The organism is Kosakonia pseudosacchari (genome assembly GCF_900184035.1).
GTDB lineage: Bacteria > Pseudomonadota > Gammaproteobacteria > Enterobacterales > Enterobacteriaceae > Kosakonia > Kosakonia pseudosacchari.
Genome location: NZ_FXWP01000026.1, coordinates 115,344 through 155,757, shown reverse-complemented (window position 1 = coordinate 155,757; position 40,414 = coordinate 115,344). Strand labels below are relative to the sequence as shown.

The following is a 40,414-nucleotide window of genomic DNA, read 5'->3' as shown; positions in this document are numbered from 1 at the left end:
ATGTCATCCGGCAGTCGCCGGGGCTCCTGTCGGGGATGAACCCCGACAGGGTATACGCCGATATAGCGAGGGTCTATCGAAACATCATCATGGTGTATTAATGATGTTTCTGGGGATCCCTCAGCCCGTCAGGGGCTTTTTTATGGCCCGTTGAAAACCACATCCGGCGGATGTGATGAGCAAAAGAGGTTGTCTGATATGCACGCACACATGACGGGAAGAAAAGGCCTTTACGGGTTTTGCCCGGCCCTTTCACCGTTAACCCGTGCCGCCTTTATAGATAGAAGGCGGAGGTTTACGCGCGGGAAAGCGGGTTATTCGCCAAACACTTCATCCACCATCGCCGTCGCGATGCGCGTTGCGGAACAGAGCCGCGGCATGCCCAGCGCCACCGTTTGCCAGCTCTGAGTAACAGACCAGCAGATCGGGTGGCGTTCAGCATCACACCAGTCGCCAAGCCAGCCAAGTAAATCTTTATAGTCCATCAACCCTGGCGTTGAAGGTGTCGCCAGCCACTGGTGGTAGAAATGTCGGGTCGCCGGCGACGCATTAATTCCCTGCGCCAGAAAATCGGCAGCCATTGCACGCAGGTTATCTTTCAGCATTTTCGCCACACCTTCATTCGCCAGGCGACAGGCATCACCAAACGCCCCCCAGCGCAACTCTTCCAGCGCGATGTAGCAGCGTCCGGCCATCGACCAGCCGTTGTAATTCCCGGCGCGCCAGTGAGCAAAAACTTGCTCGCTATGGTTCCCCGCCTGTACCGCCAGCCCGCGCTGGGTCAGCGCTTTCTCTTTCCACGCCGCACGCTGGCTAAAATGGTCAACCAGCTCGTCATATTGCTGCTGCGCGCCAGGCGTCGCGTTGGCAGGACGGCGCTCCGCTTGTTGTAACGCCGCCAGCCGCTCGGTAATGCGGGTTAATGCCAGATACCCCGGATCAAGCATGCTGGCCAGTTTTTCCGCCAGCCCCAGACGCAGCGCGTCGTTCTCGTTTAATACGCCAGACATCGCCCACGGGCGCAGCTGCGTTTGCGCCATGATCTCCTGCGTCAGCCGCTCACGAAACAACTGCTGTTGAGGCACAATCGGCGTCTGGCGCGGCGCATCAACGCCCTGCACCAAGTCCACGATAAATTTCGGGTGAATACACTCAAGTACGCGCCCCGGGCCGTCCAGTAGTCGATTTTTCATGGTAGATCTGCCGCGAAGAGGGTTTGTATATCATCGCGTAACAGGCGTGCGTCCTCATGGATCCAATTGGCTGTCCTGATGCTCTGCTGCAATTGCTGGCGCAACGCCAACACTGACGACTCGTTCTGCTGTCGTATCGCCAGGCTGTCACGCAAACTTTCCTGTAGTCCCGCAAGACTTAACGAGAATTCGGCAAAAAATGTCGCCATTCCCGCCGTAACAGAAACATCGACCTGCGCGCTCAAAGCTTTACGAATTTGTTCACAAAAATGAGCGACATGGTCGATGAGTTTCTTGTTTAACGCCGTAAGGTCGATCACATAGCGGGTTCGCGTGGCGACATAATCGTCCCACCCCCAACTGGGGTTATTGAGCCAACGCGACACGGTTTCCCGCATGCTGCCAGCGCGCGGCGCCTGCCCGGCCGGCAAATCTTGCGGCGCTATCACATTGGTAAACAACGAACGGGCGTTAAAGTTGAGCGCGCTCGCCTGGAACGCCGGAAAACTGATACGTGCGCGAAAACCGGCGTGCGTCAGTTCCTCTTTAATACGAGTTTCGATGGGGCGCATCGCATCATTCAACGAACGTGCCAGCGTGTTTTCCAGTTCGTCGAAGCGCTGTGCCAGCTCGCGGCTGATGCGCTCCTGCGCCGCGACTAAAATCGTCTCGCACACCGAGCGAATTTTACTGAGCGCGACCTGCGCCTGGCCTTCATTTTCCAGCACCAGTTGTCCCGGCGCGAAGCGCTCATCAAAACCTAAGTCAGCATGGCTTTCACTGACCATTGTCATTAACTGACCATCATGGAACCAGGCATCAATGGCTTCGACAATTTCAAATTGCTGACCATGAATATAAATCTCGGCTGCGGCGAGCGCCTCTTCCACTTCGTGTTCAATTTCATCACTCACACCTTCCTGACAGCTACGCAGCAGCGCCATATCCTCTTCCAGCCGGGAGATGTTTTGCTCCAGCTTTTCATAGGCCACGGTTAAACCCTGATAGCGAAAATCGAGGTACTCGCGGGCGCTTTGGGTGTAGTTCAGCAGCTTATGCGACGCCGAACGCAGCGCATAAAGCGAGGCGTTTGCGTGCGCGGCATGCAGCAGTGTGCGAATCGGTTTTTCAAACAGCGAATCCTCCCACAGCAGATCGGCGGCATGGCGGATATGCTCAATATCCTCTAAATCGGCGTTACGCCAGCGGCGTCCGAGCGCGGCTTCGGCAAAGTCCTGCACCCAGCGCTGCTCTTGCGGATCCGGCAAACGCCCCTGGTGCTGCAACTCGTGGCGGGCGCGGTTCGCCAGATAGCCCCACATTGAAGAGACCGGGAAAATCTGCGCCGGGTTAATATTTCCTTTCATTAACGTCCCGGAAATCAGCGCCTTAACCTGATCTTCATCGTCACTGTTACGATCTTTCTGATCGAATTTGTTCACCAGCGCATACAGCGGCACCGAACGGCCGACCGAGGAGATCGCGCGGCGCACCTCCTCATCAGAGATGGATTTAAGCTGTGTGTAGTCCATCACCGCCAGCACCGCCGAAGCGCGCGCCAGTTGCTCGCTGAGCATTTTTTGCAGATGCGGCTGCCCGGCTTCATTCGGCCCGGGGGTATCCAGCAGCGTCAGTTGACCCAGTTGATTATCCAGCCCCGCAAGGTGGACAAACTCCACCTCAATCACCGGAATGTGTTCAATCGCCGCATAGGCGGAAAACGGGAAATCCACATCCAGCGCTTTGGAGAGGCGCACCAGATCATTGAGGCTTTTCAGGCAGTGGAAAATCGGCTGTGCGCCCAGGTAGTGCTTATCAAACGCATCGCCTTGCGCAATACGATCCAGCAGCGCGGCCATGTCTTTATCGATTTCAATTTTTTGCGCCAGCTTTTCACGGTTGTAATTAAACAGCCGCGTCTGCAGCTGTTGCGCAAGCGCGTCGATAGGCCCGACGTGAGAAAAGTGCAGCACCGGCTCTTTTTGACCAGGCGTGTGGCGAATAAGGGTGGGCAACGCGGTCATCGGCCGGTTACGGTTGGGCAGCACTTCCGTGCCGACAATCGCGTTGATGGTGGTCGACTTGCCTGCCTTCATGGTACCAACAATCGCCAGCACCATTTCCAGCCGGGTAATTTTCCGTAATTCGTTATGCAGCGTCGCCTGCTGCGCTTCAACGCCGCGCGCGCTGAAATGCAACGGCAAAACATTGGCGTTTTCCGCCTTACCGCTGGCGTGCGTCTCATCAAACGTCGCCGTCGGTATTTTTTTTAAAGCCTGGAGATTGTGCAAGGAAAGTTGCAACAATCTTTCTGCTTCCTGGCTTAATTCAAAAATTGTTTGTGTGTGCATGTCAAAAGTCTTTCCTTAACGCAAATTTTCTTACTTTTATTTAGCCGGAAAGTTTTATTAGTGAAGTTTCGGCTTTTATAATTACGTGTGGAAAATATCTTCGAAAAGATAAACGCCTGATGATACTCAGGAAAATATATATTTTTTTTCTCAAAAAATGACAGCGCCGCAACTCCGGTGATAAAAACCAGAGAGTTTGAGCTTAGCTCATTTTCAGGAACAACCAGGATATATCATCATTTATTTACCCACCCAATTTGAGAGGTAATAACCACCATTGCTGGCAGCGTTGCAGGCATGACAGTTCAGGTTCGAATTACACCAGATACTCCACGCCACCTTATATGAATTAGTAAATGCTGGCAATTTCCACCAGAAAATAATCTAAATAACTGGCGTAAGAATTTACTCATCATGTTTCAGGAATAAGCATCGCTTAACCGAATGACAGGTTATGTCACTACAAACACTTTTTATGTTTTTTCTGAAAAAAATAATAACAACGGCAATAGTACGGTTTTGCTGTATAATCGCAGCCTTTCTGGCGCTGAGCCTTTGTGCGGTTTACCCCGCTTGTATGTACTTTTGAGGAACTCCCTATGCAACTCCCCCACTGCCCAAAATGTAATTCCGAATACACCTATGAAGATAATGGCATGTTCATTTGCCCGGAATGCGCTCACGAGTGGAACGATGCGGAACCTGCTCACGATGCAGATGAATTAATCGTCAAAGATGCTAACGGCAATCTTTTAGCCGATGGTGATAGCGTCACCGTAATTAAAGACTTGAAAGTAAAAGGCAGTTCTTCAATGTTGAAGATCGGCACCAAGGTAAAAAATATTTGTCTGGTCGAAGGCGATCATAATATCGATTGTAAAATCGACGGTTTCGGTCCAATGAAACTCAAATCTGAATTTGTTAAAAAGAATTGATGTTTTGACGGGAAGCATTCGCTTCCCGTCTGGTTTACTTTTTCCCGCAACGGCTACACTTAATGGCAGATTTCGTTACCCGAGGTAATGATTATGCCGCTCAGTCCCTACATCTCTTTTTCTGGTCAGTGTCAGCAGGCCATCGAGTTTTACCAGCAGGCACTTCATGCTGAATTAACCTATAAGATTACATTTGGTGAAATGCCCACGTCCCCGCAAGAGAGCAATAACGATGAAGGCTGCGCTGCGGGTCAGGCTTTTGCCAAGGACGATATTGCCCACGCGAATTTACGCATTGCCGACAGCGAAATTATGATGAGCGATGGCAGGCAAAACAGCGCAGATTACAGCGGTTTTACCTTAAGCCTCGCCACGCAGGATGTAAACCAGGGCAAGGCCTGGTTCGACGCGCTTGCCGCCGACGGGCGCGTCACCATGCCGTGGCAGGAGACATTCTGGGCGCACGGCTTTGGCATGGTGACCGATAAATTCGGCATTCCCTGGATGGTGAATGTCGCCAAAGCACCACCTGCCGCTTAATCTCTTCATTTAAAAAGGAGCCAATGGCTCCTTTTTCATTTCTATACCGCCATATGGCTTTTCCTGCTTGCCAAGATTCATCCCCGCGCAATCACCGCATAACCAAAATGCAACATTTGCCCTTCACGATAAGACCACTTTTTACCTGGCCCGCGGAGCTACAATGAGCATGCACTTGTCCAGACATCCGACCAGCTACCCCACGCGCTATCAGGAAATCGCCGCACGGTTAGAGCAGGAGCTTCGCAGCAACTATCGCTGCGGCGACTGGCTACCCGCAGAGCAGCAACTGGCTACGCGTTTTGAGGTTAACCGCCACACACTGCGTCGCGCGATCGATCAACTGGTGGAAAAAGGCTGGGTACAGCGCCGCCAGGGCGTCGGCGTGATGGTGCTGATGCGCCCGTTCGATTACCCCCTTAATGCGCAGGCGCGCTTTAGCCAGAACCTACTCGATCAGGGCAGCCATCCCACCAGCGAACGCCTGCTGGCAGTGCTGCGCCCGGCGTCTCAACACGTCGCCGATGCGTTAGGCATCCAGGAGGGCGACAACGTTATTCACCTGCGTACTCGCCGTCGGGTGAATGGCGTGGCGCTGTGCCTTATCGATCACTATTTCTCCGACACTCAGTTATGGCCGCTGTTGCAGCAGTTTGATAGCGGTTCACTGCATGACTTTTTACGCGATCGGGCTGGCGTCAGCCTGAAACGTACCCAGACACGCATCAGCGCCCGCCGCGCGCAAGTTAAAGAGAGCCGCTGGCTGGAGATCCCGAACATGGCGCCGCTGCTCTGCGTGCGCACCCTTAACCATCGTGAAGGCGAGGTCAACGCCACGGAATATTCCGTCAGCCTGACGCGCGCCGACATGATTGAATTCACCATGGAGCACTGAATGCATTTTGATACGCCAACCCGACAGCGCTGGATGGCCGCACTCGCGCACGCCACGCCGGAGATGCTGCGCGGCCGAATGCGCACCCTCGGACTCACCCCGGAATACGAACAGGTGCGCGCCCCGCAGACCGGCCTGGTGCAGATCCAGGCACGCATGGGCGCGACCGGCGATCGTTTCTTTCCCGGCGATGCAACATTAACGCGCGCGGTTATTCGCCTGGAGTGCGGCACGCTCGGTTTTAGCTGGGTGCTCGGGCGCGATAAAGGCCACGCCGAGCGCTGCGCCGTGTGTGATGCGCTGTTACAGGACCCTTCCCGTTTCCAGACGTTGATGGAAACCCTTATTACCCCGCTGGAAGCGGACCGCGCCGCGCGACTTACCGCGCGCCAGGCTGAAGTCAACGCCAGCCGGGTCGACTTCTTTACGCTGGTTCGCGGAGATAACACATGACCTTACAACCCGCTTTCGCCTCGGCGGTTCACGATGCCCAACACTGTTTTCGCCGTCTGTTAAAAGCCATGAGCGAGCCGGGCGTGATTGTCTCGCTGCCGCAGTTAAAACATGGCTGGCCGCCGCTCAACCCGGCCACCACCAGCGTGTTGCTGACGCTTGCCGATAACGACACGCCAATTTGGCTTTCCGCCGCCGTGGATAACGATATCGTGCGCCAGAACCTGCGCTTTCATACCAACGCGCCGCTGGTCGATCAACCGCAACAGTCGCTGTTCGCCATTGCCGATCACACCCTCAGCGCCGAACAACTGAACGCGCTGCCGGGCGGCACCGATATCAGCCCGGAAAGTAGCGCGACCCTGATTTTACAACTACCTGCGCTGAGCGGCGGGCGCATGCTGCGCCTGACCGGGCCGGGCATTCTGGAAGAACGCATGATTGCTCCGCAGTTGCCGGAGTGCATTACCGATGAGTTTACCGACCGCCCGCACTCGTTCCCGACAGGCATCGACGTGATCCTGACCTGTGGCGAACGCGCGCTGGCAATCCCCAGAACCACATTGGTGGAGGTGTACTGATGTACGTTGCTGTCAAGGGGGGCGAAAAGGCCATCGCCGCTGCCCACGCACTGCAGGAGCATAAACGCCGTGGCGACGCGGAGCTTGCGGAGCTGAGCGTTGCGCAAATCGCCGACCAGTTGCATCTGGCTGTTGACCGCGTGATGACCGAAGGCGGCATTGCCGATCGGGAACTGGCGGCGCTGGCGTTAAAACAGGCGAGCGGCGATAACGTCGAAGCCATTTTTCTGCTGCGCGCTTACCGCACCACGCTGCCGCGCCTGGCGGTGAGCGAACCTATCGACAGCGCGACAATGCGTTTAGAACGCCGTATCTCGGCGGTTTATAAAGATATTCCTGGCGGTCAGTTGCTTGGCCCCACTTACGATTACACCCACCGCCTGCTCGATTTTACTCTGCTCGCCGAAGGCGAAACGCCGACGCTCACCACGCGTGAAGCGCAGCAGGACGCCGCACCGCACGTGTTTAGTTTGCTGGTCAACGAAGGACTGGCGAAAGCCGAAGAAGATAGCGGCGCAACCCCGGACGATATTACCCGCAATCCCCCGGTTTACCCCTGCTCACGCTCTGCGCGCCTGCAACAACTGGCGCGCGGCGATGAGGGTTACTTGCTGGCACTGGCCTACTCCACGCAGCGCGGCTACGGGCGCAACCACCCGTTCGCCGGTGAGATCCGCAGCGGCTATATCGACATCGAAATTGTGCCGGAAGAGCTGGGTTTTGCGGTTAACATCGGCGAACTGCTGATAACCGAATGTGAAATGGTCAATGGCTTTGTCGCCCCGCAAGAGGAGATGCCGCACTTCACGCGCGGATACGGGCTGGTGTTCGGCATGAGCGAACGCAAAGCGATGGCGATGGCGCTGGTCGACCGCGCCCTGCAAGCCGCCGACTATGGCGAGCCAATTAAAAGCCCGGCGCAGGACGAAGAGTTTGTGCTGGCGCACGCGGATAACGTTGAAGCGGCGGGCTTTGTCTCGCATCTGAAACTCCCCCACTACGTTGATTTCCAGGCCGAACTGGATTTGCTCAGACAGCTACAACAGGAGAGACACCGTGGCTAACGCGCTGACCGGTTACAACTTTGCTTTCCTGGATGAGCAAACCAAACGCATGATCCGCCGTGCGCTGCTAAAAGCAGTGGCAATCCCCGGTTACCAGGTGCCGTTTGGCGGGCGCGAAATGCCAATGCCTTATGGCTGGGGCACTGGCGGCATTCAGCTTACCGCCAGCGTGATTGGCGAAGAGGACGTGCTGAAAGTGATCGACCAGGGCGCAGACGACACCACCAACGCCGTCTCTATCCGCCAGTTTTTTACCCGTGTTACGGGAGTGGAAACCACCGAGCGCACCGCCGACGCCACGCTGATTCAGACCCGTCACCGCATTCCGGAAACGCCGCTCAAAGAAGATCAAATTCTGATTTACCAGGTGCCGATCCCGGAACCGTTGCGCTTTATCGAGCCACGCGAGACAGAAACCCGCACCATGCACGCGCTGGAAGAGTACGGCGTAATGCAGGTGAAGCTGTACGAGGATATTGCCCGTTTTGGCAATTTCACCACCCGCTATGCATGGCCGGTAAAAGTGAATGCCCGTTACGTGATGGACCCGTCGCCCATCCCGGCGTTTGATAACCCGAAAATGCACATGATGCCCGCCCTGCAACTGTTTGGCGCCGGACGTGAAAAACGCATTTATGCCGTGCCGCCCTACACGCAGGTGGTGAGCCTCGATTTTGAGGATTACCCCTTCGCGCCGCAAAAGTGGGATCAGCCGTGTGCCATTTGCGGTTCAACCCACAGTTACCTCGATGAAGTGGTACTGGACGATACCGGTACGCGCATGTTCGTCTGCTCCGACACCGATTACTGCCACCAACAGAGCGAGGCTTTACGCAAATGACCCAACCGCTGCTTTCGGTGAATCACCTTTCCCATCTTTATGCGCCAGGCAAGGGTTTTCAGGATGTCTCTTTCGAGTTGTGGCCGGGCGAAGTGCTGGGCATTGTCGGTGAATCTGGCTCAGGCAAAACCACGTTACTGAACGCGATTTCGGCGCGTCTGGTGCCGCAGCACGGCACCATCACTTACCAGGCGCGCGACCTCTACGCGATGAGCGAAGCTGAACGCCGCCGCTTGTTGCGCACCGAATGGGGCGTGGTCCATCAGCATCCGCTCGATGGCCTGCGCCGCCAGGTTTCCGCCGGCGGCAATATCGGCGAACGTCTGATGGCGACCGGGGCGCGGCATTACGGCGAGATCCGTGCCCGCGCTGAGCAGTGGCTCAGCGATGTCGAGATCCCACCCTCACGCATCGACGACCTGCCAACCACTTTTTCCGGCGGCATGCAGCAGCGTCTGCAAATCGCCCGTAACCTGGTCACGCGCCCGAAACTGGTGTTTATGGATGAGCCCACCGGCGGGCTCGATGTTTCCGTACAGGCGCGTTTGCTCGATCTGCTGCGCGGCCTGGTGGTGGAGATGAACCTTGCTGTAGTGATGGTGACCCATGATTTGGGCGTCGCGCGGCTGCTGGCGAACCGCTTGCTGGTGATGAAACAGGGTCAGGTGGTGGAAAGTGGGTTAACCGATCGGGTGCTCGACGATCCGCACCATCCTTACACCCAATTGCTGGTCTCCTCGGTATTGCAAAATTAAGGAGTGGATGATGACTGTTTTGCGTGTGGAAAATGTCAGCAAGACCTTTGTCCTGCATCATCAAAACGGCGTGCGCCTGCCGGTACTGCGTGAGACATCGCTCAGCGTTGAGGCCGGTGAATGCGTGGTGCTGCACGGGCATTCCGGCAGTGGGAAATCGACCCTGCTGCGCTCGCTATATGCCAATTACCTGCCCGACGCCGGACATATTCATGTCAAACATGGCGACGAATGGGTGGATCTGGTGCAGGCCCCGGCGCGCAAAGTGCTGGAAGTGCGCCGCCACACCATTGGCTGGGTGAGCCAGTTTTTACGCGTGATTCCCCGCGTTAGCGCGCTGGATGTGGTGATGCAGCCGCTGCTGGAACAGGGCGTTGCCCGCGAACACTGCGTACAAAAAGCGGGTGAGTTGCTCACCCGGCTGAATGTGCCGGAACGTTTGTGGCACCTCGCTCCCGCCACCTTTTCCGGCGGTGAGCAGCAGCGCGTCAATATCGCGCGCGGGTTTATTGTCGACTACCCGATTTTGCTGCTCGATGAACCTACCGCTTCGCTGGATGAGAAAAACAGCGCCGCTGTCGTTGAACTGATCGCGCAAGCCAAAGCGCGCGGCGCAGCGATTGTCGGCATCTTTCACGATGGCGCCGTGCGCGAACATGTCGCCGATCGCCTCTACCCGATGGGGATCTCTGCATGATCATCAACAATGTAAAACTGATCCTCGAAGATGAGGTAATCAGCGGCTCGCTGGAAGTGCGTGACGGCGTCATTCGTGCTTTTGCCGAAACCCAAAGCTGCCAGCCCGGCGCGCATGATGGCGACGGCGGCTGGCTGATGCCGGGGCTTATTGAACTGCACACGGATAACCTGGATAAGTTCTTCACCCCGCGCCCGAAAGTGGACTGGCCCGCCCATTCCGCGATGAGCAGCCACGACGCGCTGATGGTCGCCAGCGGGATTACCACGGTGCTGGACGCGGTAGCGATTGGCGATGTGCGCGACGGCGGTGACCGGCTGGAGAATCTGGAAAAGATGATCAACGCCGTGGAAGATTCGCAAAAGCGCGGGTTGAACCGCGCGGAGCACCGCCTGCATCTGCGCTGCGAACTGCCGCACCATACGACGCTGCCGCTGTTTGAAAAACTGGTTGGCCGCGAGCCGGTCGCGCTGGTGTCGCTAATGGATCATTCGCCAGGACAGCGCCAGTACGCCAGCTATGAGAAGTATCGTGAATATTATCAGGGCAAATACCATCTCACCGACGAGCAGATGGATCAGTTCGAGCAGGAACAACTGGCGCTGGCGGCAGAGTGGTCGCAGCCAAACCGGTTAGCCATCGCCGCGCTATGCAATGCGCGTAACCTGCCGCTGGCCAGCCACGATGACGCAACGCGCGAGCACGTTGTCGAATCGCACCAGTTAGGCAGCGTGATTGCGGAATTCCCGACCACTTTCGCGGCGGCGGAAGCCTCGCGTGAGCATGGATTGCGCGTGCTGATGGGCGCACCCAATATCGTGCGCGGCGGTTCCCACTCCGGCAACGTGGCGGCGCACAAACTGGCGCAGCTTGGCATGCTGGATATTTTGTCCTCCGACTATTATCCCGCCAGCCTGCTGGATGCGGTGTTTCGCGTAGCCAGCGATGAAGAGAATGACTTCAACCTGGAGAAAGCGGTTCACCTGGTGACCAAAAACCCGGCGCAGGCGCTGAATCTTAACGATCGCGGCGTGATCGCCGAAGGGAAGCGGGCGGATCTGGTGCTGGCGCACCACAAAGGCGACCACGTACGCATTGATCACGTCTGGCGCGAGGGGAAAAGGGTGTTCTGATGGGCAGACTGATCTGGTTAATGGGGCCGTCCGGCGCGGGCAAAGACTCGTTGCTGGCGGCGCTGCGCCAGCGGGAACATCCGCAATTACTGGTCGCGCACCGCTATATCACCCGCCCGGCCAGCGCCGGGAGCGAAAACCATATCGCGTTGAGTGAAAAAGAGTTTTTTACGCGTGCCGAGCAGCATCTGTTTACGCTGAGCTGGCACGCCAACGACTTTTATTACGGCATCGGCGCAGAGATAGACCTCTGGCTACAGGCCGGGTTTGATGTGGTGGTAAACGGTTCGCGCGGGCATCTGCAACAGGCGCAAGCGCAATATGGCGACACGCTGATGCCGGTGTACGTGCAGGTTTCGCCAGCTATTTTGCGCCAGCGCCTGGAAAAACGCGGGCGAGAGAGCGCCGCAGAGATTGAAGCGCGGCTGGAGCGCGCGGCGCGTTACCAGCCGGGTAATTGCCTGACGCTGAATAACGATGGCAGTTTGCTACAGTCAGTAGAAGGACTGGTCATGCTGATTCGTGCGCAACAAGGGAAAAGCGCGTAATGATGTCGGCGTAGCGTTGCTGCGCCGGTTACGTTGACTCAACCGTTAAAGCGAGGCGCTATGAGCCTGACAATCACCCTTACCGGTACCGGCGGCGCACAACTGGTGCCGGTTTTTGGTTGCGACTGCGCCGCCTGCCGCCGTGCCCGTCAGAATGAAACTTATCGCCGCAAACCCTGTAGCGCAGCCGTGAAGTTTAACGAGGCAGTAACTTTACTCGACGCCGGTATCCCTGACCTGATGGAGAACTTCCCCGCAGGTCACTTTCAACAGTTCCTGCTTACTCACTATCACATGGATCACGTGCAGGGTTTGTTTCCGTTGCGCTGGGGCGTGGGCGCTAAAATTCCGGTCTTTGGCCCGCCGGATGAACAGGGCTGCGACGATCTGTTCAAACACCCCGGTCTGCTTGATTTCAGCCATACTGTTGAACCCTTTGTGGTATTTAATCTGCAAGGTTTACAGGTGACGCCGCTGCCGCTGAATCATTCGAAACTCACGTTCGGTTATCTACTGGAGTCGGCGCACAGCCGGGTGGCGTGGCTATCCGATACGGCGGGTTTGCCGGACAAGACGCTGAAGTTTCTGCTTAATAATCATCCGCACGTTATGTTCATAGATTGTTCTTATGAACCGCGTGCGCAAACGCCGAAAAATCACTGCGATTTGAACACCGTTATCGCCCTGAATGAGGTGATTGGCTGTCCAAGAGTTATCCTAACGCATATCAGTCATGTCTTTGATCAATGGATGATGAAAAACCCGCTGCCGACGGGGTTTGAAGCAGGGTATGATGGCATGCGGATTGTGCTGGATTAGACCGCATAATATGGATATATTCGTCGCATCAATTCCGGTGGAAGCGGAAATAAGCAAACGCAGCCTGTAAAGAGGTCGTTTGAAGGATTAAGCGTACAGACTCGCAGCAAAAACAAAAAAGTTGTTGCGCATAACGCAACGGGGTCTTACTTACCCGCGTGTGACCAGGCAGTTATTAGCACATCGCGGCTTTGAAGAGTATTGAGCTTGCCATGAATGTGCTTTTTATTTGTAGCCGAAACCAGTGGCGCAGCCCCACGGCTGAGCAGGTATTTCGTCGCTATCCCGGGCTGAATGCCCGTTCCGCTGGCACACAACGCCAGGCGAGAAAAACCGTCTCCCCCGCCATTCTCTCCTGGGCAGATGTTATCTGCGTCATGGAAGAGCATCACAAAAGCCGGATTCTGGAAGACTTCAGCCGCCTGGTGCAGCATAAACCGGTTTACGTGCTGGATATTCCTGACCATTACCACTTTATGGACCCGCAACTGGTCGCGTTGCTGGAAGATGTCGTTCCGGCGCGTTTAGGTTTGCGCATCCCTGCGTAGCCGCGTTAGCGATAATAATCGTCGTCTTCCAGCCTGCGCTGTTCATCATCAAGCTGGCGCCGCTCGCGATCGAGCTGGCGCTGGCGGTCATCCAGCTGACGACGCCGATCCTCAAGCTGCTGATAACGATCGTCGTACTGCCTGCGCTGGTCGCGGCTTTGGTAGTCATCATCGCGCCTGTCATCGCGGCTATCTGTGTTATACGCTTCGCCAATCGCCCGCTGGATATTACCAATCGCATCATCAATCATATCCGCGTGGGCAACCTGACCACTGAGTAAGAGAGCGCCGAGCACCAGCGCGTTCGCGTAACGTTTCATAAAGGCCAGCCTCAAATAGGGACGAGGCTTACGTTAATTCAGCCACGCGCGCGCCGGGTAGCGGAGGAATCTCAAATCCACTACGCCGCAATACGCCGCAGCGCCTGAGCAAGTTGTACGCGGGTAAACGGTTTGCGCAACAGCTCGACATCCGGCAGCGCAGGGTTCTGCGTCGGGCGCAGATCCTGGCCGCTTATCAGCAACAGCGGCAGTTGCGGATAGTGCTGACGCGCAAGGTTAATCACTTCCGCCCCGCTTAGCGCACCGGGCAACATCAGGTCGCTAATCAGCGCGCCAATCTCCGGCGACGCGCTCAGCAGTTGTAACGCCTGCTCGCCGCTTTCGGCCTCCAGCGTTAAATACCCCAGCTCATGCAACTGTTCACACAAGGTCTGGCGGACATCCGCTTCATCTTCCAGCACCAGAATCAGCGTGTCGCGGGTATCACGCGTTTGCGCCAAATCGGGCTCGGCCTGATTGACCACCTGCACCGCCGCGCGGGGCAGTTGCAAACGCACCGTGGTGCCCTGCCCTGGCGCGCTTTCGATCTCTACCCGCCCGCCGGACTGGCGGACAAAACCGTAAACCATCGACAGCCCTAACCCGCTACCGCTGCCGGTCTGTTTGGTCGTGAAGAACGGTTCAAACACCTGCGCTTTGACCTCTTGCGACATCCCGCAGCCGTGATCCACCACCTCCAGCGCCACCATATCCTGCTTGCGTCCGTCAGTGCGGGTCACGCGCTGATTCCAGGTGCGCACTTTGATAACCCCGCTCTGCCCTTCCATGGCATCGCGGGCGTTCATCACCAGGTTGATGATGGCGTTTTCCAGTTGCCCGACATCGATCCACGCGGGCCACGCCGGGTTCTGCGCCTCTATTTCCAGCGACAACGTCGCAGGCAGGGAATGGCGCATCAGTTCGCCGAGGTTTTCCAGCAGCGGCTGCATCTCTACTGCGTGCGGGTGCAGCGACTGTTTACGCGAAAATGCCAGTAAGCGCTGCGTGAGTAACGCGCCGCGCTCGGCGGCTTTCAGCGCCCGCGAAATACGCGGCGCATCCGGTGAATCGGGCGAGACCAGTTCAAGGCTGCCGATAATCACCGCCAGCAGGTTGTTAAAGTCATGCGCCAGCCCGCCGGTTAGCTGCCCGACCGCTTTCATCTTCTGGCTGTGCAACAACTCGGCCTCCAGCCCTTTGCGCTCGGTTCGGTCCAGCACCACGTTAACCATGCCGCGTCCCGGCACCGGGCTGAAGCGCAGCTCAATGGTGCGATCATCTGCCAGCCGCAGCTCCTGCGGTTTGGGTAGCGGTCGGGCGAGATTCTCCTGCACGTGGCCGGGCAGATCACTCACCTGGTGCAGCAAACGCTGGTAATGCTGGCCGCGCTGGAGCGCATCGGCGGTTAACCCCAGCAGCAGCGGATATTGCGGGTTCCACACCACCAGACAGCCCTGGTTGTCAAACAGGGCAAAGCCGTCGCGCATCGCATGAAAAGTGGTTTCCAGTTGCGTGCTTTTCTCTTTCAGCAGCTTTGAGGTGTGCTCCAGCGAGGCGGTATTGCGCGCGAAGACGTTAAACGCCCGCGCCAGCTCGCCCAGCTCGTCCCGCCGCTGCAAACCCGGTACGGAAACCTCCTTTTCACCGTGCGCCAGCCGCGACATGGCGCGTGAAATCGCGGTCAAATTAGACCCCAGGTTACGGTAGATATACCAACCGGCAAAGCCGGTGATCACCAGCGCCAGCAGGGCGAAAACGCTGATAAACGCAATGATGGAGCGCATCTCCTGGTGGCTCTGGGTGGTGCGCAGCTCAGAGGCGTTCGCCACTTCCGAGACATAGTGGTTAATGTCATTGTTGAGCAGTGCCACCAGCGCTTTGATATGAAACATCGACCAGCTGATCGCCAGATCGCTCTCTTCCAGTTGCAGCGACAGCGGCTCCAGTTTGCGCAACTCGGCGCTGAAATCGGGCAGGATAAACGCCACCGTTGGGCTGGCGCTTTGCAGCGGTAATGTCGCCATCACCTCCGATAACTGTTTGATGGTCGGGCGCGGAGAAGGCGTTTGAATGGCGGCGATGATAAGCCGGTCCATCTCTTCCAGCAGTCGGCTGTCGGGGATCTTTCCCCCTTCCCGCCCATTTATCTCCTGTAAATGACGCAGGTAACTTTGGCTTTGATAGAGCGAACTGAGCAGCGCATTACGCTCCAGATGGCGGCGCTGTCCGCGTTGCAGCATCTCGGTGACGCTTTGCTGCAACTCATGGCTTCGCCGCGTGATCTGCGCCACCAGTTGCGGCTCCAGTTGCGCAAGCGGCGCGTTCGCCAGTTGGTTAAGCGAGTGTTGCAGCGCACTTTGCGTCGCTTTCAGCCGCTCGGCTTCGCCTTTGTACTCCAGCGCGCCGACCACCTGCGACAAACGTACCGCCGCCGTGGCAACGCTTGCGGTATCGCGCGCCAGGTTCATGCTGCCGGTCATATCGTCCAGCGTCTGCTGCTGCACCTGTTCCTGAATCTGGCTGGCATGGCGAAAGCCGAGCACGGCGACGCCGCACACCATTAAGGTCACTGCCACTACGAGCACATTAAAAAACAGCAGCCGCCCACGGGCGCTGGAAAAGAACGGGTTCGCGCGATACGGCATAGTGGCTCCACAAGAGGCTCAACGCGGTGATGTGGCGTCACTATGACAAATATGAACAGCTTCTGACATTGTGCATTTACGAACGTGTGATGAAGTGCGGATATCGTCCTTCCGAGGAGCCTGACATGAGCACAACGCCCGTTCTGGAGATGCGCAACATTGCCAAAGCGTTTGGCAAGTTTTATGCGCTCAAAGGGGTGGACCTGACGGTCTGGCCCGGCGAGATCCACGCGCTGATGGGGGAAAACGGCGCGGGGAAAAGTACGTTAATGAAAATCCTTGCCGGGGCGTACAGCGCCACCAGCGGCGAGATCCTGATTGATGGCCAACCCTACACAATAAAAGGCCCGAAAGACGCGCTGGCAGCGGGTATCACCTTGATTTACCAAGAGATGCAGCTCGCGCCCAATCTGACCGTCGCCGAAAACATTTTTCTCGGCAGCGAAATCGCCCGCGGCGGGCTGGTGCAGCGCAAAGAGATGGCCGCACAAGCCCAGGCGGTGATCGATCGCCTTGGCGCCAATTTCAAAGCCACTGATCGGGTGATGACGTTAACCATCGCCGAACAGCAGCAGGTGGAGATCGCCCGCGCATTGCACCGCAACAGCCGCATTCTGGTAATGGACGAACCCACCGCCGCCCTCTCCTCGCGTGAAACTCACCGCCTGTTCGAACTGATCCTGCGCCTGCGCGATCAAGGTATGGCGATTATTTACATCAGCCATCGCATGGCGGAAGTGTATGAGCTTTCCGATCGCGTCAGCGTGCTGCGCGACGGGCAATACGTCGGCAGCCTGACCCGCGACAAACTGAACGCCTCCGAACTGGTACGCATGATGGTCGGGCGGCCGCTCAGCGATCTGTTTAACAAAGAGCGCGATATTCCGCTCGGCAGCCCGCGTCTGAGCATTCACCACCTGACCGATAACGAAAAGATCCAGCCGGTTAGCTTGCATGTCCGCGCCGGGGAGATCGTCGGTCTCGCCGGGCTGGTTGGCGCAGGTCGATCGGAACTGGCGCAGCTGATCTTCGGCGTGCGCAAAGCCACCGGCGGCATGATCGAAGTGGATGGCGAACCGGTGGTGATCCACTCCCCGCGCGCCGCCATCGATTTGGGCATTGGTTTTTTGACCGAAAACCGCAAAGAGCAAGGGCTGTTTCTCGAACTGGCGGCGCAGGAGAACATCACCATGGCGACGCTTGAGCGCGACGCCGCCTGGGGAATGCTCGATCGCAAAAAAGCGCAGTCGATCTCCGATGATGCCATCAAGCTGCTCAATATCCGCGTACCGCACGCGCAAGTACGGGCGGGCGGGCTTTCCGGCGGCAACCAACAGAAACTACTGATCTCGCGCTGGGTGGCGATTGGCCCGCGCATTTTGATCCTCGACGAGCCAACGCGCGGTGTCGATGTCGGCGCAAAAAGCGAGATCTACCGGATCATGAACCAGATGGCGCGCAAAGGCGTGGCGATCCTGATGATCTCCAGTGAGTTACCGGAAGTGGTCGGCATGAGCGATCGCGTATATGTGATGCGCGAAGGCGACATTGCCGGTGAGTTACTCAACGGCGACATCACCCAGGAAAACATCATGACGCTGGCGACCGGCGTTAACGAATCCCTACACCCGGCGGTACACCATGACTGATTACAAAGAAAATGCAGCCACCGAGGTCGCCAAATCGGCCTCCGCCAAAAAGATGTTAATGGGCGATCTGATGCAAACGGTCGGCATCCTGCCGATTTTGATCCTCATCGTCGCCGTGTTTGGCTTTATCGCGCCGAATTTCTTTACCGAGAGCAACCTGCTGAATATCACCCGCCAGGCGTCGATCAACATTGTGCTGGCGGCGGGGATGACTTTCATCATTCTGACCGGCGGCATCGACCTGTCTGTCGGTTCAATTCTTGGCACCACGGCGGTAGCGGCCATGGTGGTGTCATTGATACCGGAACTCGCCATGCTGTCGGTGCCGGCGGCGCTGATGCTTGGCCTGGTGCTGGGGTTATTTAACGGTGCGCTGGTGGCCTTTGCCGGATTACCGCCGTTTATCGTCACGCTTGGCACTTACACCGCGCTGCGCGGCGCGGCCTATCTGCTGGCCGACGGCACTACGGTGATTAACTCCGACATCAGTTTTGAATGGATCGGCAATAACTATCTCGGCCCGGTGCCGTGGCTGGTGGTGATCGCGCTGGCGGTGATTGTGGTGTGCTGGTTTATTCTGCGCCGCACCACGCTTGGCGTTCATATTTACGCGGTGGGCGGCAATATGCAGGCCGCGCGCCTGACCGGCATCAAAGTGTGGCTGGTTTTACTGTTCGTCTATGGCATGAGCGGGTTGCTCTCTGGTCTTGGCGGGGTAATGAGCGCCTCGCGCTTGTACAGCGCCAACGGCAACCTCGGCATGGGCTATGAGCTGGACGCCATCGCGGCGGTGATCCTCGGCGGCACCAGCTTTGTCGGCGGGATTGGCACCATCACCGGCACGCTGGTGGGGGCGCTGATTATCGCCACCTTAAACAACGGGATGACGCTGATGGGCGTCTCCTACTTCTGGCAATTGGTGATCAAAGGGGCGGTGATCATCATAGCGGTGCTGATCGACAAATACCGTACCCGGCATCATCAGGCAGCATAACAATACCCTACAAAACAGTAACATAAGCGAGGATTACAGCATGCGTCTTAAACCTCTTGTCACTGCGCTCTGCGCGGGTGCTCTGCTGGCCAGCGCCCCGTTCGCGCAGGCCAAAGAACTGAAGTCCATCGGCGTGACGGTGGGCGATCTGGCGAACCCCTTCTTCGTGCAAATCACCAAAGGCGCGGAGCTGGAAGCGCGCAAACTGGCGGGCGATAAGGTCAAAGTCACGCTGGTTTCCAGCGGCTACGACCTCGGCCAGCAAGTGGCGCAGATTGACAACTTTATCGCCGCCAAAGTCGACATGATCATCCTCAACGCCGCGGATTCCAAAGGCATCGGCCCGGCGGTGAAGCGGGCGAAAGAGGCCGGAATTGTCGTCGTGGCGGTTGACGTGGCAGCGGAAGGCGCTGACGCCACCATCACCTCCGATAACACCCAGGCGGGGGAAATGGCGTGTAAGTACATCACCGACCGCCTGAAAGGCAAAGGCAATGTCGTGATCATCAACGGGCCGCCGGTTTCCGCTGTGCAGAACCGTGTTGAAGGTTGCCAGACCGAGTTTAAACGCCACCCGGACATCAAGGTGCTTTCCGATAACCAGAACGCCAAAGGCAGCCGTGAAGGCGGGCTGGAAGTGATGACCTCACTGCTTGCCGCTAACCCGAAAATCGACGGCGTGTTTGCGATTAACGATCCGACGGCGATCGGTGCCGATCTGGCCGCTAAACAGGCGCAACGCAACGAGTTCTTTATCGTTGGCGTCGACGGCAGCCCGGACGGTGAAGAGGCGCTGAAGCGTAAGAACTCGCTGTTTGTCGCCACACCGGCGCAGGATCCGCAAGTGATGGCCGCCCGTGCGGTGGAAATTGGCTATGACATCCTGCAAGGCAAACCTGCGCCTAAAGAACCGGTGCTGATCCCGGTGACCATGATCGATAAGCAGAATGTTGGCAGCTACAAAGGCTGGACGGTGAAATAACGGTTTATCCCTCTCCCGCAGGGGAGAGGGAGTGCCAACACAGGGGATACCATGAAACGCTCCGCCATTAATGAGGTTCTCGGCCATACACGACAGTTCTTCTCAATGCACGATGTGCATCTGCCTCCGTTTGCCAGCTTTCCGCCGACCAAATGGCAACAACTGGACAGAGAGGCCTGGCGCGAAGTATTCGATCTGAAGTTAGGCTGGGATGTCACCGCCTTCGGCAGCGAGAATTTCTACGCCCAGGGACTGACGCTGTTTACGCTGCGCAACGGCTCGCCCAACGGCGCGCCCTATGAAAAATGTTATGCGGAAAAGATCATGCATGTGCGCGACGCACAGGTGACACCGATGCATTTTCACTGGCGTAAGCGCGAGGACATCATTAATCGCGGCGGCGGTAATTTAATTATTGAACTGTGGAACGCCGGAGCGAATGACGAGACGCTGAATACCGACGTTACCGTGGTCATTGATGGCTGCATTCAGACACACGCGGCGGGCAGCCAGCTGCGCCTCTCACCAGGGGAAAGTATTTGCCTGCCACCGGGGCTATATCACAGCTTCTGGGGCGAACCCGGCTTCGGTGATGTGCTGGTCGGGGAAGTGTCGTCGGTAAACGATGACGAGCACGATAACCACTTCCTGTATGCCCAGGATCGCTACAACACCGTTCTGGAAGATGAACCGGCGCTGCTGGTGCTGTGCAACGAGTATCATCTGTTTCTGAGCTAAAGGAGTTTGCTATGTCGCTGATTTCTCTTGCCGAAGGCCTGGCGCACGCCCGCGAACATCGCTATGCCCTGGGCGCGTTCAACGTGCTCGACTCTCACTTTCTACGCGCCTTGTTCGCCGCCGCGAAGCAGGAGCGATCGCCGTTTATCATCAATATCGCCGAAGTGCATTTTAAGTACATCTCGCTGGACTCGCTGGTTGAAGCGGTGAAATTCGAAGCCGCCCGCAGCGACATTCCGGTGGTGTTAAATCTCGACCACGGCCTGCATTTTGAGTCGGTGGTGCGTGCCCTGCGGCTCGGCTTCAGCTCGGTGATGTTCGATGGCTCGACGCTGGAGTACGAAGAGAATATTCGCCAGACGCGGGAAGTGGTGAAAATGTGCCATGCGGTTGGCGTGTCCGTTGAAGCCGAACTGGGCGCGGTCGGCGGCGATGAAGGCGGCGCGTTGTACGGCCACGCCGATGAAGCCTGTTTCACCGATCCGGCGCTGGCGCGGGATTTTGTGGATCGCACCGGCATCGACACGCTGGCGGTCGCCATCGGCAACGCGCACGGTAAGTATAAAGGCGAGCCGAAACTCGATTTTGAGCGCCTTGACGCCATTCGCCAGCAAACCGGCCTGCCGCTGGTGCTGCACGGTGGCTCCGGCATCAGCGATGAGGATTTCCGCCGCGCTATCTCGCTCGGCATTCATAAAATCAACTTCTACACTGGCATGTCACAAGCCGCACTGGGCGCCATTGAGCAGCGTATGGGCAACCGCCAGCAGCTGTATGATGAGTTCGCGCAGCTATTGCTCAGTGTTGAAGAGGCTATTACCGATACCGTCGCCGGGCAGATGCGTATCTTTGGCAGCGCGGGGCAACTGTGATGGAACGCAAAGGGGTTATCGCCGCCGGAAATATGCTGGTCGATCATGTCCACCAGATTGTGCAATGGCCGGAGCGCGGCTGGCTGGCGGAAATCACCCACAGCGAACGTTCCACCGGCGGCGCGCCACTGAATGTGTTGCTGACGCTGGCGAAAATGCACGTTGGCTTACCGTTGCAGGCCGTTGGCCTGGTGGGGGAAGACAGCGACGGCGACTACATTCTGGCGATGCTGGAGCAGTACCACGTCAACCGCCAGCATGTGCAGCGCACCACGTCAGCACCGACATCCATGTCGCAAGTGATGACCGACCCTTCCGGGCAACGCACCTTTTTCCACTCGCCTGGCGCGAACCGCCTGCTGGATCTGCCCGCTTTTGACGGGCTGGACGGCAGCATGAAAATTTTCCATCTCGGCTATTTGCTGCTGCTCGACAGCCTTGATAAGCCTGATGAAGAATTTGGCACCCGCAGCGCGCGCCTGCTGGCGCAAATGCGCGAACAGGGCTTTGAAACCTCGCTGGATTTGGTGTCGCGCAAAGGCGATCCGCGTTATCAGCCGCTGGTACTTCCCTGCTTGCCGCATCTCGATTACCTGGTGATCAACGAACTGGAAGCGGGCGAATTCAGCGGGTTAGCGATGCGAACCACCGACGACGAGCCGCATATTGAAAATATTGCCAGCGCGGCAGCAAAACTGCTGGCAGCCGGCGTCAAACAGCGGGTGGTGATCCACTGCCCGGAAGGTGCCTGGGGCGAAGCGCCCGGCGAAACGGGCAACTGGGTGCCGTCGCGGATGCTGAGCCAGTCCGAAATTATTGGCAGCGTGGGGGCGGGGGATGCCTTCTGTGCCGGGTTTTTATATGGCTGCCACGAAAGCTGGCCGCTGCAAAAAAGCATTCAGCTTGCGCATACCTGCGCCCGCGCCAGCCTGCTGTGTGCCAATGCGATTGACGGGGCGAAAACGCTGGATGCGCTCCTGTTTGAGTTAGGCACCCCGGCCTGAGGCCACGCGCCCGGATGTCTCTTGCGGCGATAAACAGGCGTTACGCGGCTTTATCGCCGTGAGAAACGTCTGCGGCAAATACGTAACCGAGCCCGCGCAACGTTTTGATCAACGCGGGTTGGTGGGGATTGATTTCGATTTTGCGGCGCAGGCGCATAATCAACACGTCAATGGTGCGGTCAAACACATCGACGCTTTCGCTGTGCGTCAGCTCCAGCAACTGTTCGCGATTAAGCACCCGGCGGGCGTTTTGCACCAGCGCCAGCAATAAACTGTACTCCCCTTGCGTCAACGCCACGCTCTGCTGCTGGGGGTTAAACAGCTCGCAGCGCTCGGGATCGAGATGCCAGCCGTTAAAGATGAAACCCGCCGTTTTTACCGCAGAGGTTTCCGCCGCCAGCACACCGGTGCGTCGCAGTACGGCTTTAACACGCGCTACCAGCACACGCGCGTTGAACGGCTTACCAATGTAGTCATCAGCGCCCATTTCCAGACCGACCACCACATCCGATTCGCTACCCAGCCCGGTCAACATCACCACCGGCAGTGACGGGCGCAGTTTTTGTAGCTGCTGTAATACCTGCAAGCCATTGATATCCGGCAACATCATATCCAACAGCACCAGCGAGATATCCGCATGCTGCGCACAGAGATTTACCGCATCGCGCCCGTTATGGCAGGCGTAGACCGTAAAGACATGCTCGTTGAGCACATCTTCCAGCAGTGAACACACCGCCGTATCGTCATCCACAACCAGAATCGCAGGTTTCATTGTCCGCTTCCGCCAGGCTTCGTTTGCTCATTCTGGCTCATTCTGTTGGCAGTGATTGATAATTGCAGCGAATAAATGCCGGATTTTTAATCGGGGTCACATCCCCTCGCCTTTCGACACGTCACTTTTGACGATGACCTGCGTTTCGTCAGTATTTTGACCAAATATCCGCCGTAATATCAGTAAATACCCCCAGCAACACTGTGGCATAGAAGATGCATAATCGGGGGCGATATTCTTAACTGGAGCGAAAGTGATGAAAAAAGTCGTCACGGTTTGCCCGTATTGCGCCTCAGGTTGCAAGATTCACCTGGTGGTCGATAACGGCAAAATCGTTCGGGCGGAGGCAGCGCAGGGCAAGACCAATCAGGGCACGCTCTGCCTGAAAGGTTACTACGGCTGGGATTTTATTAACGATACCCAGATTCTGACGCCCCGCCTGAAAACCCCGATGATCCGTCGCCAGCGCGGCGGCAAACTGGAGTCGGTATCCTGGGATGAAGCGCTCGATTATGTCGCCAGTCGTCTGAGCGCCATTAAAGAGAAGTACGGTCCGGATGCGATCCAGACCACCGGCTCTTCCCGCGGTACGGGTAATGAAACCAACTACATAATGCAAAAATTCGCGCGCGCCGTTATTGGTACCAATAACGTCGACTGCTGCGCTCGCGTCTGACACGGCCCATCGGTTGCAGGTCTGCACCAGTCGGTCGGTAATGGCGCGATGAGTAATGCCATTAATGAAATTGATAACACGGACTTAGTGTTTATCTTTGGTTACAACCCGGCGGATTCTCACCCGATCGTCGCTAATCATGTGATTCGCGCGAAACAAAACGGGGCGAAAATCATCGTCTGCGATCCGCGCAAAATCGAAACGGCGCGCATTGCTGATATGCACGTTGCCTTGAAAAACGGGTCGAACATCGCCCTGCTCAACGCGATGGGGCATGTCATTATTGAGGAAAATCTCTACGACCAGGCGTTTGTCGCTAATCGTACCGAAGGGTTTGAAGAGTACCGGAAAATCGTTGAAGGCTATACGCCGGAATCGGTCGAGGAAATTACCGGCGTTAGCGCCCAGGAGATTCGCCAGGCCGCCCGCATGTATGCCGGAGCGAAAACGGCGGCCATTCTGTGGGGCATGGGCGTGACCCAGTTCTACCAGGGTGTGGAAACCGTGCGTTCGCTGACCAGCCTCGCGATGCTGACGGGCAACCTCGGTAAAGCGCATGTTGGGGTGAACCCGGTGCGTGGTCAGAACAACGTGCAGGGTGCCTGCGATATGGGTGCGCTACCGGATACCTACCCCGGTTACCAGTACGTGAAAGAGGAGGCGCACCGCGAGAAATTCGCTAAAGCCTGGGGCGTCGACAGTCTGCCTGCGCACACCGGTTATCGCATTAGCGAGCTACCGCACCGCGTTGAGCACGGCGAAGTCCGCGCCGCTTACATCATGGGTGAAGATCCCCTGCAGACAGATGCCGAACTTTCCGCAGTGCGTAAGGCGTTTGAAGGGCTTGAACTGGTGATTGTGCAGGACATTTTCATGACCAAAACCGCAGCCGCGGCGGACGTTATCCTGCCGTCGACCTCCTGGGGTGAGCACGAAGGTGTGTATACCGCAGCGGATCGCGGCTTCCAGCGCTTCTTTAAAGCGGTGGAACCGAAGTGGGATTTGAAAACGGACTGGCAAATCATCAGCGAAATCGCCACCCGGATGGGTTATCCGATGCATTACAACAACACGCAGGAGATCTGGGATGAATTACGTCATCTGTGCCCGGACTTCTACGGCGCCACCTACGAAAAAATGGGTGAGCTGGGCTACATTCAGTGGCCGTGTCGTGACACGTCGGATGCCGACCAGGGAACGTCGTATCTGTTTAAAGAAAAATTTGATACGCCGAATGGGCTGGCGAAGTTCTTCACCTGCGACTGGGTCGCGCCAATGGATAAACTCAACGAAGAGTATCCGATGGTGCTTTCCACCGTGCGTGAAGTGGGTCACTACTCCTGCCGTTCAATGACCGGGAACTGCGCCGCGCTCGCCGCGCTGGCGGATGAACCGGGTTATGCGCAAATCAACACCGCCGACGCCGCAAGGCTGGGCATTGAAGATGAAGCGCTGGTGTGGGTGAACTCGCGCAAAGGCAAAATCATCACGCGTGCGCAGGTCAGCGAGCGTCCGAATAAAGGCGCGGTGTATATGACCTACCAGTGGTGGATTGGAGCCTGTAACGAGCTGGTGACGGAAAACCTCAGCCCGATAACCAAAACGCCGGAGTACAAGTATTGCGCCGTGCGCGTGGAGCCGATCGCCGATCAGCGCGCCGCCGAGCAATATGTGATAGATGAGTACAACAAGCTGAAGACTCGCCTGCGCGAAAGCGCAATGGGTTAAGCGGTTAATGCGGGGTGTTTACCACCCCGCTTTTTTCAGATCTCTTTGGTAAAACAGCCAAACCAGAACCCATTCTCTCGTTCGAACTTTTCATCGCCAAAAGCGCGAGTATGTTCGGAAACCACATCCAGACAGCACACAGACAACCCCGCCAGATAGCGTTTCAGCTCATCCTCTGAATAGGCTTTTTCAATCATGTTGTCGAACTTACGTTTAAACAGACCGGGTTCATCCAGCGTTGCATCAACGACTTTATCGTTAAACACCGCCTGACTACTGACTGCGAGGAAGAAGTAAGCGCCGCCCGGTTTCAGCAGCCTGACCACGTTGTTGAAATACGCCACTCGTACCGCTTCATCAGGAATAAAGGTAATGGCGGACATAATATCGAAAATGCAATCGAAGTGAGCATCCGGAAAGGGTAAATCGCCCGCCGCGTTGGCCTTAATAAGTTGTACAATGCCTTTTTGTTGATAATCGCTCAGCAATTCCTTTGATTTACTGATAGCGATATCAGTTTGATCAATACCGACATAATTATCAGAAAAGCCATGCGTAATAAGGTAATGAAGATTTCGGCCAAAACCGCAACCAATTTCCAGCGTATTAACGGTAATCGATTGGGTCTGAATCAACTCCAGGCTTTCGTAAATTCGTTTAATGGCGTAACTGGGCGTGGTACGCACATTTTCATCGGCCGATTTTTTATGTAGCGTTTCCCACTTACTTTTATTTTGCTGGCTGCGCTTATTTGATGCAAAGATATCCATGAAACTCCCCGTATTTCATAATCGTAGCAATTTGTTTAAACCCGACTTCCGCAAGGATTTTTCTGTTCTCTCGCTCGGTACAAGGCCGCATCATTCCTTCCAGGCTAAATTTCTTAGCGATGATCTCATCAACCGAAAAGCCTCGCGACAGCTTGAACTTCAGATAGCAAGACTCGATCATTTCATTTATTTTCGAGTCATCGATAACTTCTTTTTCAAAAAGTATCAGCGCCCCTCCCGGAATTAATGCATCATATAATTTTTCATAAGCCGTTATGCGTTTAGTCAGTGGGATAAACTGCAAGCAGTAATAAGAAGCGATAAAGTCGCACGCTTCCATATCGATATTTTCAATAGTGTTATGCACATATTCAATGGGTAAATTACCGGTTCTTTTTTTCGCCTGCGCGATCATATTCTGAACCGGTTCAACGCCAATAAACCGTGTCGCTGCTTTTTGGCTGTGCCGAGTATATATTTTATGAATCAGTGCGCCGGTGGAGCAGCCTATTTCATAAAACACTGAACCCTCTTTAATAAAGAAATCACTTAAAAAACCAATAAGTTCATGCCCCTCTTGATAAACCGGCACCGACATTTGCACATGTTCATCAAAGTGGCTGGCGACATCATTATCAAAAGTCCATTGCTGCCCGGTTGATATCGAAATACTGTTACCCACTTCCATGTTAATACTCCCGATTAAGAAGAAAGAGTGAAAGGACAATCAGGCATCCGCCGATAATAAGTTGAATGGAGAGACCATCATGTAATGTGAAAATAGAAAAGATCGTTGAAAAGAGAGGAACGAGAAACAGAAAGCCGCTGGCAAGCGTTGCGCCTCCCTGTCGTAGCGCTGAAAACCACAAGCCGAACGAACCGACACTGGCCGGTAAAATAAGCCAAATAAACCACACCCAGCCCCAGACTTGTAAATCGCCGATGTTATATTTTTCATCTCTTATCCAGGCGATGAGCAACATAAACAGCGCACCGAGAAAAAGCTGCCAGCCGGTAAATACCCAGCTGTCTTTATCAAAAACAAATCGCTTACTCACGACCGTGCATACCGCCCAGCATATCGATCCTAAAAATGCATAAAATAAACCGGTTCCGCCTTTGACACTCTCAAGCCCCAGACAAACAATCACGCCCGCGACGCCAATAATCAGTGAGATAATTTTTCGCTTATTTAATTTATCGTGCAGCAGATAATGCGCTAATATTGCGAGCCACAAGGGATTGGTAAACAAAATAATAGAAGACATGGATGAGGTAACACTCTCCAGCGCCAGGTTGAGAAAGCCCATGGTCCCTGTCGTCTGCAACGCTCCCACTACCGCGGTTAAAAGCAATCCCTTCGCGACCGATCCTTCACTGGTCGGAATGATAGCCTGAACGCCACGGGTAAAAACCGGAATTAATAGCATAAAAATCCCGGCTGCCATAAACCGCCAGCCGCCCATTAAAAACGGCGGCATATTTTCATAAGAGATTAAATATTTCCCGGTTGGAAAAGACGACCCCATACAGAGGGTCGCAATAACAACTTTTAGTAGAAAGTTCATATTTCTCGTGGTCACGCTGCTTTCCTTTTATCAATACAGCCAATGGCAAACAATAAAACGAATGAAAGAGCAATAACGAGCATGGAGAGAAGCACGTAATCCAGCTGTCTGAAAAAAGCCACGGCGGTAAAGAGATATTGAATAATGACCAGCGCCAGCAGAAGTTTTCGGATAAACGCATCCCCATGCCGAACAGAAAAGAGAATACCTAAAGGTGCAAAGATAATGACCACCGGAATCGTTGCACTCAAATATGTTAAGGTCTGCATATTTACGTTACCGGCACTGATATTTAAAACCGTCGCCAGCAGTGATATCAACGCCATCACAATGACCGCAGAAGGTGTTGCTACGGATTCGGTGCGGGAAAACATTAAAATCAACACGCAGAAAAAGACCACGTCGATACCATTACCGATCCATGAGGTCACAATTCCACCCGCGAAGCAAATAGCGATAAACAACAGCAATCGCCAGCCGTTCACGCGGGTAAGTGCTACGGTTCGCCTAATGGTTTGTTTTCTTCTGACAAGGAAAATCGCCGCGCCAAAGGCGAGCCAGAAAGAGGAGAAAAAAACTTTTAATCCTGCGGATGAAAAGGGATTAGGAATATAAAACAGCGCCAGCAAATAACCTACAAAACTGGTTATTACACACCAGCTTATCAGAAATTTATCGACCGGTATCTTGCGGGTAAATATCGCTAAAGAAGACGCTGTCATGCCAAACGATTGCATTGCCAGGCAAAAAACGGCGGCCTCTTTGGCCGGGATCTGTTTGATGAACGTCAGTACTGGAAATGCCACCACACCGCCGCCCACTGGCGTCGCACTTCCGACAAACGCCCCCGCCATCATGGCGAAACTTAAAATATAATTCTCAGCTATTCCAGCGAAGCCAGTAATATATACCGTCAATAATAACCAGAGGATTAAACAAAAAAATCTGAAAAGATGAAGCGCATCCTTATATAAAGGTCGTTGTAAGAACATTATGACTGCCTTGTCTGTTCTGAATTGCGGTATTCTTTACGAACAAACAGATAAATGTTTAATTCTTTAATGAACTATGAACGTGATGACAGAACAACTTCCTAATTTCAGCCGACTGGCTTGTCTGTTAGCCGATGCCAGCCGGGCAAGAATGCTCTGCGCGTTGATGGATAATAACCGGCTTACCGCATCGGAATTAGCGCGTGTTGCCGGGCTTTCGGCGCAATCCGCGAGTAATCATTTGGCGAAATTAACCCACTGCCGGGTAGTTGCCTTCGATAAAGTGGGACGCAACCGTTATTACCGGCTCTATAACGCGCTGATTGCCCAGGCCATTGAATCGATGATGGTAGCAACCTATGCCGATGACGATTTTCAGCAGCGGTTAAAACCCAGCGGGTTTAAGAAAATATGTTATGCCAGAACCTGCTACGACCATGTTGCCGGGCATATCGGCGTCGCTATCTATGAGCATCTTTTACAAACAAACATGCTGGTTGCCACAGACGGACATCTCTCCGTCACTCCGAAGGGACGAGACTGGTTCGCTACGCAACTGGGGATAGATATCGATAACATGCACGGCGGATCGCGCCGGGAGCTGGCAATAATCTGTATGGACTGGAGCGAGCAGCGTTATCACTTATCGGGTGAATTAGGCACCCGTCTCTTCGCGGCGCTGCTTGAGAAGCGGTTTCTTATCAAAGCGCATGAACCGCGTGTGCTGCTGGTTACGCCCACAGGCAAAGCGTTTTTGCAACAGACGCTGGGTATCAATAGTTTTATTGATTAGCGATCTGCCGCTTCCACGCCCTGCCGGGGGATCCTCTCTCGCCTGACAGGCCGTGGTATCCAGATGAACCGGTCTGAAAGCGATCCTGCGTTCGCCAGGCGTATCGCAAGGGCAAGGAAATGCCGCCCTTTATGAAAATCCCTCCATAAAGGAGGGATTGATAAACTTACTGATCGGCGGTTTTATCAAATTTGCCCAACATTTCGCGCTCATAAGCGCGCGCTTTTTTGCGGTCAAATTTGTGTTCCCACTTAGCAATCACCAGCACCGCCAGCGCATTGCCCACCACGTTTAGCGCTGTACGCGCCATATCGAGGATACGGTCCACACCGGCGATAAACGCCAGACCTTCCAGCGGAATACCGACACTACCCAGCGTCGCCAGCAATACCACAAAGGAGACACCCGGCACACCGGCGATACCTTTTGAGGTCACCATCAGCGTCAGCACAAGGATGATTTCCTGCCACAGCGACAGGTCAATGCCATACAACTGTGCAATAAAGATAGCCGCAATGCTCTGGTACAGCGTCGAGCCATCAAGGTTAAAGGAGTAACCGGTCGGCACCACGAAACTGGTGATCGACGCCGGCGCGCCATAGGCTTCCATCTTCTCGATAATACGCGGCAACACACTTTCCGAGCTGGCGGTGGAGTACGCCAGAATCAGTTCATCTTTCAGGATGCGGATCAAAATCCAGATGCTCAGCCCGCATACGCGCGCCACAATGCCGAGCACCACCAGCGCAAAGAACAGAATGGCGAAATAGACCAGAATCACCAGCTTTGCCAGCGGCCACAGCGAGGCAAAACCAAAGTTCGCCACCGTGACGGAGATCAGCGCAAACACGCCGACCGGCGCATAGCGCATCACCATATGGGTGACTTTAAACATGGTTTCGGAAATAGAGCGGAACACGGTGACCAGCGGTTCGCGGTGCGAAGCTGGCAGCGAGGAAAGCCCCAAACCAAACAGCACCGAGAAGAAGATGATCGGCAGCATGTCGCCCTTCGCCATTGACGCGACGATATTGGTCGGCACCAGCGATAAGATCGTCCCCATCAGGCCGTGGGCGTGGCTTTGCACATCCGCGGTGGTGCTTTGGTATTTCGAAATATCCACCGTCGCCAGTTGCGACATATCAATGCCCGCGCCCGGCTGGAACACATTCGCCAGCGTGATGCCGAGAATAATCGCCACCGTAGTGATCACTTCGAAATAGATGATGGTCTTGGCGCCGATACGGCCAAGCTGTTTTGCGTCGCCAACGCCTGCAATGCCGACAATCAGCGTCGAGATAACAATCGGCACGACAATCATTTTGATCAAATGGATAAAGATATCGCCCGCCGGAGACAGGAGATTCGCAATCAGCCATTCGCGGCTGTCGCTGTGGTAGTGCAAATAACTACCCAAAAGAATACCCAGCACAAGGGCTAGCAGAATCTGCCAGGCCAGGCTGATTTTCATGTTTTTCATAACTACAGACATCCTCAATGAAGCGCCATTCCAGGCACGGAACGACACATACTGAAAGGGTATGATTCACGTCGCGCAGTATTGCGGGGTTTTTTAACGCGCATTATCAGTATCATTTGCAGGGTGTAACGCGCAACCCTATACCGGGAGGGGGTTTGACTGAATTTTTACTTAAAAGCCGCCTTTTATTCCAGTTATTATAAATAACTCTTTGTTATGAAAAACTTTTCACTGGCCCTAATTCCAATATTTACGTCTGGAAATTATTACGCACAATTCGTTCATTTGCGCATTTTTTAATCACTAAAAATGCCGTTATGGGCAACGCTAGCCAAAAATTCGTCTGCTATTCGTGGTTAACGCAGTGAATAATTCAGCAGACAAACCATTATCACCCTACTGATTACGTGATGGATTTTCATAGGCTTGCAGCAGCGTGAATTTTTACGCCGGTAGGAAGCGTAATCGAATTGTCACCTTTCATAACTTGCTGTTATGAAGTGCCTTTCTTTTCGTCTCACCCTTTTGCGTTCTTCCGCGCACCAGCACATTTATTTTGCTCGCTTTTTGCACAATTCATTTAATGCGTGATCTATCGCGCAAATAGTAAACAAAGCTGGCAAAGGCCCTACAATTAACGTTCTTGTGACATATTATTAACATCTTACAAGGAGAGCAATCGCCATGAGCCAAATACATAAACACGATATTCCCGCCAATATTGCGGAACGTTGCCTGATAAATCCGGAGCAGTATGAGGCCAAATACCAGCAATCGGTAACTGACCCTGACACATTCTGGGGCGAGCAAGGCAAAATCCTCGACTGGATCAAGCCTTACAAGAAGGTGAAAAACACCTCCTTCGCACCGGGCAATATTTCGATTAAATGGTATGAAGACGGCACGCTGAATCTGGCGGCCAACTGCCTCGACCGCCACCTCGCCGAACGCGGCGATCAAACGGCCATTATTTGGGAAGGTGATGACGCCAGCCAGAGCAGGCTTATCACCTACCGTGAGCTGCACCGCGATGTTTGCCGCTTCGCCAATGTACTGGTTTCACTGGGCATTAAGAAGGGCGACGTAGTGGCTATTTATATGCCGATGGTGCCGGAAGCCGCCGTGGCGATGCTCGCCTGTGCGCGTATTGGCGCGGTGCATTCGGTGATTTTCGGCGGCTTCTCGCCGGAAGCGGTCGCCGGACGCATCATTGACTCCAGTTCGCGACTGGTGATCACCGCCGACGAAGGTGTCCGTGCCGGGCGCAACATCCCGCTGAAGAAAAACGTTGATGACGCGCTGAAAAACCCGAACGTCAACAGCGTCGAGCATGTCGTGGTGCTAAAACGTACCGGCGGCAACATCGACTGGCACGAAGGGCGCGATCTGTGGTGGAGTGATCTGACTGCAAACGCCAGCGATCAGCATGAGCCAGTCGAAGTAGGAGCGGAAGATCCGCTATTTATCCTTTACACCTCAGGCTCTACCGGGAAACCGAAAGGCGTGCTGCATACCACCGGTGGTTACCTGGTCTATGCCGCCTCAACCTTTAAATATGTCTTCGATTACCATCCGGGCGATGTCTATTGGTGTACCGCCGATGTCGGTTGGGTCACCGGGCACAGCTACTTGCTCTACGGGCCGCTGGCCTGCGGTGCCATCACGCTGATGTTTGAAGGTGTGCCGAACTGGCCGACCCCGGCACGCATGAGCCAGGTGGTGGACAAACACAACGTCAACATTCTCTATACCGCGCCAACCGCCATTCGTGCGCTGATGGCGGAAGGGGATAAAGCGATTGACGGCACCAGCCGATCTTCGCTGCGGATCCTCGGTTCCGTGGGCGAGCCGATTAACCCGGAAGCCTGGGAGTGGTACTGGTCGAAAATCGGTAACGGTAAATGCCCGGTCATGGACACATGGTGGCAGACGGAAACCGGCGGCTTTATGATCACCCCGCTGCCTGGTGCTACCCAGTTGAAAGCCGGTTCCGCCACGCGCCCGTTCTTTGGCGTGCAGCCTGCGCTGGTGGATAACGAAGGTAACGCGCTCGATGGCGCGACCGAAGGTAACCTGGTGATCACCGACTCCTGGCCGGGTCAGGCGCGTACGCTGTTTGGCGATCACGAGCGCTTTGAGCAGACCTATTTCTCCACCTTCAAAAACATGTACTTCAGCGGTGACGGCGCGCGCCGTGACGAAGATGGCTACTACTGGATCACCGGTCGCGTGGATGACGTGCTGAACGTCTCCGGCCACCGTCTGGGAACGGCGGAGATCGAATCGGCGCTGGTGTCGCACCCGAAAATCGCCGAAGCGGCGGTCGTGGGCATTCCACACAATATTAAAGGCCAGGCCATTTACGCGTACGTCACGCTCAACCACGGCGAAGAACCGTCGCCGGAGTTGTACACCGAAGTGCGTAACTGGGTGCGTAAAGAGATTGGTCCGCTGGCGACGCCGGATGTGCTGCACTGGACAGACTCACTGCCGAAAACCCGCTCCGGCAAAATCATGCGCCGTATTCTGCGCAAAATCGCCGCTGGCGATACCAGCAATCTCGGCGATACCTCAACGCTCGCCGATCCTGGCGTAGTGGAAAAACTGCTCGAAGAGAAGCAGGCCATTACCATGCCATCGTAATACTCGAAAAACCCTGCCGGATAGCGGCGCGAAAGCGTCTTATCCGGCGGCAAACGCAACCATAACGCTCTCCTTGCAAGGAGAGGAAACAATCACCTCACCCTACAATCCCTAATGGATTTCGTGTTGCAGGAAAGCGGCAAACGCGCAGATCCCAGGCGCAACGATAACGATGTGACTGGGGCGGGCGCGTGCGGCCACCTGACCGGCAGCGCGCAGGACAACGGGGAGACCTCTGGAGAATTCTGTGATGAATAACATTTATCAACAGATAGAAAACAGTGCGCATTTCAGGGAGTTAGTCGAAAGACGGCAACGGTTTGCCTTTATGCTTTCCATCATCATGCTGATTATCTACGTCGGCTTTATTTTGCTGATCGCGTTTGCCCCGCACTGGCTCGGTACGCCATTGCATGAAGGCACCAACGTCACGCGCGGCATCCCGATTGGTATCGGTGTGATTGTAATTTCGTTTGTGCTGACCGGCGTATATGTCTGGCGGGCAAACGGCGAGTTTGATCGCCTGACCAAAGCGGTTCTTAGCGAGGTAAAAGCATCATGAAGAGAGTCCTGACGGCGCTGGCCGCCACACTTCCTTTTACGGCTCACGCCGCCGATGCCATTACCGGCGCGGTTCAACGCCAGCCAACCAACTGGCAGGCGATCATTATGTTCGTAATTTTCGTCGCACTGACGTTGTACATCACCTACTGGGCATCCAAACGGGTGCGTTCGCGCAGCGATTACTACACCGCCGGTGGCAATATCACCGGTTTTCAGAACGGGCTGGCAATAGCGGGTGACTTTATGTCAGCAGCCTCGTTTCTGGGGATTTCCGCGCTGGTGTACACCTCCGGCTACGACGGCCTGATCTACTCGCTCGGCTTTCTGGTCGGCTGGCCGATCATCCTGTTTTTGATCGCCGAACGCTTGCGTAACCTGGGGCGTTATACCTTTGCTGATGTGGCCTCTTATCGTCTGAAACAAGGTCCAATCCGCACCCTTTCCGCCTGCGGTTCGCTGGTGGTTGTGGCGCTCTATTTGATTGCGCAGATGGTTGGCGCGGGTAAATTAATTGAGCTGCTGTTTGGCCTGAATTACCACGTCGCCGTGGTATTGGTTGGCGTGCTGATGGTGCTGTATGTGCTGTTCGGCGGCATGCTCGCCACCACCTGGGTACAAATTATCAAAGCGGTGCTGCTGCTGTTCGGCGCGAGTTTTATGGCCTTTATGGTAATGAAACACGTCGGCTTCAGCTTCAACAACCTGTTCACCGAAGCGATGGCCGTCCACCCGAAAGGTGCGGCGATCATGAGCCCTGGCGGGCTGGTGAAAGATCCGATCTCCGCCCTGTCGCTCGGCCTTGGGTTGATGTTCGGCACCGCCGGTTTACCGCATATTCTGATGCGTTTCTTCACCGTCAGCGATGCGCGTGAAGCGCGCAAGAGCGTGTTCTACGCCACCGGGTTTATGGGTTATTTCTATATTCTGACCTTTATCATCGGCTTCGGCGCCATCATGCTGGTGGGCGCAAACCCGGCGTTTAAAGACGCGGCGGGCGCGCTGATTGGCGGCAACAATATGGCGGCGGTGCATCTGGCAGATGCGGTCGGTGGCAACCTGTTCTTAGGCTTTATCTCCGCCGTGGCGTTCGCCACCATTCTGGCGGTGGTCGCCGGGTTAACGCTGGCGGGTGCCTCGGCGGTTTCGCACGATCTTTACGCCAACGTGTTCCGCAAAGGCGCGACGGAACGCCAGGAACTGAAAGTGTCGAAAATTACCGTGCTGGTGCTGGGAGTTGTCGCCATTCTGCTGGGCATCCTGTTCGAAAAACAGAACATCGCCTTTATGGTCGGGCTGGCCTTCTCGATTGCCGCCAGCTGTAACTTCCCGATCATTCTGCTCTCGATGTACTGGTCGAAGCTGACCACGCGCGGTGCGATGATCGGCGGCTGGCTGGGTCTGTTGACGGCGGTTGTCCTGATGATCCTCGGCCCGACCATCTGGGTGCAGATCCTCGGTCACGCCACCGCGGTGTTCCCGTATGAGTACCCGGCGCTGTTCTCTATCGCTGTGGCGTTTATCGGCATCTGGATCTTCTCCGCCACCGATAACACCGAAGCCGGCAAACTGGAGCGCGAACAGTTCCGTGCGCAGTTTATCCGTTCGCAAACCGGGATCGGTATCGAACAGGGCCGCGCCCATTAATCTTTCTACCCCGGTCAGTAATGGCCGGGGATCACACTTTCCCGCCTTTTCGCTACCCCTCTCGCACCAGCGCGCTACAGTACCTTCAGCTTATTGAAACGGTGTTTTTAATACATCAGCACGTTAATTCATTTATGACTGAAGAGGCTGTGATGAAAAAATATGCTTTAGTGGGAACCGGCGGGCGCGCCGGGCTGTATATTTCCGCCATTGGCGGGCAGTGGAAAGAGAATGCCCGCATGGTGGCGTTTTGCGACAGCAATCAGACGCGTATGGACTACGCCAACCAGCTCTTACAAAACGAAGACGCACCGCCCGTTTCCACGTGGAAAGCAGCGCAGTTTGAAGCGATGATCCGCGAAACCCGCCCAGACGTTGTTATCGTCACCACCATGGACAGAACCCATGACGACTATATTGTGCGGGCGTTACACGCAGGCTGCGATGTGATCACTGAAAAACCCATGACCATCGACGAACAGCGCGCGCTGCGTATTCTCGATGCCATTGAGCAGACCGGCAAAACCGTGCGCGTAGCGTTTAATTACCGCTATGCGCCGCACCACAGTAAAGTGCGCGAGTTGCTGATGAACAACACCATCGGCGACGTCTACTCCGTGCATTTCGAATGGCTGCTGAATACCGAGCATGGCGCCGATTATTTCCGCCGCTGGCACCGGGAAAAGCGCAACAGCGGCGGGCTGCTGGTGCATAAATCGACGCACCATTTTGATCTGATGAACTTCTGGCTCAACAGCTACCCGCAGCGGGTGTATGCCGAAGGCGGGCTGCGTTTTTATGGCAAAGAGAACGCCGAAAAACGCGGCGTCACGCAGTTTTACCCGCGCACGCACGGCTATGCCGCTGCTGACGATGATCCGTTTGCCCTCCATATGGCCGACAATCCGCAGTTAAAAGCGCTCTATCTCGATGCGGAACATGAAGATAACTACTGGCGCGACCAGAGCGTATTCAGCGACGGCATTACCATTGAAGATACGTTGTCGGTGCTGGTGAAATACCAGAACCAGTGCCAGTTGAGTTATTCACTCAACACTTACTTGCCGTGGGAAGGGTTAAACGTGGTATTTAACGGCAGCCAGGGGCGGCTGGAGATGAAAATCGTCGAGAAATCCTACGTTAACGCCGGCGGCGAGCGCGCCAATGAAGGCAGCCTGGAATCCTGCGACATCACCGTGTTTCCGATGTTTGCCGCACCGTGGAAAGCGGATTTTACCCTTGGCGAAGGCGGCCACGGCGGCGGTGATAACGCCATGCTGGCGGACTTATTTGGTACACCGGGCCACGACCCGCTGCAACGCGCCGCCGATCATCGCGCCGGTGCAATGTCGATCCTGACCGGCATTGCCGGGAACATTTCCATGCAGCAACAACGCCCGGTTAACTTTAACGAGTTCGAACTGGTTGCAAGGCTGAAAAAGCAGTGACCTTCCGGCTCCCCGTTGTACGGCGGGGAGCTAAAACATCACGCGGGCGATCAAGGGTGCTGCCAGCACCATCACCACACCGGAAAGCATCATCACCAGGCTTGCGACCACGCCCTCCTGCTGACCGAGCTCATAAGAACGTGCGGTGCCCGCGCCGTGTGAGGCTGCGCCAAAGCCCGCGCCTTTCGCCACCCCTTCGCGAATCGATAAGCGCAGAAACAGCACATCGCCAACCGCCATGCCAAACACACCGGTGACCACTACAAACAGCGCCACCAGATCCGGCTGGCCACCAATCGGCCCGGCGGCCGCCAGCGCAAAAGGCGTAGTGATTGAACGCACCGCGAGGCTGCGCTGGATCTCATCCGGCAGCGTAAACAGGCGCGCCAGCCAAACCGAGCTGGTCACCGCCACCACCGAAGCGGTGATTACGCCCGCCGAAAGCGACATCCAGTGGCGGCGAATAATCGCCAGGTTGTCATACACCGGTACGGCGAAAGCGATGGTCGCAGGCCCCAACAGCCACATCAGCCAGTGGGATTCACCTATGTAGTCCTGCCAGGAGATATGGCCGAACACCAGCATTAGCACCAACAGCAGCGGCGTGAATACCAGCGGCATCAGCGGCAATTTTCGAAAACGTCGGTAGAGACGTTTATTGAGGAAATAGCACACCAGCGTCATCGCCAGGCACAGCAGGCTCAAGGCGAAATCACTCATTTTTCAACCTGCTGAGTTCAAAGCGATAGACTTTATCCACCACCCAGGCAGTGGCACCGAGCACCAAAAGCGTACTCAAACCGATCACCATAAAAATGCGCCAGCCTTCTACCATCAACAGTTGTGCGTAATTAACCACGGCGACCACCGCAGGCACAAAGAACAGCAGCATTTCCGCCAGCAGCCAATGCGCACCGGCACGTACCCAACTAAGCGGGATCACCCGACAAAGTATCAACCCCAACAGCAGTATCATTCCCACCAGATTGGCGGGAAGCGGCAGATGCAGCCATTGAACCAGGTATTGCGCAAAGATAAACAGCCCGGCATAAAGCACCACCTGTACCGGAACCTGTAAACGACGCACAAGGGCAGGCGTAACACGGCTTAACGCCACGTCCATAATGATTTTCCATCAAATAAGCAGGCGGCCAGTATAGAGAGCCCCAATGCGCTACTGAAATGAATTAAACTCATCGCATACATAGTTCTAAGGAATAATTATGGACATCAGAACGCTGCGCTATTTTGTGGAGGTGGTACGCCAGCAAAGTTTCACCCGCGCGGCGGAGCGCCTGTTTGTGACGCAACCGACCATCAGCAAGATGCTGAAAAACCTCGAAGATGAGCTGAACTGCACCCTGCTTATCCGTGACGGGCGCAAACTCTTACTCACCGATACCGGCCGCGTGGTGTATGAGCGCGGCCTCGCCATCCTCGCGGAGTTTCGCCAGTTAGAAACCGAACTTGGCGACATCAACCACCTGAACAAAGGTGTTTTGCGCCTCGGCATTCCACCGATGGTCGGCATGTTGATGGCCGGGCCGATCAACTTGTTCAGCCAGCGCTACCCCGGTGTGGAACTGAAAATTGCCGAGTTTGGCGGCCTGACCGTACAGCAAGCCGTGAGCAACGGTGAGCTGGATGTGGCGATGACGGCGCTGCCGGTCGAGGAAGAGAGTGGCCTGGCTACCCTGCCGCTGTTTAGCCATGCAATGTGCGTGCTGGTGCCGCGTTCCGGCAGTTGGCTTGAACGTGAAGTGGTCACGCCAGAGGAGCTCGCTGAACATCCGCTGCTGATCTACAACGAAGATTTCGCCTTAAGCCGCCAGCTCATGCTGCTGTTTCAACAGCATGGCGTGAAGCCGCGTATCGCCGTACGCAGCGGTCAGTGGGATTTTCTCGCCGCCATGGTGCAAGCGGGCGTGGGCATTGCCATTCTGCCGGAGCCGGTCTGCCAGCGGCTGGATAAGCAGAACTTGCGCTGGATCCCGCTCCAGAGCGACTTGCGCTGGGAGTTAGGCATGATTTGGCGCGACGGCGTTTACCTTTCACGCAGTGCGCAGGCGTGGCTGCAGTGTTGTGAAGGGTTCTGGCTGGATAAGAAAAGCGAGTAGCGGGGTTAACTGGCCGGGCAGCGCATCAATGGCTGCCCGGCGAGGGTTTACTTATTCTCTAACAGCAGCGCTTCCAGCAGGTCGAGATCGTGCAGCAGTTTTTGCAGCGTCTCGTTGCTGATCTGCCGGGTGGCGCGCAGGTGGTAAAGCTCGGCTCGCTCTGAGCGCAGCGCCGCCAGGCGGAAACGACGCTCCAGATTCTCCTCCTGGAGAGAACTCTCAACGTTATTGCGTCCGTCGGCACGACGGCGCAGGTTACCAATTACCCGCGAACTCACTTCCGTAAGTAACTGGTTATCGATGTTCTCTTCGGTGTCTGCCGCCAGCCGCTCTTCCATCTTCTGAATCGCGACAATCGCCACATCCGCCGTTGCCGCGCGCGCCATCCGCTCCTCTTTGTACTGCTGCGCGTGGTCGCGCACTTCAACATGCTGCAACAGCGCAGGCAGTGCGATAACGCCAACAAACAGCGAGAACAGAATCACCCCGGCGGCGAGAAAGACCAGCTCGTAACGCGCCGGAAAGACATCGCCGCTCGGCAACAACAGTGGAATGGAGAGCACACCGGCAAGCGTTATCGCCCCGCGCACCCCGGCAAAGGTGGCGATCAGCAACTCGCGGTCGCTCCACGAGGCGAACTCCATCGGTTTTTTCACCAGGAA

39 protein-coding genes (1 of these 39 running past the window's edge) are annotated in these 40,414 nt (G+C 55.6%); 26 read left to right on the top strand and 13 right to left on the bottom strand.

What is annotated here, in order from left to right:
- Positions 1-314: 314 nt before the first annotated feature.
- Positions 315-1,193 (bottom strand): diguanylate cyclase regulator RdcB family protein, encoded by an 879-nt coding sequence (locus BN2591_RS22485; RefSeq protein ID WP_086873981.1) that lies wholly within the window; start codon positions 1,191-1,193, stop codon positions 315-317.
- Positions 1,190-3,544 (bottom strand): clamp-binding protein CrfC, encoded by a 2,355-nt coding sequence (gene crfC / locus BN2591_RS22480; protein ID WP_086873980.1) that lies wholly within the window; start codon positions 3,542-3,544, stop codon positions 1,190-1,192. The genes BN2591_RS22485 and crfC overlap by 4 nt, the downstream gene beginning before the upstream one ends.
- 599 nt (positions 3,545-4,143) lie before the next feature.
- On the opposite strand from crfC, the gene BN2591_RS22475 reads away from it, so the two are divergent.
- The 13 genes from BN2591_RS22475 (at position 4,144) to BN2591_RS22415 (ending at position 13,353) form a co-directional block, all read left to right on the top strand.
- Entirely contained in the window at positions 4,144-4,479 is a 336-nt protein-coding gene (locus BN2591_RS22475; protein ID WP_086873979.1) for a zinc ribbon domain-containing protein YjdM, read from the top strand.
- Positions 4,480-4,572: 93 nt separating this feature from the next.
- Positions 4,573-5,019, top strand: coding sequence for a VOC family metalloprotein YjdN (yjdN, locus tag BN2591_RS22470; protein ID WP_086873978.1), 447 nt, complete (start codon positions 4,573-4,575; stop codon positions 5,017-5,019).
- Between the two features lie 169 nt (positions 5,020-5,188).
- Positions 5,189-5,914, top strand: a complete 726-nt coding sequence (gene phnF, locus BN2591_RS22465) for a phosphonate metabolism transcriptional regulator PhnF (protein WP_086873986.1) — start codon at positions 5,189-5,191, stop codon at positions 5,912-5,914.
- The gene (gene phnG / locus BN2591_RS22460; RefSeq protein ID WP_086873977.1) at positions 5,915-6,367 is read left to right on the top strand and encodes a phosphonate C-P lyase system protein PhnG; all 453 of its coding nucleotides are present in this window, start codon (positions 5,915-5,917) and stop codon (positions 6,365-6,367) included.
- On the top strand, positions 6,364-6,948 hold the full coding sequence (phnH, locus tag BN2591_RS22455; protein WP_086873976.1) for a phosphonate C-P lyase system protein PhnH: 585 nt from the start codon (positions 6,364-6,366) through the stop codon (positions 6,946-6,948). The genes phnG and phnH overlap by 4 nt, the downstream gene beginning before the upstream one ends.
- Positions 6,948-8,012 carry a carbon-phosphorus lyase complex subunit gene (locus BN2591_RS22450; RefSeq protein WP_086873975.1) on the top strand — a complete coding sequence of 355 codons (1,065 nt, stop codon included), beginning with the start codon at positions 6,948-6,950 and terminating at the stop codon, positions 8,010-8,012. Before phnH ends, BN2591_RS22450 begins: the two co-directional genes overlap by 1 nt.
- Positions 8,005-8,853, top strand: coding sequence for an alpha-D-ribose 1-methylphosphonate 5-phosphate C-P-lyase PhnJ (locus tag BN2591_RS22445; protein ID WP_086873974.1), 849 nt, complete (start codon positions 8,005-8,007; stop codon positions 8,851-8,853). Before BN2591_RS22450 ends, BN2591_RS22445 begins: the two co-directional genes overlap by 8 nt.
- On the top strand, positions 8,850-9,608 hold the full coding sequence (gene phnK / locus BN2591_RS22440) for a phosphonate C-P lyase system protein PhnK (protein WP_086873973.1): 759 nt from the start codon (positions 8,850-8,852) through the stop codon (positions 9,606-9,608). The genes BN2591_RS22445 and phnK overlap by 4 nt, the downstream gene beginning before the upstream one ends.
- A gap of 10 nt (positions 9,609-9,618) precedes the next feature.
- The gene (gene phnL / locus BN2591_RS22435) at positions 9,619-10,305 is read left to right on the top strand and encodes a phosphonate C-P lyase system protein PhnL (protein ID WP_086873972.1); all 687 of its coding nucleotides are present in this window, start codon (positions 9,619-9,621) and stop codon (positions 10,303-10,305) included.
- The gene (gene phnM, locus BN2591_RS22430) at positions 10,302-11,438 is read left to right on the top strand and encodes an alpha-D-ribose 1-methylphosphonate 5-triphosphate diphosphatase (protein ID WP_086873971.1); all 1,137 of its coding nucleotides are present in this window, start codon (positions 10,302-10,304) and stop codon (positions 11,436-11,438) included. The genes phnL and phnM overlap by 4 nt, the downstream gene beginning before the upstream one ends.
- Positions 11,435-11,986, top strand: a complete 552-nt coding sequence (gene phnN, locus BN2591_RS22425; RefSeq protein ID WP_086873970.1) for a ribose 1,5-bisphosphokinase — start codon at positions 11,435-11,437, stop codon at positions 11,984-11,986. The genes phnM and phnN overlap by 4 nt, the downstream gene beginning before the upstream one ends.
- A gap of 60 nt (positions 11,987-12,046) precedes the next feature.
- Positions 12,047-12,805, top strand: a complete 759-nt coding sequence (gene phnP, locus BN2591_RS22420) for a phosphonate metabolism protein PhnP (protein ID WP_086873969.1) — start codon at positions 12,047-12,049, stop codon at positions 12,803-12,805.
- Positions 12,806-13,017: 212 nt separating this feature from the next.
- Complete coding sequence (locus tag BN2591_RS22415; RefSeq protein ID WP_017459508.1) at positions 13,018-13,353, top strand: low molecular weight protein tyrosine phosphatase family protein; 336 nt, start codon at positions 13,018-13,020, stop codon at positions 13,351-13,353.
- Between the two features lie 5 nt (positions 13,354-13,358).
- Here the strand turns inward: BN2591_RS22415 and yjdP are convergent, their stop codons facing one another.
- Positions 13,359-13,673, bottom strand: a complete 315-nt coding sequence (gene yjdP / locus BN2591_RS22410; protein ID WP_086873968.1) for a DDRRRQL repeat protein YjdP — start codon at positions 13,671-13,673, stop codon at positions 13,359-13,361.
- An 80-nt stretch (positions 13,674-13,753) separates the two neighbouring features.
- Positions 13,754-16,318, bottom strand: coding sequence for an ATP-binding protein (locus BN2591_RS22405; protein WP_086873967.1), 2,565 nt, complete (start codon positions 16,316-16,318; stop codon positions 13,754-13,756).
- 125 nt (positions 16,319-16,443) lie between these two features.
- Between BN2591_RS22405 and BN2591_RS22400 the strand changes: the two genes are divergently transcribed.
- The 6 genes from BN2591_RS22400 to BN2591_RS22375 are packed head-to-tail and all read left to right on the top strand — an operon-like array spanning position 16,444 to position 22,557.
- Positions 16,444-17,967, top strand: a complete 1,524-nt coding sequence (locus BN2591_RS22400) for a sugar ABC transporter ATP-binding protein (RefSeq protein ID WP_086873966.1) — start codon at positions 16,444-16,446, stop codon at positions 17,965-17,967.
- On the top strand, positions 17,960-18,961 hold the full coding sequence (locus BN2591_RS22395; protein WP_086873965.1) for an ABC transporter permease subunit: 1,002 nt from the start codon (positions 17,960-17,962) through the stop codon (positions 18,959-18,961). Before BN2591_RS22400 ends, BN2591_RS22395 begins: the two co-directional genes overlap by 8 nt.
- A 40-nt stretch (positions 18,962-19,001) precedes the next feature.
- Positions 19,002-19,943: an ABC transporter substrate-binding protein gene (locus BN2591_RS22390; RefSeq protein WP_086873964.1), complete on the top strand. Its 942-nt coding sequence runs from the start codon at positions 19,002-19,004 to the stop codon at positions 19,941-19,943.
- Between the two features lie 51 nt (positions 19,944-19,994).
- Positions 19,995-20,681, top strand: coding sequence for a D-lyxose/D-mannose isomerase (locus tag BN2591_RS22385; RefSeq protein ID WP_086873963.1), 687 nt, complete (start codon positions 19,995-19,997; stop codon positions 20,679-20,681).
- A gap of 11 nt (positions 20,682-20,692) precedes the next feature.
- Entirely contained in the window at positions 20,693-21,553 is an 861-nt protein-coding gene (locus BN2591_RS22380) for a ketose 1,6-bisphosphate aldolase (protein ID WP_086873962.1), read from the top strand.
- The gene (locus BN2591_RS22375; protein ID WP_086873961.1) at positions 21,553-22,557 is read left to right on the top strand and encodes a carbohydrate kinase family protein; all 1,005 of its coding nucleotides are present in this window, start codon (positions 21,553-21,555) and stop codon (positions 22,555-22,557) included. Before BN2591_RS22380 ends, BN2591_RS22375 begins: the two co-directional genes overlap by 1 nt.
- 40 nt (positions 22,558-22,597) lie before the next feature.
- On the opposite strand, the gene BN2591_RS22370 is transcribed toward BN2591_RS22375, so the two are convergent.
- Entirely contained in the window at positions 22,598-23,329 is a 732-nt protein-coding gene (locus tag BN2591_RS22370; protein ID WP_086873960.1) for a response regulator, read from the bottom strand.
- Positions 23,330-23,585: 256 nt separating this feature from the next.
- On the opposite strand from BN2591_RS22370, the gene fdhF reads away from it, so the two are divergent.
- A complete protein-coding gene (fdhF, locus tag BN2591_RS22365) occupies positions 23,586-25,733 on the top strand; it encodes a formate dehydrogenase subunit alpha (RefSeq protein ID WP_086873959.1) in 2,148 nt (715 codons plus the stop codon).
- Between the two features lie 35 nt (positions 25,734-25,768).
- Here the strand turns inward: fdhF and BN2591_RS22360 are convergent, their stop codons facing one another.
- The 4 genes from BN2591_RS22360 to BN2591_RS22345 are packed head-to-tail and all read right to left on the bottom strand — an operon-like array spanning position 25,769 to position 29,063.
- Positions 25,769-26,503 carry a class I SAM-dependent methyltransferase gene (locus tag BN2591_RS22360; RefSeq protein ID WP_086873958.1) on the bottom strand — a complete coding sequence of 245 codons (735 nt, stop codon included), beginning with the start codon at positions 26,501-26,503 and terminating at the stop codon, positions 25,769-25,771.
- Positions 26,481-27,191, bottom strand: coding sequence for a methyltransferase domain-containing protein (locus tag BN2591_RS22355; RefSeq protein ID WP_086873957.1), 711 nt, complete (start codon positions 27,189-27,191; stop codon positions 26,481-26,483). Before BN2591_RS22355 ends, BN2591_RS22360 begins: the two co-directional genes overlap by 23 nt.
- Before the next feature lies 1 nt (position 27,192).
- Positions 27,193-28,086 carry a DMT family transporter gene (locus BN2591_RS22350; RefSeq protein ID WP_244173053.1) on the bottom strand — a complete coding sequence of 298 codons (894 nt, stop codon included), beginning with the start codon at positions 28,084-28,086 and terminating at the stop codon, positions 27,193-27,195.
- Positions 28,083-29,063, bottom strand: coding sequence for a sulfite exporter TauE/SafE family protein (locus tag BN2591_RS22345; protein ID WP_244173052.1), 981 nt, complete (start codon positions 29,061-29,063; stop codon positions 28,083-28,085). Before BN2591_RS22345 ends, BN2591_RS22350 begins: the two co-directional genes overlap by 4 nt.
- A gap of 85 nt (positions 29,064-29,148) precedes the next feature.
- Here BN2591_RS22345 and BN2591_RS22340 point away from each other — a divergent pair, with 85 nt between their 5' ends.
- Positions 29,149-29,856 carry an ArsR/SmtB family transcription factor gene (locus BN2591_RS22340; RefSeq protein ID WP_244173051.1) on the top strand — a complete coding sequence of 236 codons (708 nt, stop codon included), beginning with the start codon at positions 29,149-29,151 and terminating at the stop codon, positions 29,854-29,856.
- Positions 29,857-30,022: 166 nt separating this feature from the next.
- Here BN2591_RS22340 and gltP read toward each other — a convergent pair whose 3' ends face one another.
- The gene (gene gltP / locus BN2591_RS22335) at positions 30,023-31,336 is read right to left on the bottom strand and encodes a glutamate/aspartate:proton symporter GltP (protein ID WP_086873953.1); all 1,314 of its coding nucleotides are present in this window, start codon (positions 31,334-31,336) and stop codon (positions 30,023-30,025) included.
- A gap of 684 nt (positions 31,337-32,020) precedes the next feature.
- Here gltP and acs point away from each other — a divergent pair.
- The 4 genes from acs (at position 32,021) to BN2591_RS22315 (ending at position 37,635) form a co-directional block, all read left to right on the top strand.
- Positions 32,021-33,979 carry an acetate--CoA ligase gene (gene acs / locus BN2591_RS22330; protein ID WP_086873952.1) on the top strand — a complete coding sequence of 653 codons (1,959 nt, stop codon included), beginning with the start codon at positions 32,021-32,023 and terminating at the stop codon, positions 33,977-33,979.
- 247 nt (positions 33,980-34,226) lie between these two features.
- Positions 34,227-34,541, top strand: a complete 315-nt coding sequence (locus tag BN2591_RS22325; protein ID WP_025263759.1) for a DUF485 domain-containing protein — start codon at positions 34,227-34,229, stop codon at positions 34,539-34,541.
- Positions 34,538-36,187 carry a cation/acetate symporter ActP gene (actP, locus tag BN2591_RS22320; RefSeq protein WP_086873951.1) on the top strand — a complete coding sequence of 550 codons (1,650 nt, stop codon included), beginning with the start codon at positions 34,538-34,540 and terminating at the stop codon, positions 36,185-36,187. The genes BN2591_RS22325 and actP overlap by 4 nt, the downstream gene beginning before the upstream one ends.
- Positions 36,188-36,339: 152 nt before the next feature.
- Positions 36,340-37,635 (top strand): Gfo/Idh/MocA family protein, encoded by a 1,296-nt coding sequence (locus tag BN2591_RS22315; protein ID WP_086873985.1) that lies wholly within the window; start codon positions 36,340-36,342, stop codon positions 37,633-37,635.
- 30 nt (positions 37,636-37,665) lie between these two features.
- Here the strand turns inward: BN2591_RS22315 and BN2591_RS22310 are convergent, their stop codons facing one another.
- Positions 37,666-38,355, bottom strand: coding sequence for an LrgB family protein (locus tag BN2591_RS22310; RefSeq protein WP_086873950.1), 690 nt, complete (start codon positions 38,353-38,355; stop codon positions 37,666-37,668).
- Entirely contained in the window at positions 38,348-38,758 is a 411-nt protein-coding gene (locus BN2591_RS22305) for a CidA/LrgA family protein (protein WP_086873949.1), read from the bottom strand. The genes BN2591_RS22310 and BN2591_RS22305 overlap by 8 nt, the downstream gene beginning before the upstream one ends.
- Before the next feature lie 100 nt (positions 38,759-38,858).
- On the opposite strand from BN2591_RS22305, the gene BN2591_RS22300 reads away from it, so the two are divergent.
- A complete protein-coding gene (locus BN2591_RS22300; protein ID WP_086873948.1) occupies positions 38,859-39,752 on the top strand; it encodes a LysR family transcriptional regulator in 894 nt (297 codons plus the stop codon).
- A 47-nt stretch (positions 39,753-39,799) separates the two neighbouring features.
- Here BN2591_RS22300 and BN2591_RS22295 read toward each other — a convergent pair whose 3' ends face one another.
- Positions 39,800-40,414, bottom strand: partial view of a Na+/H+ antiporter gene (locus BN2591_RS22295; RefSeq protein ID WP_065369873.1) — the 3' portion only. 1,032 nt of this gene lie beyond the right edge of the window; the window shows 615 of its 1,647 coding nt (coding positions 1,033-1,647); its start codon lies off the right edge, out of view; it ends in the stop codon at positions 39,800-39,802.

Excerpts from the sequence above, each read along its gene's own strand:
- phnM (WP_086873971.1), top strand. The coding sequence starts at position 10,302 with ATGATCATCAACAATGTAAAACTGATCCTCGAAGATGAGGTAATCAGC.
- BN2591_RS22380 (WP_086873962.1), top strand. The coding sequence starts at position 20,693 with ATGTCGCTGATTTCTCTTGCCGAAGGCCTGGCGCACGCCCGCGAACAT.
- phnH (WP_086873976.1), top strand. The coding sequence starts at position 6,364 with ATGACCTTACAACCCGCTTTCGCCTCGGCGGTTCACGATGCCCAACAC.
- phnG (WP_086873977.1), top strand. The coding sequence starts at position 5,915 with ATGCATTTTGATACGCCAACCCGACAGCGCTGGATGGCCGCACTCGCG.
- actP (WP_086873951.1), top strand. The coding sequence starts at position 34,538 with ATGAAGAGAGTCCTGACGGCGCTGGCCGCCACACTTCCTTTTACGGCT.
- BN2591_RS22370 (WP_086873960.1), bottom strand. The coding sequence starts at position 23,329 with ATGAAACCTGCGATTCTGGTTGTGGATGACGATACGGCGGTGTGTTCA.
- crfC (WP_086873980.1), bottom strand. The coding sequence starts at position 3,544 with ATGCACACACAAACAATTTTTGAATTAAGCCAGGAAGCAGAAAGATTG.
- yjdN (WP_086873978.1), top strand. The coding sequence starts at position 4,573 with ATGCCGCTCAGTCCCTACATCTCTTTTTCTGGTCAGTGTCAGCAGGCC.
- BN2591_RS22450 (WP_086873975.1), top strand. The coding sequence starts at position 6,948 with ATGTACGTTGCTGTCAAGGGGGGCGAAAAGGCCATCGCCGCTGCCCAC.
- BN2591_RS22345 (WP_244173052.1), bottom strand. The coding sequence starts at position 29,063 with ATGTTCTTACAACGACCTTTATATAAGGATGCGCTTCATCTTTTCAGA.
- BN2591_RS22415 (WP_017459508.1), top strand. The coding sequence starts at position 13,018 with ATGAATGTGCTTTTTATTTGTAGCCGAAACCAGTGGCGCAGCCCCACG.
- phnL (WP_086873972.1), top strand. The coding sequence starts at position 9,619 with ATGACTGTTTTGCGTGTGGAAAATGTCAGCAAGACCTTTGTCCTGCAT.
- BN2591_RS22355 (WP_086873957.1), bottom strand. The coding sequence starts at position 27,191 with ATGGAAGTGGGTAACAGTATTTCGATATCAACCGGGCAGCAATGGACT.
- BN2591_RS22375 (WP_086873961.1), top strand. The coding sequence starts at position 21,553 with ATGGAACGCAAAGGGGTTATCGCCGCCGGAAATATGCTGGTCGATCAT.
- BN2591_RS22310 (WP_086873950.1), bottom strand. The coding sequence starts at position 38,355 with ATGAGTGATTTCGCCTTGAGCCTGCTGTGCCTGGCGATGACGCTGGTG.
- phnF (WP_086873986.1), top strand. The coding sequence starts at position 5,189 with ATGCACTTGTCCAGACATCCGACCAGCTACCCCACGCGCTATCAGGAA.
- gltP (WP_086873953.1), bottom strand. The coding sequence starts at position 31,336 with ATGAAAAACATGAAAATCAGCCTGGCCTGGCAGATTCTGCTAGCCCTT.
- BN2591_RS22305 (WP_086873949.1), bottom strand. The coding sequence starts at position 38,758 with ATGGACGTGGCGTTAAGCCGTGTTACGCCTGCCCTTGTGCGTCGTTTA.
- acs (WP_086873952.1), top strand. The coding sequence starts at position 32,021 with ATGAGCCAAATACATAAACACGATATTCCCGCCAATATTGCGGAACGT.
- phnK (WP_086873973.1), top strand. The coding sequence starts at position 8,850 with ATGACCCAACCGCTGCTTTCGGTGAATCACCTTTCCCATCTTTATGCG.
- BN2591_RS22385 (WP_086873963.1), top strand. The coding sequence starts at position 19,995 with ATGAAACGCTCCGCCATTAATGAGGTTCTCGGCCATACACGACAGTTC.
- BN2591_RS22405 (WP_086873967.1), bottom strand. The coding sequence starts at position 16,318 with ATGCCGTATCGCGCGAACCCGTTCTTTTCCAGCGCCCGTGGGCGGCTG.
- BN2591_RS22340 (WP_244173051.1), top strand. The coding sequence starts at position 29,149 with ATGACAGAACAACTTCCTAATTTCAGCCGACTGGCTTGTCTGTTAGCC.
- BN2591_RS22300 (WP_086873948.1), top strand. The coding sequence starts at position 38,859 with ATGGACATCAGAACGCTGCGCTATTTTGTGGAGGTGGTACGCCAGCAA.
- BN2591_RS22485 (WP_086873981.1), bottom strand. The coding sequence starts at position 1,193 with ATGAAAAATCGACTACTGGACGGCCCGGGGCGCGTACTTGAGTGTATT.
- BN2591_RS22390 (WP_086873964.1), top strand. The coding sequence starts at position 19,002 with ATGCGTCTTAAACCTCTTGTCACTGCGCTCTGCGCGGGTGCTCTGCTG.
- BN2591_RS22475 (WP_086873979.1), top strand. The coding sequence starts at position 4,144 with ATGCAACTCCCCCACTGCCCAAAATGTAATTCCGAATACACCTATGAA.
- BN2591_RS22360 (WP_086873958.1), bottom strand. The coding sequence starts at position 26,503 with ATGGATATCTTTGCATCAAATAAGCGCAGCCAGCAAAATAAAAGTAAG.
- BN2591_RS22315 (WP_086873985.1), top strand. The coding sequence starts at position 36,340 with ATGAAAAAATATGCTTTAGTGGGAACCGGCGGGCGCGCCGGGCTGTAT.
- phnP (WP_086873969.1), top strand. The coding sequence starts at position 12,047 with ATGAGCCTGACAATCACCCTTACCGGTACCGGCGGCGCACAACTGGTG.
- yjdP (WP_086873968.1), bottom strand. The coding sequence starts at position 13,673 with ATGAAACGTTACGCGAACGCGCTGGTGCTCGGCGCTCTCTTACTCAGT.
- BN2591_RS22400 (WP_086873966.1), top strand. The coding sequence starts at position 16,444 with ATGAGCACAACGCCCGTTCTGGAGATGCGCAACATTGCCAAAGCGTTT.
- BN2591_RS22395 (WP_086873965.1), top strand. The coding sequence starts at position 17,960 with ATGACTGATTACAAAGAAAATGCAGCCACCGAGGTCGCCAAATCGGCC.